General features: G+C 72.3%; 38 protein-coding genes. 19 read left to right on the forward strand and 19 right to left on the reverse strand.

Annotated elements, in window-relative coordinates; genetic code table 11:
• Nucleotides 1–93: 93 nt before the first annotated feature.
• On the reverse strand, nt 94–2,520 hold the full coding sequence (locus ACFRIC_RS39410) for a penicillin acylase family protein (protein ID WP_382796561.1): 2,427 nt from the start codon (nt 2,518–2,520) through the stop codon (nt 94–96).
• 162 nt (nt 2,521–2,682) lie between these two features.
• Here ACFRIC_RS39410 and ACFRIC_RS39415 point away from each other — a divergent pair, with 162 nt between their 5' ends.
• On the forward strand, nt 2,683–4,182 hold the full coding sequence (locus tag ACFRIC_RS39415; RefSeq protein ID WP_382796562.1) for an acyl-CoA synthetase: 1,500 nt from the start codon (nt 2,683–2,685) through the stop codon (nt 4,180–4,182).
• Nucleotides 4,183–4,234: 52 nt separating this feature from the next.
• Here the strand turns inward: ACFRIC_RS39415 and paaK are convergent, their stop codons facing one another.
• The 5 genes from paaK to ACFRIC_RS39440 form a co-directional block, all read right to left on the reverse strand.
• The gene (gene paaK, locus ACFRIC_RS39420) at nt 4,235–5,545 is read right to left on the reverse strand and encodes a phenylacetate--CoA ligase PaaK (protein WP_382796564.1); all 1,311 of its coding nucleotides are present in this window, start codon (nt 5,543–5,545) and stop codon (nt 4,235–4,237) included.
• Between the two features lie 154 nt (nt 5,546–5,699).
• The gene (locus tag ACFRIC_RS39425) at nt 5,700–7,034 is read right to left on the reverse strand and encodes an enolase C-terminal domain-like protein (protein ID WP_382796567.1); all 1,335 of its coding nucleotides are present in this window, start codon (nt 7,032–7,034) and stop codon (nt 5,700–5,702) included.
• Between the two features lie 119 nt (nt 7,035–7,153).
• Nucleotides 7,154–8,113, reverse strand: coding sequence for a 5-dehydro-4-deoxyglucarate dehydratase (locus ACFRIC_RS39430; protein ID WP_382796569.1), 960 nt, complete (start codon nt 8,111–8,113; stop codon nt 7,154–7,156).
• Between the two features lie 272 nt (nt 8,114–8,385).
• Entirely contained in the window at nt 8,386–10,662 is a 2,277-nt protein-coding gene (locus ACFRIC_RS39435) for a sulfatase (RefSeq protein WP_382796570.1), read from the reverse strand.
• 148 nt (nt 10,663–10,810) lie between these two features.
• On the reverse strand, nt 10,811–12,466 hold the full coding sequence (locus ACFRIC_RS39440) for an acyl-CoA synthetase (RefSeq protein ID WP_382796572.1): 1,656 nt from the start codon (nt 12,464–12,466) through the stop codon (nt 10,811–10,813).
• A 196-nt stretch (nt 12,467–12,662) separates the two neighbouring features.
• On the opposite strand from ACFRIC_RS39440, the gene ACFRIC_RS39445 reads away from it, so the two are divergent.
• The 7 genes from ACFRIC_RS39445 to ACFRIC_RS39475 all read left to right on the forward strand — a co-directional run bounded on the left by ACFRIC_RS39445 (nt 12,663) and on the right by ACFRIC_RS39475 (nt 20,791).
• Entirely contained in the window at nt 12,663–13,463 is an 801-nt protein-coding gene (locus ACFRIC_RS39445) for a crotonase/enoyl-CoA hydratase family protein (protein WP_382796573.1), read from the forward strand.
• Nucleotides 13,464–13,540: 77 nt separating this feature from the next.
• On the forward strand, nt 13,541–14,482 hold the full coding sequence (locus tag ACFRIC_RS39450; RefSeq protein WP_382796574.1) for a Zn-ribbon domain-containing OB-fold protein: 942 nt from the start codon (nt 13,541–13,543) through the stop codon (nt 14,480–14,482).
• Nucleotides 14,483–15,538 (forward strand): thiolase domain-containing protein, encoded by a 1,056-nt coding sequence (locus tag ACFRIC_RS39455; protein WP_382796576.1) that lies wholly within the window; start codon nt 14,483–14,485, stop codon nt 15,536–15,538. It abuts the gene before it with no gap.
• Nucleotides 15,535–16,701 carry a thiolase domain-containing protein gene (locus ACFRIC_RS39460; protein WP_382796578.1) on the forward strand — a complete coding sequence of 389 codons (1,167 nt, stop codon included), beginning with the start codon at nt 15,535–15,537 and terminating at the stop codon, nt 16,699–16,701. Before ACFRIC_RS39455 ends, ACFRIC_RS39460 begins: the two co-directional genes overlap by 4 nt.
• Nucleotides 16,702–16,784: 83 nt before the next feature.
• Nucleotides 16,785–17,027 (forward strand): DUF397 domain-containing protein, encoded by a 243-nt coding sequence (locus tag ACFRIC_RS39465; RefSeq protein ID WP_037615767.1) that lies wholly within the window; start codon nt 16,785–16,787, stop codon nt 17,025–17,027.
• A 244-nt stretch (nt 17,028–17,271) separates the two neighbouring features.
• Nucleotides 17,272–20,163 carry an ATP-binding protein gene (locus ACFRIC_RS39470; protein ID WP_382796580.1) on the forward strand — a complete coding sequence of 964 codons (2,892 nt, stop codon included), beginning with the start codon at nt 17,272–17,274 and terminating at the stop codon, nt 20,161–20,163.
• A gap of 130 nt (nt 20,164–20,293) precedes the next feature.
• Nucleotides 20,294–20,791 (forward strand): hypothetical protein, encoded by a 498-nt coding sequence (locus tag ACFRIC_RS39475; protein WP_382796582.1) that lies wholly within the window; start codon nt 20,294–20,296, stop codon nt 20,789–20,791.
• A gap of 21 nt (nt 20,792–20,812) precedes the next feature.
• Here ACFRIC_RS39475 and ACFRIC_RS39480 read toward each other — a convergent pair whose 3' ends face one another.
• The 3 genes from ACFRIC_RS39480 to ACFRIC_RS39490 all read right to left on the reverse strand — a co-directional run bounded on the left by ACFRIC_RS39480 (nt 20,813) and on the right by ACFRIC_RS39490 (nt 26,715).
• Nucleotides 20,813–23,131: a PAS domain S-box protein gene (locus ACFRIC_RS39480; protein ID WP_382796583.1), complete on the reverse strand. Its 2,319-nt coding sequence runs from the start codon at nt 23,129–23,131 to the stop codon at nt 20,813–20,815.
• Between the two features lie 206 nt (nt 23,132–23,337).
• Nucleotides 23,338–25,314 (reverse strand): N-acetylmuramoyl-L-alanine amidase, encoded by a 1,977-nt coding sequence (locus tag ACFRIC_RS39485; RefSeq protein WP_382796585.1) that lies wholly within the window; start codon nt 25,312–25,314, stop codon nt 23,338–23,340.
• A 261-nt stretch (nt 25,315–25,575) separates the two neighbouring features.
• Nucleotides 25,576–26,715, reverse strand: a complete 1,140-nt coding sequence (locus ACFRIC_RS39490; RefSeq protein WP_382796587.1) for an aminoglycoside phosphotransferase family protein — start codon at nt 26,713–26,715, stop codon at nt 25,576–25,578.
• On the opposite strand from ACFRIC_RS39490, the gene ACFRIC_RS39495 reads away from it, so the two are divergent.
• Together ACFRIC_RS39495 and ACFRIC_RS39500 are read left to right on the forward strand one after the other, a co-directional pair.
• On the forward strand, nt 26,714–26,887 hold the full coding sequence (locus ACFRIC_RS39495; protein WP_382796658.1) for a hypothetical protein: 174 nt from the start codon (nt 26,714–26,716) through the stop codon (nt 26,885–26,887). The genes ACFRIC_RS39490 and ACFRIC_RS39495 overlap by 2 nt on opposite strands.
• A 59-nt stretch (nt 26,888–26,946) precedes the next feature.
• Nucleotides 26,947–28,449 carry a hypothetical protein gene (locus tag ACFRIC_RS39500; RefSeq protein WP_382796589.1) on the forward strand — a complete coding sequence of 501 codons (1,503 nt, stop codon included), beginning with the start codon at nt 26,947–26,949 and terminating at the stop codon, nt 28,447–28,449.
• A 203-nt stretch (nt 28,450–28,652) separates the two neighbouring features.
• On the opposite strand, the gene ACFRIC_RS39505 is transcribed toward ACFRIC_RS39500, so the two are convergent.
• From ACFRIC_RS39505 to ACFRIC_RS39515, 3 genes are all read right to left on the reverse strand, one after another.
• Entirely contained in the window at nt 28,653–30,119 is a 1,467-nt protein-coding gene (locus ACFRIC_RS39505) for a PP2C family protein-serine/threonine phosphatase (RefSeq protein ID WP_382796591.1), read from the reverse strand.
• A 282-nt stretch (nt 30,120–30,401) separates the two neighbouring features.
• On the reverse strand, nt 30,402–31,082 hold the full coding sequence (locus ACFRIC_RS39510) for a TetR/AcrR family transcriptional regulator (protein ID WP_382796593.1): 681 nt from the start codon (nt 31,080–31,082) through the stop codon (nt 30,402–30,404).
• Nucleotides 31,083–31,203: 121 nt separating this feature from the next.
• Nucleotides 31,204–32,217, reverse strand: a complete 1,014-nt coding sequence (locus ACFRIC_RS39515; RefSeq protein WP_382796595.1) for a Gfo/Idh/MocA family protein — start codon at nt 32,215–32,217, stop codon at nt 31,204–31,206.
• 201 nt (nt 32,218–32,418) lie between these two features.
• On the opposite strand from ACFRIC_RS39515, the gene ACFRIC_RS39520 reads away from it, so the two are divergent.
• Nucleotides 32,419–33,837, forward strand: coding sequence for a basic amino acid/polyamine antiporter (locus ACFRIC_RS39520; RefSeq protein WP_382796596.1), 1,419 nt, complete (start codon nt 32,419–32,421; stop codon nt 33,835–33,837).
• Nucleotides 33,838–33,871: 34 nt separating this feature from the next.
• A complete protein-coding gene (locus tag ACFRIC_RS39525; RefSeq protein WP_382796598.1) occupies nt 33,872–35,134 on the forward strand; it encodes an arginine deiminase in 1,263 nt (420 codons plus the stop codon).
• 11 nt (nt 35,135–35,145) lie between these two features.
• Here ACFRIC_RS39525 and ACFRIC_RS39530 read toward each other — a convergent pair whose 3' ends face one another.
• Nucleotides 35,146–36,729 carry an FMN-binding glutamate synthase family protein gene (locus tag ACFRIC_RS39530; RefSeq protein WP_382796600.1) on the reverse strand — a complete coding sequence of 528 codons (1,584 nt, stop codon included), beginning with the start codon at nt 36,727–36,729 and terminating at the stop codon, nt 35,146–35,148.
• 91 nt (nt 36,730–36,820) lie between these two features.
• On the reverse strand, nt 36,821–38,398 hold the full coding sequence (locus ACFRIC_RS39535; protein ID WP_382796601.1) for an alpha/beta hydrolase: 1,578 nt from the start codon (nt 38,396–38,398) through the stop codon (nt 36,821–36,823).
• A gap of 284 nt (nt 38,399–38,682) precedes the next feature.
• On the opposite strand from ACFRIC_RS39535, the gene ACFRIC_RS39540 reads away from it, so the two are divergent.
• Together ACFRIC_RS39540 and ACFRIC_RS39545 are read left to right on the forward strand one after the other, a co-directional pair.
• A complete protein-coding gene (locus ACFRIC_RS39540; protein ID WP_382796603.1) occupies nt 38,683–39,417 on the forward strand; it encodes a chaplin in 735 nt (244 codons plus the stop codon).
• Between the two features lie 270 nt (nt 39,418–39,687).
• Nucleotides 39,688–40,542 carry a GNAT family N-acetyltransferase gene (locus tag ACFRIC_RS39545; protein WP_382796605.1) on the forward strand — a complete coding sequence of 285 codons (855 nt, stop codon included), beginning with the start codon at nt 39,688–39,690 and terminating at the stop codon, nt 40,540–40,542.
• Here the strand turns inward: ACFRIC_RS39545 and ACFRIC_RS39550 are convergent.
• The 3 genes from ACFRIC_RS39550 to ACFRIC_RS39560 all read right to left on the reverse strand — a co-directional run bounded on the left by ACFRIC_RS39550 (nt 40,525) and on the right by ACFRIC_RS39560 (nt 46,709).
• A complete protein-coding gene (locus ACFRIC_RS39550) occupies nt 40,525–41,274 on the reverse strand; it encodes a class I SAM-dependent methyltransferase (RefSeq protein WP_382796606.1) in 750 nt (249 codons plus the stop codon). The two genes, ACFRIC_RS39545 and ACFRIC_RS39550, sit on opposite strands and share 18 nt — an antisense overlap.
• On the reverse strand, nt 41,258–45,772 hold the full coding sequence (locus ACFRIC_RS39555; RefSeq protein ID WP_382796656.1) for an aminotransferase class I/II-fold pyridoxal phosphate-dependent enzyme: 4,515 nt from the start codon (nt 45,770–45,772) through the stop codon (nt 41,258–41,260). Before ACFRIC_RS39555 ends, ACFRIC_RS39550 begins: the two co-directional genes overlap by 17 nt.
• A 187-nt stretch (nt 45,773–45,959) precedes the next feature.
• A complete protein-coding gene (locus ACFRIC_RS39560; RefSeq protein ID WP_382796608.1) occupies nt 45,960–46,709 on the reverse strand; it encodes a TetR/AcrR family transcriptional regulator in 750 nt (249 codons plus the stop codon).
• Nucleotides 46,710–46,899: 190 nt separating this feature from the next.
• On the opposite strand from ACFRIC_RS39560, the gene ACFRIC_RS39565 reads away from it, so the two are divergent.
• The 4 genes from ACFRIC_RS39565 (at nt 46,900) to ACFRIC_RS39580 (ending at nt 52,631) form a co-directional block, all read left to right on the forward strand.
• Nucleotides 46,900–48,363, forward strand: a complete 1,464-nt coding sequence (locus ACFRIC_RS39565; protein ID WP_382796609.1) for a glycosyltransferase family 4 protein — start codon at nt 46,900–46,902, stop codon at nt 48,361–48,363.
• A 71-nt stretch (nt 48,364–48,434) separates the two neighbouring features.
• Nucleotides 48,435–49,766, forward strand: a complete 1,332-nt coding sequence (locus tag ACFRIC_RS39570; protein ID WP_382796611.1) for a UDP-glucose dehydrogenase family protein — start codon at nt 48,435–48,437, stop codon at nt 49,764–49,766.
• Nucleotides 49,767–49,784: 18 nt separating this feature from the next.
• A complete protein-coding gene (locus tag ACFRIC_RS39575) occupies nt 49,785–50,762 on the forward strand; it encodes a UDP-glucuronic acid decarboxylase family protein (protein ID WP_382796613.1) in 978 nt (325 codons plus the stop codon).
• Nucleotides 50,763–50,840: 78 nt separating this feature from the next.
• The gene (locus tag ACFRIC_RS39580) at nt 50,841–52,631 is read left to right on the forward strand and encodes a glycoside hydrolase family 15 protein (RefSeq protein WP_382796615.1); all 1,791 of its coding nucleotides are present in this window, start codon (nt 50,841–50,843) and stop codon (nt 52,629–52,631) included.
• Between the two features lie 86 nt (nt 52,632–52,717).
• Here ACFRIC_RS39580 and galE read toward each other — a convergent pair whose 3' ends face one another.
• The gene (galE, locus tag ACFRIC_RS39585; protein ID WP_382796616.1) at nt 52,718–53,773 is read right to left on the reverse strand and encodes a UDP-glucose 4-epimerase GalE; all 1,056 of its coding nucleotides are present in this window, start codon (nt 53,771–53,773) and stop codon (nt 52,718–52,720) included.
• Between the two features lie 189 nt (nt 53,774–53,962).
• Nucleotides 53,963–54,712, reverse strand: a complete 750-nt coding sequence (locus tag ACFRIC_RS39590) for an MBL fold metallo-hydrolase (RefSeq protein ID WP_382796618.1) — start codon at nt 54,710–54,712, stop codon at nt 53,963–53,965.
• 789 nt (nt 54,713–55,501) lie between these two features.
• Here ACFRIC_RS39590 and fusA point away from each other — a divergent pair.
• Entirely contained in the window at nt 55,502–57,604 is a 2,103-nt protein-coding gene (gene fusA, locus ACFRIC_RS39595; RefSeq protein WP_382796619.1) for an elongation factor G, read from the forward strand.
• The last annotated feature ends 67 nt before the right edge of the window (nt 57,605–57,671 follow it).

A 57,671-nucleotide genomic window follows, 5' to 3' on the forward strand; every position in this document is an offset into this window, starting at 1 on the left:
GGGGGTGGGCCGCGCCCGCACTTTGTCCCCCGGCCGCGCGGGGGGCCCGGCGCCGCCCGGGGCACCGCGCGCGCCGTCACCTTCCGCCCGGGGTCAGCGCTGGTCGCTCACCCGGACCACCCGGAGCCCCGGCGACGAAAGGATGTCCTTCTCGCAGAACCGGGAGGTCACCCACCGCTCACCCGAGAACAGCCGCGTCTGATCGCTGAAGTGCGGCGAGTTCGGGTTCGAGGACTGGGAGTACGTCAGCAGGGTGCGGGCGACCGGGCAGCGGCCGCCGTCCCAGCCGACGGCCTGGATGTACGAGGATCCCGTGGTGACCTCCGTGTAGCCGCCGGCCGCCGGATTCCACGGCATCTCCACCTTGTTCCACACGCCCAGGGACTCCGTGCCGCCCGGTACCGGGATGCGCCGGCCGTCCCGCACGACGAACTGGCCGGAATCCAGCCGCGCGTCGAGGGCGATGCCCGCCGCCCCGAGCTCCGTCACCGTGTCGGCCAGCGCCGTCGCGAAGCCCGGTACGGAGGTGTCGAGGGTGTTCGGGGTGCGGACCGGATCGGCAGCCGAGAACGGCACCTTCCACAGCCGTGCCGCCGGCACCGTGGCCGTCAGCTTCCGCCAGAAACGGTCGAAGAACAGCGCGCCCCGGCTTCCGGTGTCCATCGATCGGTCCCAGGCCCCCAGCACACCGCACGCCGGACCCACGTCGACGGCCCTGCCGTCGGAGCCCGTCGCCGTGCCGCCCGGCAGCGCGGCACAGGCCCGCGCCGCGTCGGCCGCGACGAGATCACCCGCGGGCACCCGGTTCGCGAACTGCTGCGCCTGGAGATCCCGTACGGTCAGCCGACCCCGCGCGGCCATCGCGGCCACGTCCTCGACGGCGCCGCGCGTGCGCATCGAGCGTTGCGTGCCGATCGTGCCGAACACCCGCTCGTAGCCGGTCAGCGGCCGGTCGGCGTTCGCCAGCCAGGCACTGTCGTTGGAGTTCTCCGCGTACGCGGCGTCCTTCAGCACCGGCATTCTCGCCGGACCGAAGATGCCCGGCTGCACGGCGTCGGGATCGCTGCCGAGCGCGCAGTCGCCGCGCGACCCGTCCAGCACGGCGACCCCGGACGACGGGTACAGGGCCCGGCCCAGCGGCGTCGAGCAGCGCTGGACCAGCTCGTCGGTGATGCGCGGGAGCACCTGCGACTGGGTGAAGAGGGTGTGGCCGCCGGAGTCGGCGGCGATCGTGTTCACCCAGGGCAGGCCCTGGGTCCGGGTGAGCGCCGCGAGGACGCCCGCCGTGTCGCGGGCCCTGCTGAAGCCCAGCGCGGTGTCCGGGGCGCGGAGGTTGGCCGCGTTCGGGTCGTTGAGCGCGTACGCCGTCGTGGCCGTCCACGGCAGCGGCACCTGGGCGCCGAGCGAGGTGACGACGGGGCCGTACCGGGTCCACCACTGGGTGCGCGTCACCGGCGTGCCGTCCCGCACGTCGATGGTGACGCCGCGCCGGGTCATCCGCTCCGGCCTGCCGTCGACGAGATACGTCGTCGGATCGGCGGGATCGAGCGTGAGCTGATGGAGGTCGAGCGTGACGCCCGTCGCGACGGTGTGGCTCCAGGCGATCCGGGCGGTGTGACCGATGGACACCGTCGCCGTGCCGAGCAGGGCGCCGCCCTGGACGTTCAGCTCGCCGGGGATCGTCTGCTGCACCTGCCAGAAGCGGCGTCCGCCCTGCCAGGGATAGTGCGGATTGCCGAGCAGCAGACCGCGGCCGTTCGCGGTCGAGGCACCGCTGAAGGCCACCGCGTTCGATCCCATGTCGGCGGTGTCGAACAACTCGCGTGCGGCGGCGGCGGTGCGCTTCGCGTCGGGCCCGGCGACGCCCGCCGCCGTCGCCGGTCCGGTCGTCGCCCCCGTAGGTGGCTGCGCGGCCGTGATGCCGTCGGCCGCGCGCCCCTGGCCGCCGAGCACGGCCAGCGCGAACCCGCGTGCGGCGACGTCCACCTGGGTCACCGGGCGCACCCAGGCGGCTCCCCGGCATGCCGGATCGGTGACGCGGTTCCGTGCCAGCCACGCGTTGTAGCCGGCCGCCCAGCCCCGCATCAGGTCCTTGACATCGCGGCTGGGGCCGCGCGGCGCGGGCTCGGCGAGCAGGTGCTCGACCGTGCCGGCCTCGCGCACACCGCGGTAGTAGAGGTCGCTGGAGAGATTCGTGGACGCCGAGGAGAGCGAACCGTCCGGTGCCGCGGCGGACCCGAACCAGCGGGACCGCTCGCCGCGCAGGGTCACGAACCCGTCGGCCAGGGTGCACACCTGGTCGGCGGCCTGGGCCCAGCCGGTGCCGAAGCCGAGGTTCGCGTAGTCCTTCGCGACGATGTGCGGAATGCCGTACTCGGTGTAGCGGATCACGGCCGACAGGCCGCCGTGCGAGGGATGTTCCTGTGCGGAGTGCCGCTCGGCGGCGGCCGCGGGCAGCGTGGTCGCGGCCGTCAACAGAGCGACGGCCGCGACGAGTAACCGTCTTGCACGGGTGCGCATCGTGCCTCCCAACATCATTGAGGGAAGGGGCGGTTGAGGGTACCAACGGGTAGTGCGCCGCCGGAGTGTCCGCCGGGCTCGCGCCCGGCCTCCGTCCGGCTTCCGTCCGGCTCGCGTGCGGTGACTTGACCTCCCCCTCCCGTGGACCGAGGATCACGTGACATGACGCCTGGACACGGCAGTACGGTTGACGGGGTGCTGCGGCGCAGTGCCCGGCGCACACCGGCGCGGCGCGCCGTCGACTACCGGGAGCGCTCCTGGACGTACGCGGAACTCGACGAGGCCGTCTCCCGCGCGGCGACCGTCCTCCTCGACGCGGGGCTGAACCCCGGGGACCGCGTCGGCGCCTACGGCCACAACTCGGACGCCTACCTGATCGGCTTCCTCGCCTGCTCCCGCGCGGGACTCGTCCATGTCCCCGTGAACCAGAACCTGACCGGTGACGACCTCGCCTACATCGTCGGCCAGTCGGGATGCGCCCTGGTCCTGACCGACCCCGACCTCGCCGGCCGGCTCCCGGAGGGCGTACGGACCCTGCCGCTGCGCGACGCCGACGACTCGCTCCTCGTACGACTGGAGGCGGCACGCCCGTACGACGGTGACGAGCCCCGCGGCGACACGCTCGTGCAGCTTCTGTACACCTCGGGCACCACCGCGCTGCCCAAGGGCGCGATGATGACGCACCGCGCCCTGGTGCACGAGTACCTGAGCGCGATCACCGCCCTCGATCTGAGCGCCGGGGACCTGCCGGTGCACTCGCTGCCGCTCTACCACTCGGCGCAGATGCACGTGTTCCTGCTGCCCTACCTCGCGGTCGGCGCCTCGAACACGATCCTCGACGCGCCGGACGGCGGACAGATCTTCGACCTGATCGAGGCGGGCCGCGCGGACAGCCTGTTCGCCCCGCCCACGGTGTGGATCGGGCTGTCGAACCGTCCCGACTTCGCCGAACGCGACCTGAGCGGCCTGCGCAAGGCCTACTACGGCGCGTCGATCATGCCGGTCCCCGTCCTGGAACGGCTGCGCGAACGGCTGCCGAAGCTCGCCTTCTACAACTGCTTCGGGCAGAGCGAGATCGGCCCCCTCGCCACCGTCCTCGGCCCCGACGAGCACAAGGGCCGCATGGACTCGTGCGGGACTCCGGTGCTCTTCGTGGACGCGCGGGTCGTCGACGAGGACGGCAAGGACGTGCCGGACGGGACACCGGGCGAAGTCGTCTACCGCTCACCGCAGTTGTGCGAGGGCTACTGGGACAAGCCCGAGGAGACCGCCGAGGCGTTCCGCGACGGCTGGTTCCACTCGGGCGACCTCGCGGTGCGCGACGCCCACGGGTACTTCACCGTGGTGGACCGGGTGAAGGACGTCATCAACTCCGGTGGGGTGCTGGTCGCTTCACGCCAGGTCGAGGACGCCCTGTACACCCACGAGCAGGTCGCCGAGGTCGCCGTCGTCGGGCTGCCCGACGAGCGCTGGATCGAGGCCGTCACCGCGGTCGTCGTCCCCCGGGGCGAGGTCGGCGAGGACGAACTGATCGCCCACGCACGCGAGAAGCTCGCCCACTTCAAGGCTCCCAAGCGGGTCCTGTTCGTGGACGAGCTGCCGCGCAACGCCAGCGGCAAGATCCTGAAGCGGGAGCTGCGGGACCGCTTCGGCAAGGCGTAGCGGACAGGGCCGCGGGGGTGTCAGGGGCCCCCGCGGCCCTGTCCGTGGCCGGTCAGGCGCGCGGACGCAGGTCCACGATCCGCTTCAGCTTGCCCACCGACCGCTCCAGGGACTCCGGCTCGACGATCTCCACCGTGACCGACACGCCGATCCCGTCCTTGACGCCCGCGGTGATCGCCCGCGCCGCCGCCTCGCGCGCCTCGGGTGTGGCACCCGGCCGGGCCTCCGCCCGCACGGTGAGCGCGTCCAGGCGGCCCTCGCGGGTCAGCCGGAGCTGGAAGTGCGGGGCGACGCCCGGTGTCCGCAGCACGATCTCCTCGACCTGCGTGGGGAAGAGATTCACCCCGCGCAGGATCACCATGTCGTCACTGCGTCCGGTGATCTTCTCCATCCGGCGGAAGACCCGCGCCGTGCCGGGCAGCAGCCGCGTCAAGTCCCGTGTCCGGTAACGGATCACCGGCATGGCCTCCTTGGTGAGCGAGGTGAAGACCAGTTCGCCCTCCGCGCCGTCCGGCAGCACCTCGCCGGTGAAGGGGTCGACGACCTCGGGGTAGAAGTGGTCCTCCCAGATGTGCAGACCGTCCTTGGTCTCCACGCACTCCTGGGCGACGCCGGGGCCGATGACCTCCGAGAGGCCGTAGATGTCCACCGCGTCGATCGCGAACCGCTCCTCGATCTCGCGGCGCATCTCCTCGGTCCACGGCTCGGCCCCGAACACGCCGACCCGCAGTGAGGTGCCGCGCGGGTCCACGCCCTGGCGCTCGAACTCGTCGAGGAGGGTCAGCATGTACGAGGGCGTCACCATGATGATCTCGGGCTTCAGGTCCTGGATGAGCTGGACCTGACGTGCCGTCATGCCGCCGGACGCGGGGATCACCGTGCAGCCGAGCCGTTCCGCGCCGTAGTGGGCGCCGAGTCCGCCCGTGAACAGCCCGTAGCCGTAGGCGATGTGGACCTTGTCGCCGGGCCGGCCGCCCGCCGCGCGGATCGACCGGGCCACCATGTCGGCCCACATGGACAGGTCGTTCTCCGTGTAGCCGACGACCGTGGGACGGCCGGTCGTCCCGCTCGACGCGTGGATGCGCCGGATCCGCTCCTGCGGCACGGCGAACATCCCGTACGGGTAGTTCTCCCGCAGGTCCGCCTTCGTCGTGAACGGGAAGCGGGCCAGGTCGGCGAGCGAGCGGCAGTCGTCGGGGCGCAGCCCGGCCTTGTCGAAGGACTCCCGGTAGAAGGGGACGTTCTCGTAGGCGTGGCGCAGCGACGCGCGCAGCCGTTCGAGCTGGAGCGTCCGCAGCGCCTCCGCGTCCAGCCGCTCGCCCGCGTCGAGCAGGCCCTTCGAGTCCGTCGAGCCGCCCGCCATCGCGCCTTCTCCCTCGCCAACCATGCCATACCGGACGACCGATCATTCGGTCGTCCTGCTCCGGACAGTAATGAGGTGTCCGTGGCCGGTGCAAGGGGTCGGCGGCGCTTTTTGCGGCAGCCGGAGCCGGAGCGGGCCCGGCTCCGGGCGGTGGTCAGCGCACCAGGGCGGGTCGCTTGGGGTCGAACTCCCACCCGGGAACCAGGTGGCCCATGGCGACCGCGTCGTCCCGGGCGCCGAGTGCCTCCTTCAGGTACAGCTCGTGCGCCGCCAGCAGCCGGTCCATGTCCAGCTCGACGCCGAGGCCCGGTGCGTCCGGCACCGCGATCTCGCCGTCGACGATGCGCGGCGGCTCGACCGTGAGCCGCTCCAGGCCCTCCTGCCAGATCCAGTGGGTGTCGAGCGCGTTGTACGGGCCCGGCGCCGCGGCTCCGCAGTGGGTGACCATGGCGAGCGAGATGTCGAAGTGGTTGTTCGAGTGGCAGCCCCAGGTCAGGCCCATGGCGTTGCAGAGCAGGGCCACGCGCACCGAGCCCCGCATGGTCCAGAAGTGGGGGTCGGCGAGCGGGATCGAGACCGACTGGAGCGCCAGGGCGTGGGTGAGCTGCCGCCAGTCCGTGGCGATCATGTTGGTCGCCGTCGGCAGGCCCGTCGCCCGGCGGAACTCGGCCAGGATCTCGCGTCCCGAGTAGCCGTCCTCGGCGCCGCAGGGGTCCTCCGCGTAGGCGAGCGTGCCGACCAGGGGCCCGCACAGCTCGATCGCCTCGCGCAGCGACCAGGCGCCGTTGGGGTCGAGCGTGACGCGGGCCTCGGGGAAGCGGTCCTTGAGCGCGCGTACGGCCCTGACCTCCTCCGTGCCTTCCAGGACGCCGCCCTTGAGCTTGAAGTCACGGAAGCCGTACAGCGCGTGGGCGGCCTCGGCCTGCCGGACGATCGCGGCGGGCGTCAGCGCCTCCTCGTGCCGCAGGCGGTACCAGTCCACGTCGGCGTCGGGCTCGCGGACGTACGGCAGATCCGTGCGGTCCGGGTCGCCGACGAAGAAGAGGTAGCCGAGCACCCGGACCCGGTCACGCTGCTGGCCGTCCCCGAGGAGGGCGGCGACGGGCACGTCCAGGTGCTGTCCGAGCAGGTCGAGAAGGGCCGACTCGACGGCGGTGACGGCGTGGACGGTGGTGCGCAGGTCGAAGGTCTGGGCACCGCGGCCGCCCGCGTCCCGGTCGCCGAAGCGGTCCCCGATCTCGCGCAGGACGCGCTGGTGGTCGCCCACCTTCGAGCCGAGGACCAGCGGACCGGCGTCGCGCAGCGTCCGGGTGATCTTCTCCCCGCCCGGCACCTCACCGAGCCCGGTCCGCCCCTCGGAGTCCTTGAGGACCACGACGTTGCGCGTGAACCAGGGGCCGTGGGCGCCCGACAGGTTCAGCTCCATGCAGTCCCGTCCGGCGACGGGGTAGACGGAGAACTCGGTGATCGTCGGTTGCTGACGCTTCATCACATTCCTTGTGTACGAGGGGCGATGGCCGACCGGTGCCGGGGATTCCAGGATGACGGCGGCGGGCGTGGCCGAGGGCCGGTCCGCCCCGCGCCCTGCCGGGCCGTCCCCCGCGTGCCTCAGGAGGGCCGGCGCACGGCTCCGGCCAGGGCCAGCCCGGTGTCGAGGATCCGCTCCAGGGCCGCCAGATCGGCCGGTCCGGGGTCGGTGAGCGGCGCGCGCACCGGGCCGACGGGCAGGCCGCGCAGCCGGGCGGCGGCCTTGACCAGGGACACGGCGTAGCCGGGCACCGTGTCGCGCAGCTCGACGAGCGGGACGTAGAAGTCGCGCAGCAGCTTGGTCACCGTCGCCTCGTCATCGGCGCGCAGCGCCGTGAAGAAGGCGCCGGCGATCTCGGGGGCGAAGGCGTGGACGGCCGACGAATAGGCGGGGACGCCGACGGTGGCGTACGCGCGGGCCTGGATCTCGGCGGTGGCGGCCCCGTTGAAGAACAGGAAGCCGTCGGGCGCGGCCAGCGTGAGGCGCTGGAGCCGGTCGAGGTCGCTGTGGCCGTCCTTGAGCCCGATGACGCCGGGAACGGCCGCCAGGGCCCGCAGCCCCGCGGGGGAGAAGGCGACCGGTCCGCGCTGGTAGGCGATGAGCGGCAGCCGTGTGCCGGCGGCGATCCGGCGCACCTGCTCGACCAGGCCGGACTCCGGGGCCTCGACGAGATAGTGCGGCAGCACGAGGAGGGCGTCCGCGCCGGCCTCCTCGGCGATCCGCGCGAAGCGCAGCGCCTGCGCCCATCCGTAGCCGGTGCCCGCGACCACGGGCATGCGGCCGTCCGCGATCTCGACCGTGGCGGTGACGACCGCGCGGTACTCGTCCTCGTCCAACGCGCTGAACTCGCCGGTACCGCAGGCGGGGAACACCGCGCCCGGGGCCGTGGCGAGCTGTGCGGTGAGGTAGGCCCGATAGGACTCCAGGTCGAGACCGCCGTCCGCCGTGAAGCTAGTGAGCGGGAACGACAGAACCCCACCCGCCATGCCACCCCGCAACCGCTCGGCCACACTGTCCGGATCCACGCTGAACCCTGCCATGAGTCTCATCCCTGTATGCAGACGTCGTCTATGTATGAGAACACAGGTTAGATTCGTGAACCTCTGCGGTCAATGGGCAGGGTCGGTGTCGGTGTCGGTGTCGGGGGCCGGGGGTCGGGGGTCGGGGGTCGGGTGTCGCGGCCCCCGGTCTCACGCATGCCCGGGAACAGCGCAGCGGGCCCGCGGCCGGTGTGGCTGCGGGCCCGCTGGGTTCGGGCCTGGGTGGTCCGGGGTGGACCGCGATGGGCCGGGGCGGTGGCCGGCCGGGGGTGTCAGGGGGACGTGGGCGAGGTCGCTGGGGTCGGGTTCGAGCCGTACGCGGTCATGAAGCGGTCGCGGAACTTGTTCATCGGCCATTCCGGCGCGTCGTCCGCGGGCTTGAGTCCGTCCGTCCAGCCCCAGTCGGCGATGCGGTCCAGCACCTTCGGGTCGCGGGCGACGACGGTGACGGGCACGTCCCGGTTGGAGGTGCCGCCCGTGACCGTCGGGACGGGCTGGTGGTCGCCGAGGAAGACGAGGACCGTGTTGTCGTCGCCGTAGCGCTGCATCCACTGGGTCAGGCTGTCCAGCGAGTACTGGATCGCCTTGCGGTACTCGGTCCGCACCCGCTTCGAGCTCTTCCAGACCTCCGTGGGGTTCGTCCCCTCCTTCTTGATCTTGTAGAAGATCTTGCCGTCCCCGAGGTCGTTCCAGTCGATCGTGTGGGCGATGGGGGACCAGGGGTTGTGGCTGGAGGCGAGGATGATCTCCGCCATGATCGGGTCGCGGTTCTTCTTGCCGTGCTCCAGCTTCTGGAAGGACTCCAGGCTGAACTGGTCCGGCACCGGCGTCCAGCTGAAGTACGGGCCCTGGTAGCCGAGGTGCGTCGAGTCGTAGATGTGGTCGAGGCCGAAGTACTTGCCCTCGGGCCAGGACTTGCGCACGCCGGGGACGATGCCGACCGTGCGCCAGGCGCCGGTCTTCTGGAAGTAGCTGGTGAGGGTGGCGCGGTCGCTGGTGGTCAGGGACCGGTACCGCTGCTGGTTCTTGACCCAGGTGCCGGACAGGAACGTCGAGTGCGCGAGCCAGCTTCCGGCGCCCGTCACCGGCGACTTGAGCCAGCCGCTGCGTGCCGAGAAGCCCGCCGCCTTGAGCCGCGCGCCGCCCTCCTTGAGCGTCGCGTCGACCTCCGGTCCCATCGTCGGATCGTCGATCGCCACACGGCCGTAGCTCTCGATGAACGTGAGCATCACGTCCTTGCCGCGCAGCCCGGTCAGCAACTGGTCGGACGGGGTCTTGGCGAAGGCGTCGACGGCCATCTGCTTCTTGTAGACGTCGGCGTCGCCGAGTCCGTCACGGACGTACTGCACCCGGTTGGAGAGGTACTGGGCGTAGCCCTTGGTGGCGATCGTGACGCCGCCGGTCTGCAGGCCCATGGTGAAGCAGACGACCCAGGCCACGCCGAGGACGAGCGTGCCGCGTACGGCCCCGGTGCGGTGCCGGGCCAGGACGTTCGCCAGCCGCATCGTGGCGAGCACGCTCAGGGCGAGCACGGCGATGACCAGGACGATCACGCCGACCACCGCCAGCACCTCGCCCGAGCGCCCGAACGAGTCCTTGACCCAGTCCGCCCCGTCGCTCAGCAGGACCCAGTCGAAGACCAGGTCGAACGGCCGGGCCAGGGTCTGGCGGAAGCCCATGTCGAGGCACTTCAGGATGCCGGACAGCCCGAGGAGCACCCCGAGGGCTCCGGCGGTGATCCGCCGCGCCCTCGCCGGCAGGACCAGCAGCACGGCCGCGAGGAAGACGGCCTCGACCGGGAGGCGGAGGAAGGCCCGGACGCTCATCCAGTCGAGGCGGTTGGGCACGATGAGGATCGTGACCACCAGCGCAGCGGCGAGGACGGTCGTGGCCACCCCCACCGCACGGGCGGCCCGCGGGTAGCGCCGACGCCAGCCGAACCATCCCGGGCGGCCGGCGGAGGTCGCGTCCGCGGCGGGCCCGGCCGCGTCCGTGGGCGCGGGGTCGACGGGCCGCGTGTCAGTGGGTTCGTCGGCGGGAGCCGACTGCGGTCCCATGGGATCCGCGTCGCCGGACAACTCACCGGTGGGTTCGTCGGCGGCAGCCGACTGCGGTCCGGTGGGATCCGCGTCGCCGGGCCGCTCACCGGTGGGTTCGTCGGTGGTGCTCTTCACGGCCGTGGGTTCCTCGACGGCCACGGCGGGCTCCGGGACGGCGGGTTCGCCTTCGGCCACGGCGGCCTGCGGGATGGCGGGTTCGTCTTCGGCCGGTGCGGGCCGCGGGACCGTGGGTTCGTCCGTGGCCGCGCCGGGGTGCGGGACCGTCGGTTCGCCGTCGGCAGGGTGGGGGACGGTGGGCTCGGCCGCGGTCGCGCCGCGCGCCGCGCCGCCGGCCGGCTCCTCGGCCCGCTCTCCCGTCCCGGAACTCGCGTGCGTCCCGGTCCGGACGTCCGTACCGGACTCGTCGCGGGTTCCGTCCGTCGCCGTCGCGTCGGGGTCCGGACCCGCGTCGGCATCCGGCAGTTGACGTGGAGGCGTGTGGTGCGACACCCGAAGTCCTTCCGTGCGTAACCCGGTGCTGGTGCGACGGAGGCGATTCCGTCATCCCCCATACGGCTGTCGGCCACCTCCGGTTCAACGAGGCGGCCGGCCGCGCACAGAGTACGTCGCGAGGATCAGCCGGATGACACCGCAGGTCCTACCGGTCCGCGGCCACGGCCACCTCCCGGGCCCACCGGTAGTCGGCCTTGCCGCTCGGCGAGCGCTGGATGGAGTTCGTGATCACCAACTGGCGCGGGACCTTGTACCCGGCCAGCCGGGCACGGCAGTGCGTCTGGATGTCGTCGAGCGACAGCAGCGGCGCGCCCTCGCGGACCTGGACGACGGCCGCCACATGGCTGCCCCACCTCGGGTCGGGCACCCCGGCGACCAGGGCGTCGTACACGTCCGGATGCGACTTCAGAGCCTGTTCGACCTCCTCCGGGTACACCTTCTCGCCGCCGGTGTTGATGCACTGCGAGCCGCGGCCGAGGACGATGACGATGCCCTCCTCGTCCACCGTGGCCATGTCGCCGAGGAGCACCCAGCGTTCGTCGCCCTTGCGGAAGAACGTCTCGGCGGTCTTCTTCGGGTCGTTGTAGTAGCCGAGAGGCACATGTCCGCGCTGCGCGACCCGCCCCGGCTCACCCGCCGCGACCGGCTCGTACGTCACCGGGTCCACCACCTGCGTACGGGCGTTGACGCGGATGCGGAAGCCGCGCTCGGGACCGGAGTCGGCCGTCGCGGTGCCGTTGAAGCCGGACTCCGAGGAGCCGAAGTTGTTGAGCAGCATCACGTTCGGGACGAGCGCCTGGAACTGCTCCCGCACGGTGTCCGACATGATCGCGCCGGACGAGGAGACGCTGAACAGCGCGGAACAGTCCGTGCCCTTCAGCGGGCCGTTCAGCGCGTCGATCAGGGGCCGCAGCATCGCGTCGCCGACCAGCGACACGCTGGTCACCTTCTCCCTCTCGATCGTGCGCAGGACGTCCTCCGGCGAGAACTTGCGGTGCAGCACGACCCGTTGACCGAAGTTGAAGGCGATGAACGCGGTGAGCGTCGACGTCCCGTGCATCAGCGGGGGAGTGGGGAAGAAGGTGATCCCCGCGCCGCCGGCCGCGACGCGCTCGGCGAGCTCCTCCGGCCTCGTCACCGGATCGCCGGTGGGCGCGCCCCCGCCGAGCCCCGCGAAGAAGAGGTCCTCCTGCCGCCACATGACGCCCTTGGGCATTCCCGTCGTGCCGCCGGTGTAGATGATGAACTGGTCGTCCGCGGAACGCGGCGGGAATCCGCGCAGAGGGGAACCGGAGGCCTCGGCGTCCCCGAAGTCCACGGCGTCCAAGGCGCTTTCGGCCCCCGCCGGGCCCTTCGCGTCCACCGTGCCCGCTCCGGGAGCGGCGGCCCCCACGCGGACGAGATGGCGCAGCCGCGGTGCGCGCGGCCGGGCGGCCGCCACCCGGTCGGCGAACTCCGCGTCGAAGACCAGGGCCGCCAGGTCGGCGTCCTGATAGAGGTAGGCCAGCTCTTCCTCGACGTAGCGGTAGTTGACGTTCACCGGCACGATCCGCGCCTTCAGGCAGGCCAGTACCGTCTGCAGGTACTCGACGCCGTTGTACAGGTGGAGGCCGAGGTGTTCGCCGGGGCGGATCCCGCTGTCGATCAGATGGTGCGCCACACGGTTCGCGGCCGCGTCCAGCTCGGCGTACGTCAGACGGCGCTCGGCGCCCGTGCCCGGGAGGTCGACGTGGACCAGCGCCTCGCGGTCCGGGACCGCGTCGACGACCGACTCGAACAGGTCGGCAAGGTTGTACTCCACCGCTCCTCCTGACCGTGCACGTCCGTGGCCGAGTGCCGCCAGGGCGCCTCGGCCCCGGCCCGACGGTCATCAGAGCAAAGCCCGACCCAAGTGGGAAGGGCCCCGGCACAAGAAATCTGACTGTCTGTCAGAAAACCCTTGTACTGGACGGACGCCTCCTGCAACCTGTTCTCGCATCCGAGACGGGAGGACGCCCATGGGTGGGACCGAACACCTCACCGTGCACCGCGAAGGCGCCACACTGGTGCTCACGCTCAACAGGCCCGAGGCCAGGAACGCGCTCTCGCTGCCGATGCTGGTCGGCCTGTACGACGGCTGGGTCGAGGCCGACGAGGACGACGCCGTCCGCTCGATCGTGCTCACCGGCGCCGGCGGTGCCTTCTGCGCCGGGATGGACCTCAAGGCCCTGGCCGGCCGGGGCATGGAGGGCGAGCAGTACCGGGACCGCCTCAAGGCCGACCCCGATCTGCACTGGAAGGCCATGCTGCGCCACCACCGGCCCCGCAAACCGGTGATCGCGGCCGTCGAGGGGTACTGCGTGGCGGGCGGCACCGAGATCCTCCAGGGCACCGACATCCGGGTCGCGGGCGCCTCCGCGACCTTCGGGCTGTTCGAGGTCAGACGCGGACTCTTCCCCATCGGGGGCTCGACGGTCCGGCTCCAGCGCCAGATCCCGCGCACCCACGCTCTCGAAATGCTGCTCACGGGACGCCCGTACACCGCGCAGGAGGCCGCGGCCATCGGGCTGATCGGTCATGTCGTGCCCGACGGTACGGCGCTGGACAAGGCGCTCGCCGTCGCCGAGCAGATCAACGCCTGCGGTCCGCTCGCCGTCGAGGCCGTCAAGGCGTCCGTGTACGAGACCGCCGAACTCACCGAGACCGACGGGCTCGCCGCCGAACTGCGGCGCGGCTGGCCGGTGTTCGACACCGCCGACGCCAAGGAAGGCTCCCGGGCCTTCGCCGAGAAGCGCCCGCCCGTCTACCGGCGGGCCTGACCCGCAAGCCCGGCCCCGGACGCGCCCGTCCGCCCCGCGGACACGGCCCGGCCGGCCTTTGGAAGGAGAGATCCGGGATGCCCGAAGTCCTCAAGGCCCCCCTCGTCGTCGAGTTCCCCTTCACCCGATCGCTCGGACCCGTGCAGAGCGCGTTCCTCACCGGCCTGCGCGAAAAGGTCGTCCTCGGCGTACGGACCGCCGACGGACGCACCCTCGTCCCGCCCGTCGAGTATGACCCCGTCACCGCCGAGGAACTGTCCGACCTCGTCGAGGTCGCCCCCACCGGCACCGTCACCACCTGGGCCTGGAACCACGAACCCCGCCGCGGCCAGCCCCTCGGCACCCCCTTCGCCTGGGTCCTGGTCAAGCTCGACGGTGCCGACACCGCGCTGCTGCACGCGCTCGACGTCCCCGGCCCCGACGCCGTGCGCACCGGAATGCGCGTCCGCGTCCGCTGGGCCGCCGAGCGCTCCGGCGCCATCACCGACATCGCCTGCTTCGAGCCCCACGACGGAGCACCCGACGAACCCGCGGGCCGCGACGGCCGGTTCGAGGACATGGTGACCGGGATTGTCGCCCCCGCACGGCTCGACTACGTCTACTCACCGGGCCGCGCCCAGGCCGCGTACATCGCGGGCCTCGCCGAGCGGAAGACCCTCGGCGAACGCTGCCCCTCCTGCCGCAAGGTGTACGTCCCGCCCAAGGGCGCCTGTCCCACCTGCGGGGTGGCCACCTCCGAACAGGTCGAGGTCGGCCCGCGCGGCACCGTCACCACGTACTGCATCGTCAACATCAAGGCGAAGAACCTCGACATCGAAGTCCCCTACGTCTACGCGCACATCGCCCTCGACGGCGCCGGCCTCGCGCTGCACGGCCGGATCGGCGGCATCCCCTACGACGAGGTCCGGATGGGCCTGCGCGTGGAGCCCGTGTGGTCCGAGGACGGCCGCTACCCCGACCACTACCGGCCCACCGGGGAACCCGACGCGGACTACGAGACGTACAAGGAGATGCTGTAGATGGAGCCCATCAGGGACATCGCCGTCGTCGCCTTCGCGCAGAGCGACCACCGGCGCACCTCCGACGAGCACTCCGAAGTGGAGATGCTCCTGCCCGTCCTGCACGAGGTCCTCGACCGGACGGGCCTGCGGGCCGGCGACATCGGCTTCACGTGCTCCGGCTCCAGCGACTATCTCGCGGGCCGCGCCTTCTCCTTCACCATGGCGCTCGACGGCGTCGGCGCCTGGCCGCCGATCTCCGAGTCGCACGTCGAGATGGACGGCGCCTGGGCGCTGTACGAGGCCTGGACCAAACTGCTCACCGGCGACGCCGACACCGCGCTCGTCTACTCCTACGGCAAGTCCTCGCCCGGCTCCGTACGCGACGTCCTGACACGGCAGTTGGACCCGTACTACCTGGCCCCGCTGTGGCCCGACTCGGTCGCCCTCGCCGCCCTGCAGGCGCAGGCGCTCATCGATGCCGGCGAGACCGACGAGGCCGGACTCGCCTCCGTCGGCGCCCGCAGCCGGGCCTCGGCGAGCGCCAACTCCCACGCCCAGCTCCGTGGTTCGGTGCCCCAGGGCGACTACCTCGTACGACCCCTCCGTACCGGCGACTGCCCGCCCGTCGGCGACGGCGCCGCCGCCGTGATCCTCGCGGCGGGGGACCGGGCCCGCGAACTGTGCGAGCGGCCCGCCTGGATCCGGGGCATCGACCACCGCATCGAGCCCCACGCCCTCGGCGTACGCGACCTGACCGACTCGCCGTCCGCCCGGCTGGCCGCCGAACGCGCCGGAGCCTTCGAACGACCCGTCGACACGGCCGAGTTGCACGCCCCCTTCACCTCCCAGGAAGTCGTCCTGCGCAAGGCGCTGCGGCTCGATGACAGCGTGCGCGTCAATCCCTCGGGAGGCGCCCTCGCCGCCAACCCGATCATGGCGGCGGGCCTCATCCGCATCGGCGAGGCCGCGGCCCGCATCCACCGCGGGGAGTCCGACCGGGCGCTGGCCCACGCCACCTCCGGCCCCTGCCTCCAACAGAACCTGGTCGCCGTACTCGAAGGGGACGCCCGATGAGCAAGGAACCCGTGGCCGTCGTGGGCATCGGCCAGACCAAGCACGTGGCGGCACGCCGGGACGTGTCCATCGCCGGACTCGTCCGCGAGGCCGCCCAGCGCGCCCTGGCGGACGCCGAGCTGACGTGGGCCGACATAGACGCCGTCGTCATCGGCAAGGCGCCCGACTTCTTCGAGGGCGTCATGATGCCCGAGCTGTATCTCGCGGACGCGCTCGGTGCCACCGGCAAGCCGATGCTCCGGGTGCACACGGCTGGTTCCGTCGGCGGATCGACGGCCCTCGTCGCGACCAACCTCGTCGCCGGCCGCGTCCACGGAACCGTGCTGACCCTCGCCTTCGAAAAACAGTCCGAATCCAACGCGATGTGGGGCCTGTCCCTGCCCATCCCCTTCCAGCAGCCCCTGCTCGCCGGCGCCGGCGGCTTCTTCGCCCCGCACGTACGCGCCTACATGCGGCGCACCGGCGCCCCCGACACCGTCGGCTCGCTCGTCGCCTACAAGGACCGCCGCAACGCGCTGAAGAACCCGTACGCGCACCTGCACGAGCACGACATCACCCTGGAGAAGGTCCAGGCCTCGCCCATGCTCTGGGACCCGATCCGCTACTCGGAGACCTGCCCCTCCTCCGACGGGGCCTGCGCGATGATCCTCACCGACCGCGCCGGCGCCGCCCGTTCACCGCGCCCGCCCGCCTGGATGCACGGCGGCGCGATGCGCAGCGAACCGACCCTCTTCGCCGGCAAGGACTTCGTCTCCCCGCAGGCCGGCAAGGACTGCGCGGCCGACGTGTACCGCCAGGCCGGGATCGCCGACCCCCGCCGCGACATCGACGCCGTCGAGATGTACGTGCCGTTCTCCTGGTACGAGCCCATGTGGCTGGAGAACCTCGGCTTCGCCGACGAGGGCGAGGGCTGGAAGCTCACCGAGTCCGGCGTGACCGAACTGGAGGGCGACCTGCCCGTCAACATGTCGGGCGGGGTCCTCTCCACCAATCCGATCGGCGCCTCCGGCATGATCCGCTTCGCCGAAGCCGCCCTCCAGGTGCGCGGCCAGGCCGGAGAACACCAGGTCGACGGGGCCCGCAGGGTGCTCGGACACGCCTACGGAGGCGGCTCCCAGTTCTTCTCGATGTGGCTGGTCGGCACCGAGCCGCCCACCTCCTGAGACCGTCCCTCCCACATGGCCTGTGCGCGGCACCGGCCGATCGCTAGGCTGGCCGCGGACGACGAACCGGGAGGAGCACGGACGTGGCCGAGAGCACCATCGAGCAGCACCCGCTCGCGGGCTGGGACAAGCCGGAGCTGGACCTCAGCAACGCCGACTGGCAGTCCAGCAGCCGAGGGCGCGGAGATGTCCAGATCGCCTTCGTCGAGGGCTTCATCGCGATGCGCAACAGTGGCCGCCCCCAGAGCCCTTCCCTGATCTTCACGCCCGCGGAGTGGGGGGCGTTCGTATCGGGGGCCCGCGAAGGGGAGTTCGACCTGACCTGAACCGACGACCGCCGGAACCCGCTCCGCCGCCCCGACACCAGCCAGGGCGGCGGCCGGGGTCCCCGCGCCCCGGAGGCCGCCCGCCGTCCGGCCCTCCCACGGCCCCGCCGCCGCGCGAGAGGTTCTGACCTGGAGCGTCCGAACGGGCTGCCCCGTGGATGATCGGGGCGTACGCTGAGGTGCCTGTAGGTCACGGTGCGCATCCGCTCCCCGCGCGGACGCGCGATCGTGGCAGGGGGTGATCATGGGGCAACGAAGCCTTCGCAGCCGTCGGACGCTCTTCGAGCGCGAGAGTGAACTCTCCGCGGCCGACGAGGCGTTGAGCGACCTGGTCGGCCTGCGCCGGGAGCCCGGCGAGCCGCCGGGCCGCCCACGCGGCGCGCTCCTGGCCTTCGCCGGACGCGCCGGCATCGGGAAGACGACCCTGCTCGGCGAGGTCCGCAGGCGCTCCGCGGCCAAGGGCTGCACCGTGCTGAGCGCGCGCGGCGGGGAGCAGGAACAGCGCGTCGCCTTCCACGTCGCCCGCCAGCTCCTGCAACCGCAGCTCGCCGGCTACTCCGAGGCCGAACTCCGCGCCTCCCTGGGGAGTTGGTACGCCATCGTCGGCCCCGCGCTCGGCCTGTGCGCGCCGTCCGAGGGCGCCCCACCCGACCAGCAGGGCCTACGCGCCGGACTCGACTGGGTGCTCACCCACCTCGCCGTGCAGCGCGCCCCCATGGTGCTCCTCCTGGACGACGCGCACTGGGCCGACGCCGAGTCGCTGAGCTGGCTCGCCGCCTTCGCACCCCGCGCCGAACAGCTCCCGCTGCTGCTCGTCGTCGCCTACCGCCCGGACGAACTGCCCGAACACGCCGAGGCGTTCAGGGGACTGCCCGGCCGTGCGGGACAGCGCCCCATCGGCCTCGAACCGCTCAGCGCCGCCGCCGTCGCCCGGCTCGTCCGGGAGGACCTGGGCACCCAGGCCGACGACGCGTTCTGCCGCGAGTGCTGGGCGGTCACCGCGGGCAACCCCTTCGAAGCCGTCGAACTGACCGCCAAGGTCCGCGACCGCGGACTCACCCCGACCGAGGACGGAGCGCACCTCCTGCGCGACCTCGCCGCCGCCGTCAAGGGCAGCGGCATCGTCGCCCGCCTCGAACGCCTCGGCACCGCGACCGTCCGCTTCGCCTGGGCCTGCGCCGTGCTCGGCACCGAGATCCGCCCACCGCTCGCCGCCGCCGTCGCGGGACTCGGCTCCGAGGAGGCCGCCGACGCGGCGGACGCCCTGCGCACCGCCCGCATCCTGACCGGCGTCGACCCCCTCGAATTCGTCCACCCGCTGATCGCCACCGCCGTCTACCGCGACATCCCCGGAAGCGTCCGGGTCGCCCTGCACGGCCAGGCCGCCTGGTGCGTGATCGACGAAGGGCTCGGACCGGCCGCCGCCGCCCGCCACCTCATGGAGACCCACCCGGACGGCGACACCTGGATCGTCCAGCAACTGCGCGCCGCGGCCCGCGAGACCCAGCGCGCCGGAGCCCCCGACGCCGCCCGCCGCTACCTCGCCCGCGCCCTGCGCGAACCCCCGCCCTTCGAGGACCGCGCCGCCGTCCTGTACGAACTGGGCTGCGCGTCCCTGCTCACCGAGCCGGGGACCACGGTCAACCATCTGCGGGCCGCCCTAGAGGAACCGATCACCGACCCCGAGCTGCGCCACAACATCGTCTACCGCCTCTCCCAGGTGCTCGCCCACAGCGACCGCCTCGCCGAGGCCTCCGAGACCCTCGCCCGCGAGATCCCGGTCACCGGCGACGCCCGGGTACGCCTGCGCATGCAGTCCGAACAGTTCATGTGGGACGCCTTCCGCGCCGACGAACCCGACTCGCCCGCCCGCTCCCGGCGCCTGGCCCGCCTCGCCGACCGGCTCACCGGCCACGACCTCACCGAGCGCTATGTGATCGGGCTGCGCGCCTGGGACGCCACCCTGCGCGGCGAACCCGCACCCGTGGCCCTCCACCACGCCGAGCGCGCCCTGGCCGGCGGCCTCGGCTGGGCCGAGGCCGACCGCGGCTTCGAGGTCCCCGTCCTGGTCGCCATGACCTTCATGTACGCCGACCGGCCGGGCCGCACCGAGGAACTCTTCGCCACCGGCATCGCCGACTTCGAATCCCAGGGCTGGCACGGCGCCCACCTCTCCTTCGGCTACACGATCCTCGGATACGTCCGCTTCCGCCGCGGCCGTCTCGCCGAGGCCGAGGACTTCGTCCGCGCGGGCCTCCGGCTCGCCGAACGCGTCGGCCCCGGTACCCCCGTCCACTGGTACGCGGTGGGCACCCTCATCCAGGTCCTGCTCGCCCGGGGCCAGGTCGACGAGGCCGCGCGCACCGGCGAGGCCTACGCCTTCCACGCGCCCTTCCCGGCCGCCGTGACCTTCCCCGACGCACAGACCGTGTACGGCGAACTGCTGCTCGCCCGCGGCCTCACCAAGGAAGCCGCCGCCGAGCTCGCGTCCGCCGGCCGCCGCCTGGACCCACGCGGCATGCGCAACCCCGCCTGGTGCCCCTGGCAGCTCCACCTCGCCCGCGCCGAGAGCCACGACGCCCCCGAGCGCGCCGTCGCCACGGCACTCGAAGCGGTGAACCGCGCCCGCCAGTACGGCGCCCCCTCCACGATCGGCCAGGCCCTGCGCGTGGCCGCCGAGGTCTCCCCGGGCCCGGACCGCGTCAAGCTCCTCGAGGAGTCCGTCGCCCACCTGGAGCGCTCCCCGGCCGCCTACGAACTGGCCTGCTCCCTGGTCGCCCTGGGCACCGAACTGCGCCGCGCCGGACGCCCCAGGGAAGCCGCCGAGCACCTGTACCGCGGCCTCGACGCGGCGGTCCAGTGCGGCGCCGACGGACTGATCGAGGACGCCCGCGACGAGCTGGCCTCGGCCGGACTGCGCCCGCGACGGCTGCACAGCACCGAGACGGACGCCCTCACCGCCCGCGAGCGCACCGCCGCCTCGCTGGCCGCGATGGACCGGACCCCGGCCCAGATCGCCGAGGAGCTGCACGTCGACGAGCACGCCGTCGCCCGGCTCCTGTCCGCGGTCTACCGCAAGGTCGGCACCGACCGCCAGGGACTGGCGGCGGCACTGGGGGAGCAGGCCATCTCCTGACACCGGTGCGGGGCCGCCCTCCGGCCCCGCACCGACTGCGTCCGCGGGGGCCCACCCACAGAGTCCGCGGGGGCCGGTTCCCACGGCGCCCGTGGGGACCGCTACGCGCCCGTGCACGTACCATTGCGGCATGTCCTTCCTCCGCCGCCGCAGCGCCACGCCCGCCGGGCCCGACTTCGATGTTCTGGCCATGGATCCGGGCGACTGGCCCGGCAATCTCGGCGCGGGCCTGCTGCCCGCCCCCGACGGAAGCTGCCAGGGCGTTTTCCTGCGGTACGACCTGTTCGGCGGCCGCGGTCCCGCGATGATCATCGGCAATCTGCCCGAGGGCTCCCAGGCCCGGGACGTCGCCGAGAACGAGGTCCCCTTCGAGGTGGCCCAGCTCCTCATCGCGCTGGAGAACAACGAGGAGGTGACCGTCACCGGGACCGAGGACATGCCGGTGATGCAGGGCGACAACCTCATGATCGTGCGCCGGCTGAAGCTCTCCGAGACCCGTATCTCCTGCGTCCAGTTCGACCGCAGCGACAACGTCCTGGTGACCATCGCCGCCTGGGACCGTCCGATCACGGACGACCTGTACGCACTCCTGAAGCCGCTCCCGGCGGAGTTGTTCCAGCAGGGCTGAGGCCGAACACCCCACCCGGCGTCACAGTTTGAGGGTGAACCAGGTCGTCTTGCCCGCGTCGGTGGGCCGTACGCCCCAGTTGTCGGCCAGCGTGCGGACCAGGATCAGGCCCCGTCCCGACTCCTCGTCCTCGCCGGCCGTGCGGGGCTGCGGCAGATGCGGGCTGCGGTCGCTGATCTCCACGGTCAGGTCGGTCGCGCTGCGGCACAGATGCAGGCCGATGGGCCCCTGCGCGTGCTGCACGGCGTTGGTGAGGATCTCCGAGAGCAGCAGCCGGGCGTCGTCCGCGGCGGGAACGCAGTCCCAGGCGGTCAGCGCCTTGCTGAGGAAGGCGCGGCCCTCCGGGACCGACTCGGGAACCGCGGGCAGGTCGGTGTTGACGGTGGCCAGGGGCCCGTCGGGGAGCCGGGTGAGCAGCAGGGTGACGTCGTCGTTGTGCCCGTCGGCGTCCGGCAGCAGGGCCGACAGCACATGGTCGGCGGCCTCCTCCAGATCGGGCGCGGCGGTGAACAGGTCCGTGAGCGTGGAGGTCAGCTCGGTGAGCTGGTCCTCGATGTCGCTGCCGGGCGTCTCGATGAGGCCGTCGGTGTACAGGACGAGGGTCGCCCCGGGAGGGATCACCGAGGTCGACTGTTCGTAGAGGATGCCGCCCACACCGAGCGGCGCGTTCACCGGCGCGGCGAGCTGCCGGGCACCGGCGCCGGGCGTGGCCACCAGGGTCGGCAGATGCCCGGCCGAGCAGACGGTCACCTCGCCGGCGTCGGCGGAGATGACCAGATAGCAGCAGGTCACGAGCTGGTCGGGCACGTCTAGATCGCCGACGACGGCCTCCAGGGCCTGCATCAACTGGCGCGGCTGCATACCGGTCTTGGCCAGGGCGTGCGCGGCGGACCGCAGTTGGCCCATCACCGCGGCGGCGTCCAGACCGCGGCCCATCACGTCGCCGATCAGCACGCCGACCCGGCCGGCGCCGAGAGGGATCAGGTCGAACCAGTCCCCGCCCACGCCCGCGCCCTGCGTGGCGGGCCGGTAGCGGCTCGCGGTGGTCAGGCCCGGGATGGCGGGCGGCGTTCCCATGAGGCTGCGCTGGAGGGTCAGGGCGATGTGCCGCTGCTGCTCGTACAGGAAGGTCAGCTCCGCCTCGGCCCGCTTGCGGTCGCTGACGTCCCGGACGATCGCGCACGCGCCGATCACCGTGCCGTCCGCGTCCCGGGTGGGCCACAGGGTGATGTCCACGTCCAGCAGGGCGCCCGAGCGCGTCAGCCGCAGGGTCTCGAAGTGCTCGACCTTCTCACCGCTGCGCAGCCGGTCGAGGAGCATGTCGATCTCGCCCCGCCGCTCCGTCGTCGCGAGCAGGGACACGTGCTTGCCCATCACCTCGGCCCGCGAGTAGCCGTACAACCGCTGCGCCGCCGCGTTCCAGTACGTGATGTGACCGTCCAGGGTCTTGGCCAGGATCGCGTCCTGCGAGGACTCCACGAGGCCGGCGAGTTCGTTGATGCGTGCCTCGGCGCGCTTGCGCTCGCTGACGTCGCGGACGGCCGCGGAGACGAGGAGCCCGTCGGTGGTCTCCAGCGGGCTGAGGCTGATCTCGACGGGGAACTCGCTGCCGTTCTTGCGCAGGCCGTGCAGTTCGAGTCCCGCGCCCATCGGGCGGACCTGGCGGTTGTCGGTGTAGCCGTTGCGGTGCTGGTGGTGGTGGCCGCGGAAACGGCCCGGTACGAGGAGCTCCACGGGGTGCCCGAGCAGTTCCTCGCGGCGGTAGCCGAACAGGGCCTCGGTCTGGGCGTTGACGAGTCTGATGGTTCCGGTGTCGTCGACGATGACCATGGCATCGGGTGCCGCCTCCAGCAGACCCCGAAACCTTTCCTCTGCGGCCTTGCGGTCGCTGACGTCGCGGACGGCCGCGGAGACGAGGAGTCCGTCGGTGGTCTCCAGCGGACTGAGGCTGATCTCGACGGGGAACTCGGTGCCGTTCTTGCGCAGGCCGTGCAGTTCGAGTTCGGCGCCCATCGGGCGGACCTGGCGGTTGTTGGCGTATCCGTCGCGGTGGAAGGTGTGGTGGGCGCGGAAGCGGCTCGGTACGAGGAGCTCCACGGGGCGGCCCAGAAGTTCGTCGCGGGTGTAGCCGAAGAGGACTTCGGTCTGGGCGTTGACGAGCTTGATGGTTCCGGTGTCGTCGACGATGACCATGGCATCGGGTGCCGCCTCCAGCAGACCCCGAAACCTTTCCTCGGCCCCCGCGGGCGCGTCGTTGCGGGGTTCGCCACCGCACTCGCAGCGCCGGGGGACCGCCGTACCGGACGGCCGCGTTGAAGTCTCTTTGACGAAGTTGCCCATGCCTGCCCCAGGGTGTGCCGTGTTCGTGAACGGCCCATCACAGCGTACGGAGAGCAGGCGTGCGGTTACATGTCGTTAACTGACCCGAGCGCGGTCGAACCTGTTCTGGACGTCACTTTCCCTGGTCGCTTGCCGGTGTCATTGTCTTCGGCGATCCGGACGCCGGGCCCGCCCCGCGCGGACCCGGCCCCGGAACGCCGGACGGACTACGGAACCAGGTCCACGTCCGCGGCCCGCACGAACTCCACCCGGTGCCCGAACTGGATCTCGTAGTACATGTCCGTACCGATCACCACCCGGTGCGGCGCGGTGTCGAAGGTCGGTGAGTAGAAGTACTCGCCGGGCACCTTGTCACCGGCCGCGTAGAGCTGGCCGGCGAGGATCTTGTACGGCAGTGGCGAGACGGCCTGGACGGGCACGCCCGCCGGGTACGCCTCCTTCTCCGGGTACGCCCTGCCGTACACGGAGATCTCCGCCAGGCCCTCCTTGGGGGTCACGGCCGGCCCCGACGCCCGCACCGCGGTCGGCTGCTTGCGCGGGTTCTTGAACCAGGCCTTCTGGCCCAGGTACCAGATCGCCGTCCAGTCGCCGTCCCGTCCGGCGAGCGCGTACCGCTGTCCCGTGGAGACACGCGAGCCGACGTCGTTCACGCCGGTCGTCGACGCGTCGCCCTTCGGGTACAGGCCGATGTCCTTGATCAGCGGCGAGGTCTCGTCCGGCTGGGAGTACAGGCGCACCTCGCTGGAACCGTGCGCGGCGCAGGGCTGGCCCTGGGTGACGCAGCCCGTGTACACCGGCTGGTTCGCGTCGAAGTCCGGCAGCACGGTCACCAGCTCGGCGCCCTTGCCGTACGCCGGGTGGAAGGGATGACCGAGGAGGGTGAAGTAGTGCTGCCAGTCCCAGTACGGGCCCGGGTCCGTGTGCATGCCCGGGATGGTGGAGGTCGTCGGACCGGGGACGTTGTCGTGCCCGAGGATGTGCTGCCGGTCCAGCGGGATGTCGTACGTGCGGGCGAGGTAGCGCACCAGGCGCGCGGAGGCCCGGTACATCTCCTCCGTGTACCAGGTGTCGGGCGCGGTCAGGAAGCCCTCGTGCTCCAGACCGATCGACTTCGCGTTGATGTACCAGTTGCCGGCGTGCCAGGCCACGTCCTTGGCCTTCACGTGCTGGGCGATGTGCCCGTCGGTCGAGCGCAGGGTGTAGTTCCACGACACATAGGTCGGGTCCTGGACCAGGTTCAGCACCCCGTCCCAGGTGCCTTCCGTGTCATGGATGACGATGTACCTGATGCTCTGGGAGGCGGGCCGGTCGCCCAGGTCGTGGTTGCCGTAGTCGCCCTCGCCGAACTCCTCGTACGGGGCCGGGATCCACTCGCAGGACACGCTCCGCGGGCACTCCGTGCCGTCGGCGGAGGCCGTCCGCAGTCCCGTCCGGCGCAGTTGCGCGGTGTCGGGGCTCAGCCCGGGCCGGGCGGCGAGCCGCACCTGCTGGCCGGTGTCCGTGGTGCGCGACTCGCCGGTGCGCATCACGTCGTACGCGTCGTCGGCGTAGGTCGCCGCCGTGCCGCTGTCGTCCGCTCCCGAGAAGCGTGCCACCGCGCCGTACCAGTCGGCGGGGTCGTCGCTCAGGGGTTCGCCGAGGTCCCGCTGGGCGGCGGCCAGGAGCGCGGCGCCGCCCGCGACGTTCGCCGCGGCGTCGGTGCGCAGCCGCTCCGCGGGCAGTCCGGTGAGGTCGGCGGCCTTCGTCAAGGTCTTGAGACGTGCGGGCAGTTGGGCGTTCGTGGGCACGGCCGTGTCGGGCCTGAGGGCGGCGCGCGAGCTGTCGCCGCGGGCGTCCTCCGTGCCGTCGCTGTGATGCGGGGTCGCGGCGATGGCCGTACGGGCGTCGGTCAGGTGCATGGGGCCGTAGCCGCCCGTGACGCTCGGGGCTCCGGCGTGCGTGTCCCAGCGGGACTGCAGATAGGAGACGGCGAGCAGCACGCTCGACGGAACGTGGTACTCGGCGGCAGCGGCGGTGAACGCGCCCTGCAGCCCGTTCGCGGGCGCCTCCTCGGCCGAGCTCGAAGGCGCCGCGCCGAGCAGCGGCAGCAGCAGCGCCGCCGAGGCGACGGCTCCCGCGGATCTGCGCACGCGTCTGTGCCTGGTGGTGCCGGTGTCCTTGGGGTCGGTGGCGGACCGATGCAAAGCAGCCTCCTGGGACGGTCGAGCGCGGTGGGGCGTGCGAGAGCCGAACGCGTCAGTGCTACCGGCTCTCCGACGATCCGTCAATCATGCGCAGCAGGAGGCGATTTCCCATGTCAGCGTGGGGTGAGCGGGGTTTCGTGGCGGCGGCCTCCCGGCCTGCGGGGCGTCAGTGGCCTGGACCAATGCCCCGAACGGCGGGTCGTGCAAGAGGAGGTCCGCGGTGCGCCCGTGTGCCGGCGTCACCGCGGACCTCCATCCCCTTCAGCGAGTGCCGACCGCCGCACGCACGGCCCGGCGGGCCATCTGGCAGTCGTCGTGCAGCCGCCTCAGCAGCAGCCGCTGTTCCTCGCCGGACGGCGCGGCAGCCGGGTGGGTGGGGCCCGCTGCCGCCGGGGCCGCGTCGTGCAGCGAACGCTGCACGGCCATCTCGTACGTACGGATCTCGCGGGTCAGGACGATCATCAGGTTCACCAGGAAGGCGTCCCGTGCCGTCGGGCCCGCCGACTGCGCGAGCTGGCTGATCTGACGGCGGGCCACGGGGGCGTCGCCGAGGACCGCCCACAGGGTCGCCAGGTCGTAGCCCGGCAGATACCAGCCCGCGTGCTCCCAGTCCACCAGCACTGGACCGGCCGGTGAGAGAAGGATGTTCGACAGGAGGGCGTCGCCGTGGCAGAACTGACCCATGCCCTGGCGTCCGGAGGTCGTGGCGATACCGTGCACCAGCTTCTGCAGGTCGCCCATGTCCCGGTCGGTGAGCAGCCCCAGCTCGTGGAAGCGGGAGATCCGTTCCGCGTAGTCCAGCGGGGCGTTGAAGGTCCCCGCCGGCGGCCGCCAGGCGTTCAGCCGGCAGATGGCGCTCAGCGCGGCACGGATGTCCGCGCGGGGCGGCGCCTCGACCGGGTGCCGCTGGAGCGCGGCCACCCGGCCCGGCATGCGCTCGATCACCAGTGTGCAGTTGTCCGGATCCGCCGCGATCAGCCGGGGCACCCGAACAGGCGGGCGGTGCCGGACGAACAGACGGTATGCAGCTATTTCGTGCCGGATCCGCTCGGCCCAGACGGGGGATTGGTCCAGTAAGCACTTGGCGACGGCCGTGCTGCGCCCCGTCGTGCCCACGAGGAGCACGGAGCGTGCGCTGCGGCGCAGCACCTGCACCGGAGCGAACTCCGGACAGATCCGGTGCACCGACGCGATCGCCGTGCGGAGCTGGGCCCCCTGTGGGCCGGACAAGTCGAGTCTCCCGCTGAGCGGTTGGGTGCCGAGCCCCGGCACGCGCCGCGTCCGGCCGGCGCCGAGCACGGGGGCCGCCTGACGCGTGGGGTCGAGGTAAGGGCCGCTGCCCACCGGGCGGGGGTGCAACGACCGGGGCGGAGCGGACACGGAGGACGATGCTGTGTACATGGGCGAAACAGATCCCTTCGTGTGCCTGCGAGTTGCCGCGCTGCCCGCCCCGGCCGCCTGGTTCATCCTGGGGAATGTCCCTGGCAACCGGGTCGGGGTGGCGCATTCCTACCTGACACCCGATGTCCACTGGCACACCATCTGGCGCACCCTGGCGAACCCTGGCGAATAGTCGCTCAGCAACTGACAGGCGGTTACTGTCGAAATCAGCCGAGAACCTGGGGGCTTGACGTGAACGGACAACCCAACACTCGTCTGTCGGACCTGTTCGGCCTGGCCGGCTGGTCCAAGGGTGAGCTCGCGAGGCTGGTCAACCGGCAGGCGGCGGCCATGGGCCATCCGCAGCTCGCGACCGACACCTCGCGGGTGCGGCGGTGGATCGACATGGGAGAGATCCCGCGCGATCCGGTGCCGCGGGTGCTGGCGGCTCTGTTCACCGAGCGTCTCGGCCGTGTCGTGACCATCGAAGACCTCGGTCTGGTCCGGCACGGGCGCGCGGGGAAACGGCAAGGCGCCGCCGGGAGTGTGGAACATCCCGACGGAATGCCGTGGGCGCCCGACCGGACTGCCGCGGTCCTCACCGAATTCACGGGAATGGACCTCATGCTCAACCGACGCGGCTTGGTGGGCGCGGGTGCCGCGCTCGCCGCGGGCTCCGCACTCAGCTCTGCCATGTACGACTGGCTTCACACCGATCCGGCCCTGACGGCCGACGCTCCGACGTTCGAAGACCCCCTGCACGCCGACCCCGCCGGGTTCGACCGCTACGAGGCCGCCCCCATCGGGTCGCAGGAGATCGAGGAACTGGAGCGTTCCGTCGAGGTGTTCCGGGCCTGGGACGCGTCCCGGGGCGGCGGGCTGCAACGCAAGGCCGTGGTGGGCCAGCTCAACGAAGTGGGAGGCATGCTCTCCTACCGGCACCCCGACCATCTCCAGCGGCGCCTGTGGGGCGTCGCCGCCAACCTCGCCGTCCTCGCGGGCTGGATGTCGCACGACGTCGGCCTGGAGCCCACGGCTCAGAAGTACTTCGTCATCGCCGCCCACGCGGCCCGTGAGGGCGGCGACCGGCCCCGTGCGGGGGAGGCGCTCTCCCGGGCGGCCCGGCAGATGGTGCACCTGGGCCGGCCCGACGACGCACTCGACCTCATGAAGCTCGCCAAGTCCGGTTCGGGGGACGAGGTACTGCCCCGTACCCGGGCGATGCTGCACACCATCGAGGCGTGGGCGCAGGCGTCCATGGGCAAGGGCCAGGCCATGCGGCGCACCCTCGGTGTGGCGGAGGACCTGTTCGTCTCCGACCGCGGGGACGTCCCGCCGCCCAGTTGGATGCAGTTGTTCGACGAGGCCGACATGCATGGCATGCAGGCGCTCGCCTACCGCACGCTCGCCGAGCACGAGCCGGCCGCCGCGGCGATCGCGCAGCGGCACGCCAAGGAGGCCCTGAAACTGCGGGAGTCGGGGCGGGACCGGTCGAAGATCTTCGACCACATCTCGCTGGCGTCGGCCTGCTTCATCGCCGACGATCCCGAACAGGCCGATCGGTACGCGCGACTGGCCCTGACGTCGATGGGCTCGAACTCCTCCCATCGCACCTGGGACCGGCTGCGGGAGATGTACCGGCTCACCGGGCAGTACTCCAGCTATCCGAAGATCAGCGATCTGCGTGAGGAGATCAAACTCGCGCTGCCGAAGGGCTCGCTCAAGCCCCGGCGCGGCGACAGCACACGCGTCTAGGGCCCGGCGGCCCGGCTGACAACGACGTCAGCCGCCGTGGGGGATGGATGCCGGTCCCGGCTTCCGTGCCGTCCCCGGTGTCTTCACGGTCCCGGCCGACTCCCGTGTCTCCACCGTCCGTCCGGATCCGGTGCCTTCGGACTCCGGTGTTCTCGGCGTTCCCGTCGGCCTCGTCGCGCCGGGCGTCCTCGGCGTGCCCTGCCTCAGGAGCCGATCCGGGCGATGAGCACGCAGGCGTCGTCCTCGCGCTCGGTCCCGCCGAACTCCTCGACAACCATCCGAATACAGTCCTGGGCCGTACGGGCCTCGCCGAAGCGGGGGGCCAGGTCGAGCAGCCTCTGGACGGCCCTCGCTCCTTCCTGACCTCCGGTCTCCTCCTGGTGCGGGGCCCCTGTTGGCCGGGGTACCAGTCCCTCGGTGTGCAGGAGCAGCAGGTCGCCCGCGCGGAGGCTTTCCTCGGCCTGCCCGTAGACGGCACCCGAGGTGGCTCCCAGCAGGACGCCGTCCGGTGCGGACAGCGCGCGCCCCGTCCCGTCGCGGTACAGCAGCGGGGCGGGGTGTCCCGCCTGCGCCCAGCTCAGGGTGCGGGTCGCGGGGACGTAGCGGCAGCAGACGGCGCTGCCCAGCGCGGGCTGGACGGTGGAGTCGAGCAACTGGTTGAGCCAGGAGAGGAGTTGACCCGGCTGGGTGCCGGCGACCGCCATGCCGCGCAGTGCGCCGAGCAGCATCGCCATGCCCGATGTCACGGTGACCCCGTGGCCGGTGAGGTCGCCGACGCTCAACAGGGTCTCCCCGTCCGGGAGTTCGAGGGCGTCGTACCAGTTGCCGCCGATGAGGGCGCTGCTCGACGAGGGCAGATAGTGGGCCGCCACGTCCAGCGCCCGGGGTCCCCGGCGGGGGAGGCGCAGGGAGCCGCGCCAGGGCGGCAGGACGGCCTCCTGGAGTTCGACCGCGAGCCGGTGCTCGGTCCGGGCGAGGTGCCGCTGCCGCTGGAGGGACTCCCCGGTCTCGCCCACCGTCCGCTGGGTGCGGCGCAGTTCGCTGACGTCGCGCAGCACGGCCCACATCGAGGCGGTGCTGCCGTCGGCGTCCAGCACGGGTTCACCCATCATGTGCACGGTCCGCACGCCGCCGTCGGGCCGCACGATGCGGAACTCGCCGTCGATGGGTTTGGCGTCGATCAGGCAGTCGGTGACCATCGCCGTCAGCATCGGCCGGTCCTCGTCCTGGACCAGTGAGGGCAGTTCGTCGAGGGTGAGCGGGGGAGCGGCGGCGTCGCGGCCCAGGATCTCGTAGAGCTCACCGGACCAACTGGCCTCGTCCGTCAGCAGGTTCCACTCGGCGCTGCCGACCCGGCTCAGCAGCGAGCCGGCCGGGGGCGCGGCCTGCGCGGTCCGCGCGGCGGCGGTGGCCTCGGGCGGGACGGGCAGCTCCGTCGGCCCGTCCCGGAGTTGGGCCAGGTGCGCGTCCAGGTCGTTGAGCTGATGCAGCGCCAGGTTGCACAGCGCGCGCTGCCAGCGCCCTTGGGCGTCCTCCTCGTCGGCGGGCGCCTCGCGCCGTACCGCGTCCACCTCGCCGCGCAGGGCGCGGGTCTGCGAGATGAGCGCGTCGACCGTGCCGCGGCTGGGCGGCTGGGCGGCGGGGCGGTCCGCAGAGAGATGGGGTGGCATGACGTACTCCGATGCGGGGACGGTACGACCTCGGTGACGGAAGGACCGCTACGACTGTCGCACAGCCCGCGACGCACTGTAAGTGGTTTGGCAACACCCGATACGGTCATGCTTCTGGCATATGCCGCAGTCCTCCCGGAGTGGGTGACCGGTCCCGATGCGGTAGTCGCCGTGTGATGTCAAGTCGTAGACACCGTACGCGACTTGGGGGGCGCGGGCAGTCCCCGGCGGGGCTTTCATTCTGCTGTTCGAAGGGCGTTTGTGCGAGTGTCCGGGGTTCGTTCAGAGCGATCGCGCGAAGTCCGTCAGCTCGGCCTCGTACAGATAGGACGGATCGATGCCCATCGACGCGAAGTTGCCCTCGATCTCCAGGGCGACCATGCCGTGCAGATGGGCCCACAGGAGGGTGGAGCGCGCGGCGACCGCCTCCGGCACGTCCTCGAAGCCGTGCCGCTCGCGCCACTCCAGGAATCCCGCCGCCGCGCCGTCCGGGGCCCGCGGATCCGGCTCGGCCAGGGCGCTCACCGCGTCGAGGAGCACGGCCATGGCCGGCTGCGAGGCCTCCACCAGGGTCGCGGCCTGGGCGTCGTAACCCTGGAGCGGGGCCCGGAAGAGCAGGCGGTAGCGGTGCGGCTCGGCCAGCGCCCAGGCCCGGTAGGCGTGCACCAGCCCGGCCAGCCGGGCGGCCGGGTCCGCCGGGCCGCTCTCGGCGGCCCGGGCGAGACTCGACGCGAGGTCCCCGTAGGCGTCGACGACGAGGTCGGTCAACAGGCTGTCGCGGTTGGCGAAGTAGCGGTAGAGCGCGGGCCCCGTCATGCCGAGCTGCTTGGCGATCGCGTTGAGGGACAGCGCTTCCGGACCGCCCTCGGCGAGCTGGCGCAGCGCCGCGGTCTTCACTTCCTGGCGCACCTGTGCGCGGAACCGGTCGCGCGGGCCGGTGCCGTTCCGGCTGTCTGCGGCCACGGGCGTCGCCTCTTCGTGTCGGGGTGCGGAACATCGGTCTGTTAGATCCTATCACGGATGCGATAGGCCATAACGGAGTCGCGGACTCGACTCGACCGGAACGCCCCCGACGGCGCGCCGGTCAGGCGTAGAGAGCCGGGCGCGCGACGAGTTCGACGGTCGTCCGGACGCCGCTCTCCAGCGCCCGGACTCCCGCCTCGGCGACGGCGGACGCCGCGTACCCGTCCCAGATCCCGGGGCCCGTGACCCGGCCGGCCCGGGTGGCGTCCACCCATGCCTGCACCTCGCGGTCGTAGGCGTCGGCGAAGCGCACGAGATAGTCCTGCGCCACCTCCTCGCTGCGGCCGCCCGCCGCGGTCACGGCCATGGAGCGTTCGTCCCCGATCCGCGCGCTCCCCGACTCGCACACGGCCTCGCACCCCACCTGGTAGCCGAATCCGCAGTTCACGAAGACCTCGACGTCGACCAGCGCGCCGCCGGCCGTCTCGAACAGGACGAACTGAGGGTCGATCAGCCCCTCGGGCGCGGTCGCCGACGACCGGGGGCGCACCACGGTCACCGCGGTGATCTCCTGCCCCAGCAGCCAGCGCGCCGCGTCGATCTCGTGCGAGACGGAACTGTTGACGAGCATCGCCGAGGTGAAGCCGGGCGGCGAGGAGACGTTGCGATGCGTGCAGTGCAGCATCAGCGGGCGGCCCAGCCGGCCGCCGTCCAGCAGGGACTTCAGGCGCTGGTACTCGGCGTCGTACCGACGCATGAACCCGACCTGCGCCAGCCGTCGCCCGAGCCGCACCTCCGCCTCCATCACCCGCAGCGCCCCGGCCGACTCCGGCGTCAACGGCTTCTCGCACAGCACCGGAAGTCCCCGGGCGAACGCCGCGAGGAGGGCTTCCTCGTGTGCGGGGCCGGGGGAGGCGACGAGGACGGCCTCCACCCCGGGTGCGTCGAGCGCGGCCGCCGGCTCGGCGTGGACCGAGGCGCCGTCGATACCGGCGACCGCCTCCTCGGCGCGCCCGGTGTCGGGATCCGCCACGGCGGCCACCCTGGCGCCGCTCACCACCCGGTCCAGGCGGCGTACATGGTCGGCCCCCATATGTCCGGCACCCAGTACCGCCACACCCAACAGCTCACTCACGCGGTGCGCACCTCTCCGACGACTGCCGAGACCGCTCCGGCCCGGTGATCCGATTGTCGGCCGCGGGCATCGGCGACGCAGCACCCGGGTGCCGGTCCTCGCCGCACATTCCGGGCAATTGGTTGTTAATGTCGCTCAGGTCGCCAGATGACGTTGCCGCATCGTGGTCGCGCACGACGATGCCCTCCCCGCAGGACAGCCATGACGCAGGTCGACACCGAATCCGAGGCGGCACCGGCCGCCAAGCTGACCCTGGTCACGCTCTCCATGATGGTCGTCGGCTCCATGGTCGGCGCCGGGGTGTTCTCCCTCCCGCGGCGGTTCGCCCAGGAGACGGGTGTCGCGGGCGCGCTGATCGCCTGGGCCGTCGCCGGCACCGGCATGCTGATGCTCGCCTTCGTCTTCCAGCGGCTCGCCGTCAGCAGGCCCGACCTCGACGCGGGTGTCTACGCCTACGCCAAGGCCGGCTTCGGCGAATACCTCGGCTTCTTCTCGGCCTTCGGCTACTGGGCCAGTGCCTGCGTGGGCAACGTGACCTACTGGGTGCTCATCATGTCGACCATCGGGGCCATCGCGCCCGCGCTCGGCGACGGGGACACCGTCCTCGCCGTCGTCCTCTCCTCGGTCGGCCTGTGGGCCTTCTTCCTCCTGATCCGGCGAGGCGTCAAGGAAGCGGCCGCCATCAACCGGATCGTCACGGTCGCCAAGGTCGTGCCGATCCTCGTCTTCGTCGTCCTGGCGCTCTTCTATCTCAAACCCCATGTCTTCGCCGAGAACTGGGGCGGCGCCGCGTACGCGGGCTCACTCTTCGATCAGGTCAGGGGCACCATGCTGGCCACCGTCTTCGTGTTCCTCGGCGTCGAGGGGGCGAGCGTCTACTCGCGCCACGCCAAGCGCCGCGAGGACGTCGGCCGGGCCACCGTCCTCGGGTTCCTCAGCGTGTTCGCCGTCTTCGCCTCGGTCACGATCGTGTCGTACGGGCTGCTGCCCATGGCGGAGATCGCCGAGCTCAGACAGCCGTCGATGGCCGGGGTCCTGGAGAGCGCGGTCGGCACCTGGGGCGAGGTCTTCGTCAGCGTCGGCCTCATCGTCTCGGTGCTCGGCGCCTACCTCGCCTGGACGCTGATGGCCGCCGAAGTGCTGTTCGTCGCCGCCAAGGACGAGGACATGCCCCGCTTCCTGGCCCGCTCCACCCGGGCCGACGTGCCCGTGCCAGCGTTGCTGCTGACCACCCTGCTCACCCAGGTGGTCCTGGTCGTCACCCTCTTCTCGGACGACGCCTTCAACTTCGCGCTCGACCTGACCAGCGCCCTGACCCTGATCCCGTTCCTGCTGGCGGCGGCCTTCGCCCTGAAGATCGCCCGGCGACGCTTCGGCGGGGATCTCGTCGTCGCCGCCCTCGCCACCGTCTACACCGCCTTCCTGCTCTACGCGGCCGGACTCAAGTACCTCCTCGTCTCCTTCATCATCTACGCGCCCGCCACCGTGCTGTTCGTGATGGCGCGCCGCGAACAGGGCAGGACGCCGTTCTCGCCCCGTGAACTGGTCATCCTCGTCGTCTCGGTCGTCGGTGCCGTCACCGGGATCGTCGCCCTGGCGCTGGGCTGGATCAGTCTGTGAACCCGTCCGCCCCCCGCCCGGAGAGAGGCACACCGTGACCAGTGAAGACACCACGAGCCGTCCGCCGTACGGCGTCCACTCCGAGGTCGGCAGGCTGCGCAAGGTCCTGGTCTGCGCACCGGGCCTCGCCCACCGCAGGCTCACCCCGACCAACGCGGACGATCTGCTCTTCGACGACGTGATGTGGGTGGAGAACGCCCAGCGCGACCACGCCGACTTCGTCGACAAGCTGCGCGCACGCGGGGTGGAGGTCGTGGAACTGCACGACCTGCTCGCCCAGACCATGGCCCTGCCCCCGGCGAAGGACTGGCTCCTCGACCGGAAGATCACCGCGAACGAGGTCGGACTCGGACTCGTCGACGGCACCCGGGCCTTCCTGGAGTCCCTCGAACCCGCCGCCCTCGCCGAGTTCCTGATCGGCGGACTCTCCACCGCCGACCTGCCCGACGAGTTCCGCACCGGCTACCTCTCCCTGGCCCGCGAATCGACCGGCGTGCGCGAATACCTCATGCCGCCGCTGCCCAACACCCTCTACACCCGCGACACCACGTGCTGGCTCTACGAGGGCCTGACCCTCAACCCGCTCTACTGGCCGGCCCGGCACGACGAGACGCTCCTGATGAAGGCCGTCTACTCCTTCCATCCGGACTTCACGGGCTCCACGGTGTGGTGGGGCGACCCCGAACTCTCCTGGGGCCAGGCCACCTTCGAGGGCGGCGACATCATGCCGGTCGGCAACGGCGTCGTCCTCATGGGCATGAGCGAACGCACCTCCCGGCAGGCCATCAGCCAGGTCGCGGCCGCCCTGTTCCAGGCCGGGGCCGCCGAGCGCGTCGTCGTCGCGGGCATGCCGAAGCTGCGCTCCGCGATGCACCTCGACACCGTCTTCACCTTCGCCGACCGCGACCTCGTCACCCTGTATCCGGCCATCATGGACTCGGTGCACACGTTCTCCCTGCGGCCCAGCGACAAGGCGCCCGGCGTCGAGCTCACCGACGAGGGCTCACGCGCGTTCACCGACGTCGTCGCCGAGGCCCTGGGACTGCCCGAACTGCGGATCGTCGAGACCGGCGGCGACGTGTACGCCTCCGAGCGCCAGCAGTGGGACAGCGGCAACAACGCCGTCGCCCTGGAGCCCGGTGTGGTGTTCACCTACGACCGCAACACCCAGACCAACGCCCTGCTGCGCAAGGCCGGGATCGAGGTCATCACCATCGTCGGCTCCGAACTGGGCCGGGGACGCGGCGGCGGCCACTGCATGACCTGCCCCATCGTGCGGGACCCCGTGGACTTCTGACGCCCGTCCGTTCAGAAGGCGTCCGGATCGGCTGCGGCCCAGTCCGACGCCCAGTCCGGGGGCGGCTCGGCCAGCAGGACCCCGGGCGCCAGCCACTCGTAGAGCTCCGCGTACGACCTCACCGCCGTCGGACCGACGCGCCGCATCAGCAGGTCCGGGGTGAGCCCACCGGCATCCCGCACACCCATCGCGGCCATGATCCGGCTCGCGCCGAGCACGGTGGCCCGCTGGTAGCGCCGTACCCGCTCGGACTTGTCGGCCACGTCCAGGGCACGGACCCGGCGCGGATCCTGGGTCGCCACCCCGGTCGGGCAGGTGTCCGTGTGGCAGCGCCCGGCCTGGACGCAGCCGAGGGCGAGCATCATCGCGCGGGCCGCGTTGGTGTAGTCGGCTCCCTGGAGCAGGCGTCTGACGATGTCCGAGCCGGTGGCGATGCCGCCGCTCGCGCCGATCCTGACCCGGTCCCGCAGCCCGGTGCCGACCAGCGCGTTGTGCACCGTCATCAGCCCCTCGGTCAGCGGCGTACCGACCGTGCCGGCGAACTCCCGGGGACCGGCGCCGGTGCCGCCCTCCGAGCCGTCCACGACGACGAAGTCGGGTGTCACCCCCTCGGCGAGCATCGCCTTGCAGACCGCCAGGAACTGGCACCGCGAGCCGACACAGAGCTTGAAGCCCGTGGGCTTGCCGCCGGCCAGCTCCCGCATCCGCGCGATGAACAGCACCAGTTCCCTCGGCGTCGAGAACACCCGGTGACACGCGGGCGACACCACGGTCACGCCCTCGGGCACACCGCGCTCCCGGGCGATCTCCGGGCTGACCTTCACCCCGGGCAACACGCCCCCCACCCCCGGTCCCGCTCCCTGGGACAGCTTCAGCGACACGCACTTCACCTCGGGCAGCGCGGCCTTGTCCGCGAACTCCCGTGCCTCGAAGTCCCCTTCGGGGGTACGGCACCCGAAGTACCCCGTGCCGATCTCCCAGACGAGATCACCGCCGCCCCGCAGATGGTGGTCCGAGAGGCCGCCCTCGCCGGTGTCGTGCGCGAAACCCCCCAGCGCCGCGCCCCTGTTGAGCGCCAGGACGGCGTTCGACGACAGAGCCCCGAAGCTCATCGCGGAGACGTTCAGGAGAGCCATGTCGTAGGGCTGGGTGCAGTCGGGACCGCCCACCCGGACGACGGGCGGCTCGTCCGGCACCCCGACCGGGCGCAACGACGGCTCCAGGAACTCGTGGCCGTCCTCGTACACCGCACGCCCCGTGCCGGACGGCGCCTCGGCCTCGGCCCCCGCGGCACGCTCGTACACCAGCGCGCGGACGCTTTGGGCGTAGGGCCGCCCATCGTAGGGCCGCCCGTCGACGGAGCGCTCGACGACGTACCGCCGCCACGTCGGGCGCACGGCCGCCGGCAGGAACGGGACGCGGCCGAGCAGCGGATAGTTGCGCAGCACCGAGTCCCGGCGCTGGGCGAGGTCCCGGGCACCGAGCGCGGTCAGCGCGAGCAGCGGGCCCGCCGCGCACCACCACCACGCCGAGACGGCGCCCGCCAGGAGCAGCGCCCCGGCGGCACCGAGGGCGACGAGCAGCAGTGGGAGCATCCGGCGCACATCCCGAGTCAAACCCATGGGGACGAAAGCCGCCGATCGGGAGACCCGCGCGGGTTGTCACGCTCACTCGGTGGGGTGTCCGTCAGTAGCCGTCCGTGTTCTCCGGACCGCAGGAGCTGCCGCTGGCCGGCAGGGACCCGTACAGCAGGAAGTCGTCGACCTTGCGGTGCACGCACTTCGAGGACGCGTACCCGGTGTGCCCCTCGCCCTTGTTGTCGAGGACCACGGCGGAGGAGCCCAGACGCCTGGCGGTCTCCAGGGTCCAGCGGTACGGAGTCGCCGGGTCCCCGCGGGTGCCGACGAGCAGCATCTTGGAGGCGGGTACGTCGCGGACCTTCTCGCGTATGTAGTCGGTGCCCTTCGGACGGCCGTAGCACATCAGCACCTGCGCGAGCCGGTACTGCCCGAAGACCGGGGACGCCTCCTGATAGGAGGCGCGCAGGGCGGCGACCTGCCGTGCCACCTCGCCGGCGCTGGGCCGGTCGGGGTCGTCGGCGCAGTTGATGGCCATCAGGGCGGCGGGGAGGTTGTCGAGGGGGACGTCCTCCGCGTCGACGAGCCCGCCGTTGTGCGGCGGCCGCTGCCGGACGGGCGTGGCGGTGGCGGGCAGGGAGGCGCCGCCGTAGAGCTGGTCGAGTCCGTGGGTGTCGCCGTCCTGGATCAGCTGACCGAGGGCCTGTTCGAGGACCGGCCACATCTGCTTGCTGTAGAGCGCCTGGCTGATCGCCCCCACCAGGTCCTGTCCGGAGAACGCCGGGCCGAAGGCCGACGGCACCGGGTCCTCGTCGAGCGACTTGACGAGCTGGACCATCTGCTCGCCCGCGCTGCGCGGGTCCTGGCCGAACGGGCAGGCCAGGTTCTTCGCGCACCAGGTGATGAAGTCGTCGAGCGCGGTCTGCTGGCCCTCCGCGCCTATGCGGCCCTGTTCGGTGATCGGCTCGGTGAGGGTGTCGACCCCGTCGAGCACCATCCGCCCCGTCCGCTTGGGGAACTGCGCCGCGTACACCGCGCCCAGCCGCGTCCCGTACGAGAAGCCGAGGTAGTTGAGCTTCTTGTCGCCGAGCGCCGCGCGGATCACGTCCAGGTCGCGGGCGGCGTCGACCGTGCCGATGTGCGGGAGGACGGCCCCCGAGTGCCGGGCGCAGGTGTCGGCGGCCTTCTTGACCGCCTTGAGCGCCGCCTGCACATCGGTGTCGGCCGCGGCGGCCCCGAATATCTCGTCCGCGCCGTCGCCACAGCTCACCGGCGAGGAACGGCCCACTCCGCGAGGGTCGAAGGTCACCACGTCGTAGCCGTTCGTCAGGCCCATGAAGTCCTTGCCGCTCGCGGCCAGACCGGGAACGCCCGCCCCGCCCGGACCGCCGAAGTTCAGCACCAAGGAACCCCGCGAATGTCCGGTCGCCCGGTAGCGGGCCAGCGCCAGGTCGAGCGTGCCCCGGCCCGGCCGGGCGTAGTCCACGGGGACGGTGACCTTGCCGCACTGCAGGTCCTTGGGCATGCCCTCGCCCTTGCAGGCCGCCCAGGTGACCTTCTGGTCCCGGAAGCGGGACAGGTCGGGCCCGTCGTCGGCGGTCGCCGCGGCGGGCAGACCCGCCGCCAGCAGGGTCAGCGTCGCGGTGGCGGCTCCCGCGACCGCGAAGCGTTGGTGCACGGACAGCATGCCTGCCTCCCGGGTCGCCTGCGGTGGACCGGCGATACCTCCCGGATCACGATAGACGCGGCTTTCGGGGCACGCCTCCGGGCGAGCGGCCCGGCCGCCGTCCCTGCCGGGGGCCGCCGTGCCCCGTGGCCGTGGGCCGCCCCGCCGTACGGGATGCGGCGGCCGTTCGAAAGAGGTGACGCTCGAAGGGGTGAAAGGCCGACAAGCCATAACTCGGATGGTCCGCAGACGTTCTTGGCAATGTGGGCGAGCGCCCACGTCGTTGTCAGGAAGGCAGTGAACGAATGAAACGGGTGACCCGAAATGGTTTGATCGCCGCGGCCGCCGCCTCGGGCGCGCTGGCCGCGGCCATGCCGGCGCACGCCGACTCCGCGGCGGACGGCGCGGCGGCAGGCTCGCCCGGCCTGATCTCCGGCAACACCGTCCAGCTCCCCGTGCACGTGCCCGTGAACCTGTGCGGGAACACGGTGAACGTGGCCGGGCTGCTCAACCCCGCCGCGGGCAACCGCTGCGCCAACCAGGGTGGCGGCACCGCCGCGACCGGCGGCGTGCGGCACGGGGGAGCCGGAGCGCACGCCGGCACCACCGGCCGCGGCGGCACGGCCGGCCACAGCCGCGACGGCGGGGGTGCGGTCGCGCACGGCCGCGGAAAGGATTCACCGGGTGTGCTCTCGGGCAACGGCCTGCAGCTCCCGGTGGATCTCCCGGTCAACGTCAGCGGCAACTCCGTGACGGTCGTCGGCCTCGGCAACCCGGCCGTCGGGAACGAGTCGGTCAACACCTCCGGTGCGAAGCCCGTGCGGGCCCACCACGGCGTGAAGCCCGCCCCGAGGCCGTCCACCCCGGCGGCGGTCCCCGCCACCGCGGGCCCGGAGCAGGCCACGGAGCGGGACGGAGCCGTGGCCACCCTCGCCCACACGGGCGCGGACGGCGCGATGCCGGCCATCGCGGCGAGCGCGGCGATGCTGCTGGGCGGCGCCGTCCTGTTCCGCCGGTTCCGGCCCGGCGCGGTGCGCTGAGCCGCGGCGGTCACGAACGGGAGGCTCCATCGGACGGGTGACCGGTGGAGCCTCCTTCCGGTCCTTCCCCCGTTACGGGGTCCGGGGGCCCGGCGACGACGGGGGCGAAGGCGGGCGGGTGCGCGGAGGTGGCCGAATCCCTTCCGGCGCGCGGTGCCCGTCGCTGCGAGCGGCACGGAGATCGGCAAGGATGCTGCGCGACCGACCGGCCGGCGGACCGCGTGCCCGTACGCCGGCGCGCATCCGACCCGTACGCATTGGAGTGCCCCCATGACCTCTCCGGGACCCGACGGCCTCGTCGTCAGCCAGGCCACGCTCGACGACTGGAAGGTCGTCGGCGGCTGGGCCGCGGACGAGGGATGGAATCCCGGCCTGTCCGACAGCGCGAGCTTCTTCGTACAGGATCCCGGGGGCTTCTTCATCGGACGTGTCGACGGGGAGCCGGTCTCGGCCATCTCGGTGGTCAACCACAGCGACGACTACGCCTTCCTGGGCTTCTATCTCGTACGCCCCGATCTGCGCGGGAAGGGCTACGGCCTCGCCACGTGGGAGACGGCCCTGGCCCACGCGGGCGGCCGGACCGTCGGCCTCGACGGCGTGGTCGCGCAGCAGGACAACTACCGCAAGTCCGGTTTCGAACTCGCCTACCGCACCGCCCGGTTCACCGGCGCGGTGCCGGCCCGGGAGGAGCCGGCCGACGTGCGCGCGGCCGGGCCGGCGGACCACGCGGCGATCACCGCGTACGACAGCGCCTGCTACCCGGCCGACCGGCCGGCGTTCCTGGAGTCGTGGCTGACCGCCCCCGGACACCGCACCTTCGTCCGGCACACCGACGGCCGGCTGAGCGGGTACGCCGTGATCCGTCCGGCGCGTGACTCCCTGCGGGTCGGCCCGCTGTTCGCCGACACCGCCGACGACGCCCGCGCCCTCTTCTCCGCGCTCGCCGCCGCCGCGGACGGCGGGCCGCTCGCCGTCGACGTGCCCCTGATCAACACGGCGGCGGTCGCCCTGGTCGAGGAGCTCGGTCTGGCCCCCTCCTTCGAGACGGCCCGTATGTACACCGGCCCGGTCAGGGAGTTCGCGGGCGAACGCGTGTACGGGGTGACGTCACTGGAACTCGGCTGAGTCCGCGGCCGCGACCCCGGTGAGCAGGACCATGCCGGAGTCCCCGTAGTCCGGCAGGGTCGGGTCCGACGGGATCCGGCTGACCGTGAGCCGGTCGGTGAGCGGGGTGAACACCTCGGTGATCACGTCCGTGTCCACCGGGCAGCCGGGCCAGCGGGACTCCGCGCCGATCCGGTAGGTCGGCATGTTCTCCATGAAGGCGGCGACCAGGTGCCCGCCCGGTGCCGCGCACCGGACGAACCGGCGGCAGAAGTCCTTGAACTCCTCGAAGTCCTCGGTGGCCCCCTCGGCGACGAAGTGCATCGAGGCGAGGTCGTAGCCGCCCGGTTCGATGGACCTCAGGTCGCCGTGCACCAGACGTACCGGGGACAGGGCCGCCTCCAGGGTCTCGGGGACGTCCGGGTTGAGGCTGCGGCACAGGGCGTGGAACGGCAGCCAGCTCTCGTCCGGCGGCCCGCCCAACTGCCGTGACAGGTAGGCGGCGTTGGAGGCACCCGCCTCCACGGCGTCGATGTGACGGCTCGCGGCGGACGCGAGGATCAGCGGATAGAGGTTGGGGCCGGCACCGACCTCCACGGACCGGCGGATGCCGCCCGGCGCGAACGCGCGGTAGAACGCGCTGTGATGGGTGATGACCGCCGCGTCCGCGGGATGCAACTCGCGGTAGTTCTCGCTCAGATAGTCCTCGACGGGCCAACTGTCCCAGTTGACGTCGTCATTGAGAACCGCCATCGCTGACTCCGTCCCTCGGCCGCAGCCGGTAGCGTTCGGTGAGCCGGGTGAGTGTGTCGTTGAGCCGGTCGACGTCCTCGTCGGAGTTGAGGGCGGTGAGCTGGACCCGGAAACCGACCCGGTCGCGTGGTACGAGGGGGTAGGCCGCCAGGGTCACGTAGATGCCGTTGTCCCACAGGAACCCGCCGACCCCGTCCAGGTCGTCGGCGTCGGCCAGGGGGATCTCGATGATCGGCAGACGGTCCGTGTTGAGCGTGCCCACCCCGAGCTCCTCCAGATGGTCGAGCACCCGCCCTGTCTTGCGGTACAGATCGGCCCGGATGTCGTCCCCGCGGCTGTCGTTGACGTCGAGCCCGGCCAGTGCCGTGGCCAGGGAGGCGGTGGGGGAGGGACCCGAGTAGAGGTAGGGGCCCGCCGCGGTCTTGAGGCGGTCCTTGAGCGAACTCGGCAGCGCCAGGAACGCCAGCAGCGACGAGTACGCCTTGGAGAAGCCGCCCACGAGGACGATCCCCTCGTACGACTCCCCCGTGTGCCGGACGATGCTGTTGCCGCGGTCCCCGTACGGACACGACTCGTTCGGGCCGCGCTCCCCGATGACGCCGAAGCCGTGCGCGTCGTCGATGTACAGCAGGGCGTTGCGCGGCCTGCACACCTCGGTGAGCTTCGGCAGGTCGGGGATGTTCCCGCTCATGCTGTTCACGCCGTCCAGGCAGACCAGACGGGGCGACTCGGCGGGCACGGCGTCCAGCATGGTGGCCAGTTCGTCGGGGCGGCCCGCGTGGAACCGGTGCAGCGTCGCGCCCTGTCCGCGGGCCCCCACGCAGCCGTCGAACACGGTCCGGTGCGCCGTGGCCTCGACGAAGACATGACCCTGACCCGCGAGGGCGGGGATCACCGAGGCGTGGATCAGGGTCAGCGTGGGCAGCAGCAGCGTGTCCGGGGCGCCGAGCAGGTCCGCCAGCCGCTCCTCGATGTCGGGGTACAGCCGCGGACTGCCGATCAGCCGGGACCAGCTCGGGTGGGTGCCCCAGCGGCGCACGGCCGGCTCGATCGCCTGGATGATCTCCGGATCGCAGTCGAAGCCGAGGTAGTTGCAGGAGGCGAAGTCGATCATCCAGTGGTCGCCGCTGCGGATGTGCCGGCCACGTACCTCGTCCAGCACGGCGTCGCTCATGGGGCTGGTCTGGCGCAGGTGTTCCAGATCGCGCCAGCGCCTGGAGCGGCGGGTGCTGTCCGACTGCGCGCCGTCCGACCGGGTGCCGTCGGTCCGCTCGCCTTCCGTCCGCCGGCTGTCGGTGCGTGGGCCGTCGCTCCGTGGGCCGTCCTTCTGCGGGTCGTACGGCCGCGGGCCCTCCAGCCGCGGCCCCTCCGACGGCGGACCTTCGGACGGCGGGTGGTCCGACCGCCCGGTGTCGCTCCGCGCCGCCCCGGGCAGGGCGGGCGGCCGTTCGCGCGGGCCGGCGGATTCCGGATCCGTCTGTCCCATGGAGTACCTCGTTTCCGCCGCCCTGTCGGCGGACCGTGCCGGGGTGCGAACCCCGTCGCGCTGCCGCAGCAGGAACTCGCTCTGCTGCACCGTCATCGGCCGGGCGAAAAGGAAGCCCTGGCCGAACCGGCACCCCATTCCGGCCAGGAGATCCCGTTGCACCGGATCCTCGATCCCCTCGGCGATCACCTGGATGCCCAGGGTGTCCGCCAGACCGACGATGCCCTCGACGAGTGCGACCTGCCGGGTGTCCAGCGCGATGTCGTCGATGAACGTCTTGTCGATCTTCAAGACGTCCACGGGGAAATCGCGCAGGTACCGCAATGAGGAGTAGCCGCTGCCGAAGTCGTCCACGGCTATATGTACCCCGAGGTCCTTCAGCGAATACAGGACCGCCTGAATCTGCGCGTCCCGGCGCATGAGCACCGTCTCGGTCAGTTCGAGCTGGAGCGACCCCGGGGCGAGCCCCGGGGTCTCCAGCGCCCTGCGCACCTCGGCCAGGAACCCGCTGTCGCGGAACTGGCGGGGCGAGACGTTGACGCTGACGTAGGGCGGGTCCGCCCCGTCGGCCGTCCGCTGGAGTCCGGCGATGTCGGTGGTGGCGTTCGACAGGACCCACGCGCCCAGGGGGGTGATGTGCCCGGTCTCCTCGGCGAGGGCGATGAACTGGTCCGGCGGAACCGGCTCGTGGTGCGGGCGCGGCCAGCGGGCCAGCGCCTCGAAGCCGACGACCTCGCCCGCGCTGATGTCGACGACGGGCTGGTAGCGCAGGGTGAACTCGGACCGGGCGACGGCGCCGTCGAGGCGTGCCTGAAGGTCGTGCCGTTCCACCATCCGCACCCGCAGCCGGGGCAGGAACCTGCGCCACTGCCGCTTGCCCGCGGCCTTGGCCGCGTAGAGGGCCAGGTCCGCGTGACCGAGGAGTTCCTCGGCGTCCGTGCTGTCCCTGGCGGTGGCCACGCCGACGCTCGCGGACACGCTCACCGAGCCCTCGCGCAGACTGAACGGCCTGCTCAGCGCCTGGATCACCTGGGCCGCCAGGAGTTCGGCGTCCAGCGGTTTCTTCGCGTCCTCCATCAGCACCGCGAACTCGTCGCCCCCGAGGCGCGCCGCGGTGTCCGTGCGGCGCAGCGCCCCCGAGAGCCGCTCGCCGACGGCGGTCAGCAGATGGTCGCCGGTGGAGTGCCCCATCGTGTCGTTGACCATCTTGAAGTCGTCGAGGTCGATGAAGAGCAGACAGGTGAGCGTGGTCCCGCGGCGGCTGCGGAGCAGGGCGCGCTCGATCCGCTCCAGGAGCAGGGTCCGGTTGGGCAGACCGGTCAGCGGATCGTGGAACGCCCGCTCCGTCAGCTCGTGTTCCAGGCGCCGTTGCTCGGTCACGTCCCGCAGGGTGATGACCAGACCGGCGACCGTGGGGTCCTTGCGGAGATCGCTGCAGCGCACCTCGACCTCGATGCGGTTGCCGTCGCGCAGCACCCACCAGTGGTCGTGGGTCTCGGGGGCGCCGCCGTTCCGCAGGGCGGCGAGTCCCCTGACCACCCGGGTCCGGTCGCTGGAGTCCACCAGTTCGGGCAGCGGCACCCCGGTCAGCTCCACCTGGCCGAAGACGGCTCGCGCGGAGGGGCTCGCGTACCGGACGGAGTTGTCGTCCTCGACGATCAGGATGACGTCCGAGGCGTTGCGCACCAGCGTGCGGAAGTACGCCTCGCTCTCCTTGCGGATGATCTCCTGGCGCAGCGCGATGCGCTCGACGGCCAGACCTGCGTGCGAGGCCAGGATCTCCAGCGAGCTCTGGATCTCGCGGAGTTGCTGCTCGGGACCCGCCGCCATCAGCACGCCCGGCAGCTCTCCGGTCGGCTCGTCGGGCGGGATCATGGGGCACACCAGGGTGGTCGGCAGACCGTCGAGGCGGCCCGCGATGTCCGCCCCGAGTTCCGTGGTGGGCACGAGATGCGAGCGGCGAGTCGCCAGCCCGCTCGCGTATTCGGCCGGAAGGACGAGACTCCGGTGCAGGACCTTGGGCCCGAACAGCGTGCTGACGGTGGTGTCGCAGGCCCGCGCCACGTCCTGCGGTCTCGATGCCGAGACGAGGGCCGTGGCCGCCGTGCGCAGTGCCTGCTCGCGCGCGACGGCGTCGCGGTGGGCGACCACCATCCCGGAGAGCCGCAGGATCACCAGGAGGAAGAGCGCGGCGGAGAAGACCGCGATCACGGCGGCGTCCTGCGCGTTGCCGCGTCGGCCCTCGTACAGCAGGATCCCGGGTGCCACCAGGGTGGCCGCGGCGAGCAGGAGCAGCCGTCGGGGCGTGGGCCGCAGGGATTCCTGCCGCATCACGGGCCGGGTGAGTTCCACCATCGAGGGATGGAGCCCGGCGAGCCCCCAGGCGGTGTAGAACACGATCCAGCCGGAGTCCAGCAGGGTCCCGGTCTGCCACAGGTCGTTGAGCTGGAGGATCCCGTACGCGATGTCGAAGGTGAGCAGCGTCGCGGTGCCCAGCACGAGGAGCTGCAGTGAGCGGATGCGGCCGGAGCCGTGGCTGGCGGCCAGCAGGCGGGCCAGCATCGCGAGGACGAGGACGTCGCCGATCGGGTAGGCGATGCTGATGGCGCGCTGCTGCCAGGTCATGCCGGGCACATGGGTGAGCGGCTGTACGAGGAAGACCCAGACCGGCAGGGCGAGCCCCAGCGCGAAGATCAGCGCGTCGAGCAGGCTGGGGAGGTCGTGACCGGGCCAGCGGTAGCGGACGAGGCCGTAGAGGCCGCCGGCGAACAGCGGATACACGGCCAGGTAGCAGGCGTCCGCGGGGGAGGGGAACGGGTTGTTGAAGTGGAAGTACGACTCCATCACGTTGTACGACGTGTCGCCCGCGGAGAAGGCCAGCAGCCCGCCGGCCAGCAGGAGCCACGGCCAGCGGTGGGGCGGGCGGTTGACGCGGATTCCGGTGATCATGGCGGCGACGCCGCCGAGCCCGATGACGGCCCACAACGGGGTCCTGGTCGCGGGAACCGCCATGTAGACGACGGTGGTCGCCCCCACCAGGAGGGCGTAGACACCGAGACGCCGTGGCCGCAGGAGGCCGCCTGCGCGGTGATGTGCCCGCAGCAAGCCGAACCGCCTCCCTACGTCGGACGGCACTGGACCGTTCGCCGGGTTCCGGGGCATTGTTGATCGTAGGCACGGGGGGAGGACGGGTGCATCTTCAGTCCGGGGCGAAGCGGTCCAGGAGGGCGTCCAGGCCGGCGTCCAGTCCGTCCGGTCCGCCCCGCTCGGCGAGGGTCGCGGCGATCGCGCGGAGCCGGGGCAGTTCCTGGGGCGGCATCCGGTGCAGGCCCAGCCGGAAGGCGGGGTCCTCCTCGTCCGGGTTGTCCACCATCGCGCGCAGTTCCACGGACACGTAGCCGAGGACCCAGCCGGTGAAGGCGCGGAAGACGGCCGCCGAGCGGGCATCGCCGAGCCCCGCGTCGTGCAGCAGCGCGAGCACCCGTTCGTGTTCCTTGAGCACGGGGAGCGGTCTGCGGGCCAGCGGAACGGCGAGCATGCGGGTGGCGAGCAGCGGCACGGCCCGGGGATGGGAGAGGCAGACCTCGTACATCGCCCGCGCGATCCGGTGCAGTTCGTCGCGCCACGCAGCGGGGTCGGGCGCGGCGGAGCCCTCCGGGGCGGAACCGGCGGACAGGCGCTCGTCGAGTTCGAGGTAGAGGGCCTCGACCAGTCCGTCCAGCAGGGCGTCCTTGCCCTCCGCGTAGCGGTACAGGGCCATGGCCTCGACACCGAGCCGGCCGCCGAGCCGGCGCATGCTCAGGGCCGAGAGTCCTTCCTCGTCCACCAGGTCCAGGGCGGCGGCGAGCACGAGCTTGCGGCTCAGCCGGCCGTAGTGGCCCCGGTCGCTGGCGCGCCGCGCCGGTGTGGCGGCCTCACCGCTCTTGTCCCGCGCCCGTTCCCTGGCCATCTCCGCCTCCGTAGGCCCCGCCCGAAGTCCCGCTGCTGTCGACTCTATTCGCCTATGAGACCTACGCGTACGTATACAGCGTATGGGGGGTGAATGTTCGGGATTGACCGGAACGGGTCGCGGGGTGATGATGTACGTATACGTCGTAAATATACGTATTTGCACAGTCGTCCATCGGTGGTGATCGTTGATGCTGTACGGGACTTCCGCCCCCCGCTCGGGGCGGCCGGGCGGCACGGTGGCCGACAGGACGGCGCCGCTCCCGAAGGTCGCGCCCGTCGAGGCACTGCCCCCGGCCCCGCTCCTGCCGCGGATCAAGGTCCTGTACGTCGTCACCCGCTTCGGTGCGGGCGCGGGCGACACCACCCTGCTGGCGGCCGAGGGCACGGACCCCGACCGCTACGAGGTGTGGGTCGCCGGAGCGCCGGGCGGTGACCTGTGGGAACCGGCGCGCGCCGCGGGCGTGCGCACCCTGGGGACACCGGGCTTCCGGCACGCGCTGGGCCCCGCCGACGTGCTCGTACTGGGACGGCTGCTGCGGCTCATCCGCCGGGAGCGGTTCACCGTCGTGCACACCCATTCCCCGAAGGGCGGGTCCCTCGGCCGGGTGGCCGCACGGCTGTGCCGCGCCCCCGTCGTGGTGCACACCCTCCACGGACTGAGCTTCCACCCGTACACCGCCCGCCCCGGGCACCCGGCCCACCGCGCCCTGGAGCACGTGACACGGCGACTGGCCCACCGGTTCCCCGCTCTCGCCCCGCGCGTGCCGCGGACGGCGGGGGCCGGGGAGCCTGTGGCGCCGCCGCACCGCGGGGAGGTCCCGCCCGCCGCCGTACGGCCGGGCGACACCCCCGTGACGTTCGACCCGGCGGCCCGCGAGCGGCTCGGCGTCCCGCGCGAGGCGGCACTCGTCGGGACGGTCGGCAGTGCCGGCACCCGGAACAACTCCCTGGCCTTCGTCCGTATGGCGGCCGCGGTCCGTGCGGAACACCCGGACACCGCGTTCGTCATGATCGGGGACGGCCCGCCGGCGGAAGAGGTGCGACGGCTCGCCGCGGACCTCGGCGTCGAGGTGACGCTCACCGGACCGCGTCCGGACGCCGACCGGCTCGTGGCCGGACTGGACGTGTTCGTGACCACCTCCCTGTACGAAGGTCCGGGCCGGGCGCTCACCAGGGCCCTGGCCGCCGCCCGTCCCGTCGTCGCGACGGCCGTGAGCGGGGTGCCCGACCTGGTGGAGCACGGAGCCACGGGACTGCTCGTGGCACCGGCCGACCCGGCCGCCACCGCACGCGCGGTGGGCTGGCTTCTCGACCACCCGCGCGAGGCGACCGAGATGGGCCGCCAGGGCAGCCGCCGGGTCCGCGGCCCCGTCGTGTCCGAGCCCGCCGTCACGTCCGAGGCCCGCCCGGGTCCGGAGAGCCGCCTCGCGCCGGACGCCCCCGTGGCACCGGGGAGCCCCCTCGCGTCCGAGGGCCGCCCGGCGCACGAGACCTCCTTCGCCGACGAGAGTTCATCGGCACCCGACCCCGCCCGCACACCCGACACCGCCCGAGCGCCCGGCACCCCGCGCGGGGCCGTCCGCGCCCGCCGCCGCGGACGGACGGGCCTGCCCGGCGGCGGGCGCGTCCCGGAAGGTGCCGCACGCCCCTGAATCCTTCGGTCCCACCGACACCACCCGCCCGGCGGCCACGAGCCGACCACACGCCGACCACGGAGAACGACATGCGTCTGACAGTCATCGGCACCGGATACGTCGGCGCGGTGCACGCCGCCTGCATGGCCGACATCGGACACGAGGTCCTCGGCGTCGACGTCGACGAGGACAGGATCGCCGCCCTGACCGCGGGCACGCCCCCGTTCTTCGAACCCGGCCTGTCCGAGACGCTCATGAGAGCCGTGGACACGGGCCGGCTGCGCTTCACCACCTCACCGGCCGAGGCCGCCCGCTTCGCCGACACGCACTTCGTCTGCGTCGGCACCCCCCAGCATCCCGAGACGGGCGCCGCGGACCTCCGCTATGTGGAGGCGGCCGTGGACGGGCTGGCGTCCGGGCTCCGCGACAGCGGTCACGAACGGGTCCTGGTGGTCGGCAAGTCCACCGTCCCGGTCGGCACCGCGGCCCGCCTCGCCGAACGGCTGCGCGCCACCGCTCCGGGAGCCGACGTGGCCTGGAACCCGGAATTCCTGCGCGAGGGCTGCGCCGTCCAGGACACCCTGCGGCCCGAACGCATCGTGGTCGGCACCCGGAAGGGCGCCGACTGGGCCGAGGCGCGGCTCCGCGAGATCTACGCGCCGCTGCTGGATGCGGGCGCCCCGTTCATCGCCACCGACCCGGCCACCGCCGAACTGGTGAAGGTCGCCTCCAACTCCTTCCTCGCCACCAAGATCTCCTTCATCAACGCCATGGCCGAGATCTGCGAGGCCGCCGGGGCCGACGTGCTCACCCTGGCCGAGGCGATGGGCCGGGACTCCCGCATAGGACCCCGATTCCTCGCCCCCGGACTCGGATTCGGCGGGAGCTGCCTGCCCAAGGACATCCGGGCCTTCGCCACCCGCGCCGAGGAACTCGGACGCGGCGGCTCCGTCGCCTTCCTGCGCCAGGTCGACGAGATCAACACACGGCAGCGACTGCGCACCGTCGACCTCGCGGCGCGCCTTCTGGGAGGCTCCTTCACCGGCCGGAGCGTCGCGGTGCTCGGTGCCGCCTTCAAGCCCGGCAGCGACGACGTCCGGGACTCGCCCGCGCTCGTGGTCGCCGACGAGATCCGCCGCCGCGGCGCACAGGTCCGCGTGCACGACTTCGAGGCGATCGACAACGCCCGAGTGGCGTACCCCGCGCTCCAGTTCGCCCTGGACGTGACCAAGGCCTGCGAGCGGGCCGACGTCGTCCTGCACCTCACCGAGTGGCCCCAGTACCGGGACCTGGACCCCGCCGCGCTCGCGACGGTCGTGCGCTCCCCGGTGCTGGTGGACGCCCGGAACACCCTGGACCCGGAACGGTGGGGCTCGGCGGGATGGGCGCTGCACGCCCTGGGCCGTCCGGGACCCACCTGACCTGCGGGAGGAGAGACCATGCGTGTCGTCGTGTCCGGCGGAAGCGGCTTCCTGGGATCGCATCTGTGCGAGGCCCTGCTGAACCGAGGTGACAGCGTCTGCTGTCTGGACAACCTGTCCTCGGGCCGCCCCGCCAACATCGCACCGCTCCGGCACGATCCCCGGTTCGCCTTCGAGGCGTGGGACGTCACCGAGCCGTTCAGCGTCTCCGGGAACGTGGACGCCGTGGTGCACCTCGCGAGCCCCGCCTCGCCCGTCGACTACCAGCGCTTCCCGCTGGAGACCCTGGCCGCGGGCAGCAGGGGTACCGAGAACCTGCTGCGGCTCGCCGACCGGAACTCGGCCCGGTTCGTCCTGGCCTCCACCAGCGAGGTCTACGGCGATCCCAAGGTGCATCCGCAGGACGAGTCGTACTGGGGACACGTCAACCCGATCGGACCCCGCAGCGTCTACGACGAGGCCAAGCGCTACGCCGAGGCCCTGTCCATGGCGTACCGGCGGTCCCGCGCGGTCGACGTGGGGATCGTCCGCATCTTCAACACCTACGGCCCCCGCATGCGCTCCTACGACGGCCGGGTGGTCTCCAGTTTCATCCGCCAGGCCCTCGCCGGCGAGCCCCTGACCCTCTTCGGGGACGGCAGCCAGACCCGCAGCTTCTGTTACGTCGACGACCTCGTCCGGGGTCTGATGGCCATGGTCGACTCCCACCGGCCGGGCCCGTTCAACCTCGGGAACCCCAACGAGAGGACCGTGCGCGAGCTCGCCGAGCTCGTCGTGACGATCACCGGATCGCGCAGCGGGCTGCGCTTCCTGCCCCTGCCCGTCGACGACCCGGTCCGGCGGCGTCCCGTCGTCTCCCGCGCCCGGGAAGCGCTCGGGTGGTACCCGAGGGTGTCCCTACAGGACGGTCTGCGGCACACCGTCGACTGGTTCGCGGCGCAGTCCCGGGGAACCACGCGGCCCTACGAGCCGTCCCCCGTGGGACGGTCTTCGTGACGGGGCCAGGAGGCGAACTCCCGTGGCGCGGACATATGCTCAAGGGGCTGCAATCTCCACGGCAGCGCGGCTTCGATCATGAACGCACCCATCGAGGACTACGCCCTCATCAGCGATCTGGAAACCGCTGCCATGGTCGGCAGAGACGGCTCCATCGACTGGCTGTGCCTGCCCCGGTTCGACTCCCCGGCCTGTCTGGCCGCGATGCTGGGCACGGAGGACAACGGATTCTGGCGGATCGCGCCGGCCTCCCGCGCGGTGCGCGCTCCCTGTACCGGCCGCGCCTACCGGCCGGACACGCTCGTCCTGGAGTCCCGCTGGGAGACGCCCACGGGCGCCGTCCGCGTCATCGACTTCATGCCGCCGCGCAGTCAACTGCCGTGCATCGTGCGCATGGTGGAGGGGCTGTCGGGCTCCGTGACGATGCGCAGCGAACTGCGGCTGCGCTTCCACCAGGGCAGGGTCGTGCCGTGGATCCAGGCCGGTGAGGCCTGTACGGTCGCGGTCGCCGGGCCGGACGCCGTGTGGCTGAACGCCGAGGGCATGGAGGCACGGCCCGGAGGCGAGGCCTCCACCGTCCACGAGTTCACGGTCCTGGCCGGGCGCAGGACGACCCTGACGTTCGTCTGGGCACCCTCGTACGTCCCGGAGCCGCCCGCGCCGCTGTCGGTTCCGGCGGAGACGGTGCTCAAGGAGACCGGTGACTTCTGGCGGCGCTGGACCGCCCAGTGCCACTACCAGGGGCCCTGGCGCGACGCCGTCGTGCGGTCCCTGATCACCCTCAAGGCGCTCACCTACGCGCCGACCGGGGGCATCGTCGCGGCCCCGACGACCTCGCTGCCCGGCCGCATCGGCGGCGAGCGCAACTGGGACCACCGCTTCTGCTGGCTGCGTGATTCCGCGCTGACGCTGTCGTGCCTGCTGCGCGGCGGCTACCGCGAGGAGGCCACGGCCTGGCTGGGCTGGCTGCTGCGGGCCGTCGCGGGGGACCCCGCCCACATCCAGACCGTGTACGGCGTCGGCGGACAGCGGCTGCTGCGGGAGACGGAGGCGCCGTGGCTGCCGGGCTACGAGGGCTCGCGGCCGGTCCGCTTCGGGAACTCGGCCATGAGCCAGTTCCAGCTCGACGTGTACGGCGACGTGCTCGACGCGCTGCTGCTGTCGCTGCGGGCGGGCATCCCCATGCCCCGTCAGGTGTGGAGCCTGGTGGAGGCCATGATGGGCCAGCTCCGTCTGCACTGGCGCGAGCCGGACCAGGGCCTGTGGCAGGTACGCGGCCCGGCACGGCAGTTCGTCCACTCCAAGGTGATGGCCTGGGTGGCGGCGGACCGCGCGCTGCGGATGGGCGAGCTGCTCGGCAAAAACGGGTCCTCGGACGTCTGGCGGGCGCTGCGGGACGAGGTGCACCGCGAGGTGTGCCGGGAGGGCTGGGACGCGGGACGCGGGTCCTTCGTCCAGTCCTACGGTTCGCCGGCGCTGGACGCCTCGGCGCTGCTGATCCCCCGGCTGGGCTTCCTGCCCGCGGAGGACGAGCGGGTGCGAGGCACCGTGCGGGCCATGCGGGAGCTGAGCGACGGAGGATTCGTGCGCCGGTACGCGCCGAACGGGCAGGGCGTGCACGGGGTGGACGGGATGCCCGGCGGCGAGGGCGCGTTCGTCGCGTGTTCCCTCTGGTACGCCGACGCGCTCGCCGCGAGCGGACACCGGGAGGAGGCGACGGAGGTGTTCGAGCGCGTCCTGGCGATCCGCAACGACCTCGGTCTGCTGTCGGAGCAGTGGGACCCCGAGGCCGGCCGCCAACTGGGCAACGCGCCGCAGGCGTTCAGCCACATCGCGCTGGTGGAGACGGCGTTCCTGCTGTCGGAGTGATCAAGCCGCCGCTGTCGGCGTGACCGAGCCGCCCGTGATGGAGCCGTCAGGGGGTGAGGGCGGGTGTCGACGGGGGAGTTCGGGTGTCAGTCCTTGCCGGAGGAACGCCGGGCGGACCCGGCGTAGCCCTGCGGGTTGAGCTGGATGAACCGCCACGCGTCCCGGCACATGTCGGCGAGGTCCCGTGAGGGGTGCCAGCCCCAGGCGCGCGCCACGGCCGAGGCGTCCGCCACGAGTTCGGCGACATCGCCCGGACGGCGCCCGACCATCTCGTACGGCAGCGGTCTGCCACATTCCGCGGAGAAGGCGGCGATCACGTCGAGGACCGAACTCCCCTTGCCTATGCCGAGGTTGTACACGTGCATGCCCCGCTCGTCGGCGAGGTGGTCGAGGGCGACGCGATGGGCCTCGACGGTGTCCATGACGTGCAGATAGTCGCGGATCGCCGTCCCGTCCGCCGTCGGGTAGTCGTCACCGAAGACGCGGAGGCGTTCCTGCCGCCCGATGGCCACCTGGGCCAGAGCCGGCAGCAGGTTCTCGGGGGAGTCGCCGGGGTCCTCGCCGAGGAGTCCACTGGGGTGGGCGCCCGCCGGGTTGAAGTACCGCAGACACAGCACGGTGTACTCCGGGTGGCGGCGGCAGACGTCGGCGAGGATCTGCTCGCAGATGACCTTGGAGGCGGCGTACGGATTCGTCGGCCGGGCCGGGGTCGACTCGTCGAGGGGTCCGCGGCCGGCGTCGCCGTACACGGAGCAGGACGAGGAGAAGACGAGCTGGTGCACGCCGTGCTCGTGCATGGTGTTCAGCAGCGCGGTCGTTCCGCCGACGTTGGTGTCGTAGTACTCGATGGGCATCCGCGTCGACGTGCCGACCGCCTTGTGGGCCGCGAAGTGAAGGACGGCGTCCACGGAGTGACGGTCGAAGACGGCCGAGAGCGCGCGGCGGTCACGGATGTCCAGCTCGTAGACGGTGCCGAGGAAGCGGCCCGCGATACGTTCCACCCGGGCGAAGACCTGTGGGCTGCTGTTGGAATAGTCGTCGACCACGATCAGCTCGTAACCGTGGTCGAGCAGTTCGACGCAGGCGTGACTACCGATGAATCCTGCGCCGCCCGTGACGAGAATGGTCGAGGGGGCGCTCATGTGCCCGGCTCCTTCGTGTGCGCTCGGGCGGCGGTCGGGTGAAGCCAAAGATCAAACGACGTATGTTTACGACGTATATGTACAACTTTGCACCGTTCCGCCCCCTCCGTCAAGTGGCGGCGGGCCCCCGTGGCCGTCGGGCCGGCCGTCGGGCCGGACGGCCGGTCGGGCTCCCGCCGCCCGGCTCGGTCAGCCGGCCAGCTCCCGGGCACGCCGGGCCGCCTGGCCCACCGGAGCGCGGTGCACGGGCCCGTGTCCGGGCAGCAGCACGTCGGCCTCGAGGGTCTCGATCCGTTCGAGCGAGGCGAGCGCTCCGGCCCGCTCGGTGTCGAACATCCTGGGCAGGAGCTGGGGCCCCCGTATCCGCGAGGTGGGGTGCCCGCTCACCAGGGCGTCACCGGAGATCAGTACGCCGGCCTGCGGCAGGTGATAGACGCAGTGGCCGGGTGTGTGGCCCGGCGTGTGCACCGGGACGGGCCGCCCCGGCAGGTCGAGCGGGCCCGCGTGCGGGAAGGCCTCGGGCTTCGTCATGGCCACGTCCGCCGTGCCGCCGGAACGCAGGGCGTGCACCATCCAGGGCAGCACGCCGGGGCGCCACGCCTGCCGCACCACCTGTCCGACGCTCACCTGGTGGAGGAACTCACGGCGCGCGTGCGGCACCTCGGTCTCGTGGAGCTGGACCGGAGTGCCGTAGGTGGCGTTCAGGAACTCGGCGGAGCCGAGGTGATCGCTGTGGGCGTGGGTGATGAGCACGGCGGTCACCGCCTCGGGCGCGTGGCCGAGGGTCTTCAGTGACGCCAGGAGCCTCTCGCGGTCCCCGGGGTATCCCGTGTCGATCAGGGTGACGGAGTCGCCCTCGGACAGCACCACCCAGTTCGTGTTGCTGCCGTGCACCAGATGGACTCCGGGCGCTGCTTCGACGATCGTTTCCTCGCTCATGACCATCCTGACGTCGGACAACCGCTGCAAGCCCAAGGGGCTCTGACAGGGCAAAAGGTATCGCGAACGCGGGATGCGACCGGAGGCGGAGCCGGGTCCGGGCCGGGTCCGGGCCGGTCCCGAGCGGGGACCGAGCGGGGACTGGGCCGGGAGGCGATCCGGGACCGCGCGCCGGCCCGTGGAATCGGCCGCCTCAAGTCCGGTGCCGAACTCCGGCTCGGCGGAAGGGAAAACCTCCGTGCCGAGCTCCGCCCGGCCGGACCGGTCGCGGAAAGCCCGGTCCCGCGCCCCGGCCCGCCGGAAGGGGAAACCCCCGTCCCGCGCCCCGCCCCGCCGGGCCGGTCTCGGAAAGCCCGGTCCCGCGCCCCGGCCTGCCGGGCCGGTCGCGGAGACCCCGGTGCCGCGCCCCGCCCCGCCGGACCCGTCTCGGAAAACCCGGTGCCGAGCCCCGGCCCCGTTCCCTACACTCGCCACGGAATCGCACACCACCGCTCCCGGTGACGTGTGCGCCGTGACGAACGAGGGGAGCCGGGCCGTGCGTTACCGCACCGCTGTCGTCGTCCCCCCGTCACAGTACGAGGTGATCCTCGTGTCCTCGTGGGCCCGGTACCGGCTGCGCGGCCGGAACCGGACGCCCGCGACGACTCACTGACCTCCGCCCGCACGCCGGCGACCGCACACCCGGTCGCCGTGCGCCGTGCCCGCGGGAGGTCCGCCACCGCCTGATCCAGGCGTGTCGTCCGGGAATCGCGCCGACCCGTTTCCGGATCGTCCGAAAGGCCCTCGGCCGTGCGTACCGACCTGCACCGTCACCTCACCGACCCCGTCACCGGCCCCCTCGCCGTCGTCCGCAACCTGGGCATCCTCGCCCATGTCGACGCCGGGAAGACCACCGTGACCGAACGGATCCTCTATCTCACCGGCACCATCCACAAACGGGGCGAGGTCCATGACGGCACCACCGTCACCGACTTCGACCCGCAGGAGCGCGACCGCGGCATCACCATCTTCGCCGCGGCCGTCACCTGCGCCTGGGACGGCCACCGGATCAACCTGCTCGACACCCCGGGACACGTCGACTTCTCCGACGAGGTCGAGCGCTCGCTCCGCGTCCTCGACGGAGCCGTCGCGGTGTTCGACGCCGTGGCGGGCGTCGAGCCGCAGAGCGAGTCGGTGTGGCGGCGGGCCGACCGGCACGGCGTCCCGCGGATCGCCTTCGTGAACAAGCTGGACCGCGCGGGCGCCGACCTGGACGCCGCCGTCGACTCGATCCGCGAGCGGCTGCATCCGGCGCCCCTGGTCGTCCAGTTGCCCATCGGCACGGAGGACGCCTTCACCGGCGTGGTCGATCTGCTGCGGATGCGCGCGCTGGTGTGGGCCGACGGCGCCGAGTCCGCCGAGGAGATCCCGGTGCCGCGGGACCTGCTGGAGGAGGCCCGGCGCCGGCGCCGGCTCCTGGAGGAGGCGGTGGCGGAACTCCATCCGGCGGCCCTGGAGGAGTTCTGCGTCAGCTCCACCCTCTCGGCACGGACCCTGGCGTCCGCGCTGCGCGACCTGACCCGTACCGGTGAGGGCGTCGTGGTGCTGTGCGGCTCGGCCTACCGCAACCGCGGTGTCGAACCACTGCTGGACGCCATGGTGGCCTACCTGCCCTCGCCCCTCGACGTGCCCGCCGTCCGCGGCACGCACCAGGGCGCGGAGCGGGAACGGGAGGCGGACCCGGCGGCACCGTTCGCGGGCCTGGTGTTCAAGGTGAACGCCACCGCGACCGGACGGATGACGTACCTGCGTGTCTACTCGGGCACGGTGGAGAAGGGACAGACGGTGCTGGACGTCGGCACGGGGCGCACCGAGCGGATCGCCCGCATCCTGCGCGTACGGGCCGACCGCCACGCGGCGCTGGAGCGCGCGGTGGCCGGTGACATCGTCGCCGTGATCGGGCCGAAGTCCGCCCGGGCCGGGGCGACCCTGTGCGCCCCCGGGGCGCCGCTGCTCCTCGAACCGCCGGTCGTCGCCGATCCGGTGGTGTCCGTCGCGGTCGAGGCGCGCACGAGCACCGAGACCGACCGCCTGGTGACGGCGCTGGCGCGGCTGGCCGAGGAGGATCCCTCCCTGGTCGTCCGCACCGACCCCGAGACCGGGCAGACGGTGCTGTCGGGCATGGGAGAACTGCATCTGGAGGTGGCGGTGGAGAAGATCCGGCGCGCCCACGGGCTCGACGCCGCCGTCGGGCGGCCGAGGGTGGCCTACCGCGAGACGGTCGCCCGCGGGGTGTCGGGGCTGGTGTACCGGCATGTCAAACAGGACGGTGGCGCCGGGCAGTTCGCCCATGTCGTCCTCGACGTGGAACCGCTGGGGACGGACCCGGGCGGTACCGGGGAGGCGGCGACGGGCTTCGTCTTCGGTTCGACGGTCGTCGGCGGCCGGGTGCCGCAGGAGTACGTCCGTGCCGTGGAGGCGGGCTGCCGGGACGCGCTCGCCGAGGGGCCCCTCGGCGGTCACCCGGTGACCGGGCTGCGCGTCACCCTCACCGACGGGGCGACCCATGCGAAGGACTCCTCGGAGATGGCGTTCCGCGCGGCCGGCCGGTTCGGGCTGCGCGAGGCGCTGCGCGCCAGTGCGATGGTCCTGCTGGAGCCGGTGGCCGAGGTCACCGTCACCGTGCCCGAGGAAGCCGTGGGCGGAGTGCTCGGCGACCTCGCGGCCCGGCGCGGCAGGGTCTCGGGCTCGCTCACCCGCGGGAGCACGTCGGTGATCACCGCCACCGTGCCGCTGGCCGAACTCTTCGGCTACGCGACCCGGTTGCGCAGCCGGACCCAGGGCCGGGGCGTGTTCACGACCCGCCCCGCCGGCCTCGCCCCGGCCCCCGCCCAGGGAGCGCCCGCCCGGTGACCCCGAGCGGTCCCGTTCCCGAGGACGCCCGCTGAGGACGGCTGTTGAGGAAGCCCGTCGAGGACGG

Origin of the sequence: Streptomyces sp. NPDC056738 (assembly GCF_042790435.1) — a bacterium.
In the GTDB taxonomy this organism is placed as follows: domain Bacteria; phylum Actinomycetota; class Actinomycetes; order Streptomycetales; family Streptomycetaceae; genus Streptomyces.

Excerpts from the sequence above, each read along its gene's own strand:
- ACFRIC_RS39415 (WP_382796562.1), top strand. The coding sequence starts at position 2,683 with ATGACGCCTGGACACGGCAGTACGGTTGACGGGGTGCTGCGGCGCAGT.
- ACFRIC_RS39565 (WP_382796609.1), top strand. The coding sequence starts at position 46,900 with ATGCTGTACGGGACTTCCGCCCCCCGCTCGGGGCGGCCGGGCGGCACG.
- ACFRIC_RS39445 (WP_382796573.1), top strand. The coding sequence starts at position 12,663 with ATGGGTGGGACCGAACACCTCACCGTGCACCGCGAAGGCGCCACACTG.
- ACFRIC_RS39450 (WP_382796574.1), top strand. The coding sequence starts at position 13,541 with ATGCCCGAAGTCCTCAAGGCCCCCCTCGTCGTCGAGTTCCCCTTCACC.
- ACFRIC_RS39570 (WP_382796611.1), top strand. The coding sequence starts at position 48,435 with ATGCGTCTGACAGTCATCGGCACCGGATACGTCGGCGCGGTGCACGCC.
- ACFRIC_RS39575 (WP_382796613.1), top strand. The coding sequence starts at position 49,785 with ATGCGTGTCGTCGTGTCCGGCGGAAGCGGCTTCCTGGGATCGCATCTG.
- ACFRIC_RS39535 (WP_382796601.1), bottom strand. The coding sequence starts at position 38,398 with ATGCTGTCCGTGCACCAACGCTTCGCGGTCGCGGGAGCCGCCACCGCG.
- ACFRIC_RS39555 (WP_382796656.1), bottom strand. The coding sequence starts at position 45,772 with ATGGCGGTTCCCGCGACCAGGACCCCGTTGTGGGCCGTCATCGGGCTC.
- ACFRIC_RS39475 (WP_382796582.1), top strand. The coding sequence starts at position 20,294 with ATGTCCTTCCTCCGCCGCCGCAGCGCCACGCCCGCCGGGCCCGACTTC.
- ACFRIC_RS39560 (WP_382796608.1), bottom strand. The coding sequence starts at position 46,709 with ATGGCCAGGGAACGGGCGCGGGACAAGAGCGGTGAGGCCGCCACACCG.
- galE (WP_382796616.1), bottom strand. The coding sequence starts at position 53,773 with ATGAGCGCCCCCTCGACCATTCTCGTCACGGGCGGCGCAGGATTCATC.
- ACFRIC_RS39545 (WP_382796605.1), top strand. The coding sequence starts at position 39,688 with ATGACCTCTCCGGGACCCGACGGCCTCGTCGTCAGCCAGGCCACGCTC.
- ACFRIC_RS39495 (WP_382796658.1), top strand. The coding sequence starts at position 26,714 with ATGGGCGAAACAGATCCCTTCGTGTGCCTGCGAGTTGCCGCGCTGCCC.
- ACFRIC_RS39580 (WP_382796615.1), top strand. The coding sequence starts at position 50,841 with ATGAACGCACCCATCGAGGACTACGCCCTCATCAGCGATCTGGAAACC.
- ACFRIC_RS39480 (WP_382796583.1), bottom strand. The coding sequence starts at position 23,131 with ATGGGCAACTTCGTCAAAGAGACTTCAACGCGGCCGTCCGGTACGGCG.
- ACFRIC_RS39470 (WP_382796580.1), top strand. The coding sequence starts at position 17,272 with ATGGGGCAACGAAGCCTTCGCAGCCGTCGGACGCTCTTCGAGCGCGAG.
- paaK (WP_382796564.1), bottom strand. The coding sequence starts at position 5,545 with ATGGCGGGCGGCTCGACGGACTCGAAGGGCCTGCTCGACGCGGGCGAG.
- ACFRIC_RS39425 (WP_382796567.1), bottom strand. The coding sequence starts at position 7,034 with ATGAAGCGTCAGCAACCGACGATCACCGAGTTCTCCGTCTACCCCGTC.
- ACFRIC_RS39590 (WP_382796618.1), bottom strand. The coding sequence starts at position 54,712 with ATGAGCGAGGAAACGATCGTCGAAGCAGCGCCCGGAGTCCATCTGGTG.
- ACFRIC_RS39455 (WP_382796576.1), top strand. The coding sequence starts at position 14,483 with ATGGAGCCCATCAGGGACATCGCCGTCGTCGCCTTCGCGCAGAGCGAC.
- ACFRIC_RS39550 (WP_382796606.1), bottom strand. The coding sequence starts at position 41,274 with ATGGCGGTTCTCAATGACGACGTCAACTGGGACAGTTGGCCCGTCGAG.
- ACFRIC_RS39530 (WP_382796600.1), bottom strand. The coding sequence starts at position 36,729 with ATGCTCCCACTGCTGCTCGTCGCCCTCGGTGCCGCCGGGGCGCTGCTC.
- ACFRIC_RS39490 (WP_382796587.1), bottom strand. The coding sequence starts at position 26,715 with ATGTACACAGCATCGTCCTCCGTGTCCGCTCCGCCCCGGTCGTTGCAC.
- ACFRIC_RS39540 (WP_382796603.1), top strand. The coding sequence starts at position 38,683 with ATGAAACGGGTGACCCGAAATGGTTTGATCGCCGCGGCCGCCGCCTCG.
- ACFRIC_RS39520 (WP_382796596.1), top strand. The coding sequence starts at position 32,419 with ATGACGCAGGTCGACACCGAATCCGAGGCGGCACCGGCCGCCAAGCTG.
- ACFRIC_RS39460 (WP_382796578.1), top strand. The coding sequence starts at position 15,535 with ATGAGCAAGGAACCCGTGGCCGTCGTGGGCATCGGCCAGACCAAGCAC.
- ACFRIC_RS39505 (WP_382796591.1), bottom strand. The coding sequence starts at position 30,119 with ATGCCACCCCATCTCTCTGCGGACCGCCCCGCCGCCCAGCCGCCCAGC.
- ACFRIC_RS39410 (WP_382796561.1), bottom strand. The coding sequence starts at position 2,520 with ATGCGCACCCGTGCAAGACGGTTACTCGTCGCGGCCGTCGCTCTGTTG.
- ACFRIC_RS39430 (WP_382796569.1), bottom strand. The coding sequence starts at position 8,113 with ATGGCAGGGTTCAGCGTGGATCCGGACAGTGTGGCCGAGCGGTTGCGG.